The organism is Thermostichus sp. MS-CIW-40 (assembly GCF_054058315.1).
Map to the genome: position 1 here is coordinate 1 of NZ_JBSSAC010000023.1, position 42,287 is coordinate 42,287.

Genomic DNA, 42,287 nt, shown 5'->3' on the forward strand with positions numbered 1-42,287 from the left:
GTGAAGACTTCTTTACTACTGATCAATCCATCCTCCTTCCGAAGTTGGTTTGCTAAGTGCTGCTATTGTACCCCTTGAGCCCTTAACAGGCTGTACCAAAGTAATTGGGGATAAAGGATATGATGTGGATAAGTTGATTGAGAAGATAGGGGAAGCTCAAGCGGTTATTCCGCCTAAAAGGAATAGAAAGACGCAGCGGCATTATGACAAGCATCTGTATCAAGAGAGGCATTTAATCGAATGCTTTTTTCATAAGTTAAAGCAGTACCGGCATCTATGTTCTCGTTTTGACAAATTGGCCAGGAACTTCTTGAGTTTTCTCTATCTCGTCAGTGCTCTCTTTTGGCTCAAATGAAAGATCAACACAACCTAGAAGGGCGTTTTGACTTTGGGTTGCTTGACCTTTAGCTCGCGAAGCCGTTTCAACATCTTCTGGAAATACTCCGCCAGGTAATCCTCAAGCGAGGTCAGAGAGGCCAGTTCAATCCCCAGGGTTTCGCATACAGGCGTCATATCGGCGTGCATGGGTTCTTTGGCCGCGATCACCTCCACAAACGCCAGCCGGTCGGCAATGTTCCAGCTCCACTGAAAGAACTGCGCCACCTTGCGCGCCCCTCTCAGCAGTCCCAGCGGCATGGTGCTGACTTTGGCCTTTTTGCCGGAGAGCTGCTCGCACAAGGCGATGACTTCTCGGGCCGTCCAAGCCTTGGGCCCCACCAAGGGAAAGATTTGCTGCTTGGCAGCTTCTACAGTGAGAGCTCGCACCGCAAACCGGGCAGCATCCAAGGTGTCCAGGTAGGCCGTTGGCATGCCCTCGCCGGTTACCCAGACGATTTGTTCTTCCAAGATGGGGATGGCGTACTGGCCAATCAACCCCTGCATAAAGCCCGCTGGCCGGAAAATGGTGTAGGGCATCTGGGATCCAACCAAATACTTCTCAATGTGATGCTTGAAATTCATCAGGGGCACATTGGGATACTCGTGGTGGGCGCCCATGATGGAGAAAAAGATAAAATGCCCTACCTGGGCAGCCCGTGCCGCATTGATCAGGGCAACTTTGCCATCCCAGTCCACCTGACGGGCGCTGAGGGTATCGGTCACCCGCACCGTGGCACAGTCGATCACCGCCTCGATGCCTTCCATGGCGGAGTTGAGGGTGCTGGGCTGAAGCAGATTTCCCACCTTCAGGTGAGCGCCCCATTCACTCAAGAAAGCAGCCTTTGCCGGATTTCGCACCAGACAGGTAACTTGGTGTCCCTCTTCGATGGCTCGGCGTACCACTTGACGGCCCAGCGTTCCCGTCGCCCCCACAACCAGCACGTTCATAAAATTATCATTTCTTAACCTTAGGCTTAGTCTATCAGACCGACACAGCTCCCAACACAATCCAACACAACTTTGAGGCAGCGACAAAATGGGGATCCTCTGCCAAGCCGGCTTTGAGGGATCCCCAAAGTTGGGTAGTAAACTACCCGGCTCCGACCGCTAAGCGGTACGGAGCGGGCTTTCAGTAGCCCTGAGCCTGCTCTGCTCTACCAGAGAACAAAACAGGCCCGAACCTCTAGGCTGGTTTACGGCAGCCCCCAAGAGCGCAACTACGTTTGCACCATTCAAGTCCGCATCTCCTTCCCATCCACAGTGCCCACACTTAAACTTCTTCCCACTGCGGTAGGATTGCGCAGGATCGGGATGGATGTGCAAACACCGGTGGCAGGTCTGCGACGTGTAGGCAGGCGGAACCAGTACTACAGGCACTCCGGCGATGGCAGCCTTGTAGACCACAAACATCCTAAGCTGGTAGAACGCCCAGTTATTGGTTCTGCGCCGCTCGGCTTTGCTGCGCGGCTGTTGATTGACCCTTTCCCGGATCCCTGTCAGGTCTTCCAGAGCGATAGCGCTGTTTGTGGTCTTTGCCCTAGAGACAATAGCTTTGGAGATGCGATGATTGACCCACGCCTGAAAGCGTCTCTCCTTGCCAGACAGCCGTTGCAACAGTTCTCTGCATCTGCGCCGCGAACTGCGTGTGCCCTTACTGGCTTTGCGTTGGAGTGCCGCTCTCAATCGGGAGTAGTGGTCTCGGACTCTGTTCAACTGCTGTCCATTCCAATTGTCCCCGTCTGACGTATGAGCAATATCCGTCCTTCCCAAGTCCACCCCGATCACCTTGTCGGTATCTTGTTGCTTGGGTGTTTTTTCCTCTACGCAAATCTGGATGTAGTAGGAGCCATCTTTGCGCTTGACCAGGGTGGCAGATTTGGGGTTGGAACCAGCCAGCATCCCACGCTGGTAGTTGCCAATGGCCAGTTCAAAGCGTTCTCTCCCTTCCACCGTGGTCAGCGACACCGTCCAGTCTTTTTGACGGAACGAAAAGATGCGAGCGTCGTAGGTAACAAAGCCGCTCTTAAACTCCTTGACGGGACGCTTTTTCTGCTTAGCCACTTTGCGGGAACCTGCTACCCGTCTGCACACCTGTTGAGCCAAGTTACTGGACAAGCCAAACCGGGCTCGAGTCTCGTAGTAGCAAAGGGATTGCAGTTTGACCGCGTTGACGATCTTCTCCGGCGTGTTCTGGTTGACCCAATTCAAGGCTTGGCCAAAAGCCTCCAAAGTCGCGTCCAATTTGGCGGCTTGCGACTGGGCTACCTTGAGCTTGCAGGAGACGGTCAGGACTTGGGTCATGGTTCTATTGTAACCTCGCATTCCTCCCGGCACTGACCCTACGGGTACAGTGCGGGGCTCCTGCGATTTCTAGCTGAAGCGTCTAGCTGGCCAGCTCGTTCATGCGTTGCGCCAGGGTAAAGTCCAGTTCTGTAATGCCCCCGGCATCGTGGGTGGTAAGATGCACCCGCACGCGGTTGTAGACATTGGTCCATTCGGGATGGTGCCCCATGCTCTCGGCCACCAAGGCCACACTGCTCATCCAGCCAAAGGCTTCGACAAAGGAGCGAAACTGAAATTGACGATGCAGCTTCCCATCCTGCAAAGACCAGCCCGGCAGATTTTCCAGCTTGGCTTGGACCTCAGCTTCACTGAGTCTGACAGGTCTGGACATGGGCTTTCCCTCCGGTCGATGCCATCGTTTTCATCACGCTTTCATCAAAAGAGCAACTGAGAGCGGATCCCAGCTTATTTACAAAACTTCATAACCTTTTGGTTCTGCCACGCCAGCGGCGCCGAGGGGTTTGTACAGCCAGTAGCCTTGCACGGAGAAATGGGCCCGCTTGTAGAAATTGAGGGCAGCCTGGTTATGGCGATAAACCTGCAGGGTAATGGCAGCTAGCTGCTGCTGGGATCCCCAGCGTTCCACCTGTTGCATCAAAGCTCTGCCCAGGCCCTGCCGGCGATGGGCGGGATCCACCCAGAGCAAAAAGACGTAGGCCACCCGCCGATGGGTGGCTTGATCGGTGGAGATGCCGGCCCAAACACAGCCCACCGGCTCCCCTGTTTCTTCCTTGAGGATCCACCAGCAGGGGGTACGGGGGGGGTCGAAGAGGCGATCCAGCGTCTCTTCCAGGTGATCCCAGTTGCTTTGCTCTGGAAAAGATTCCTGCAACGTGGCCTGCAATCCTCGCCTCACCCAGGGCCGATCCCAGGCTGAACCGATGCGCCAACGATAACCCACAGGCAAAGGGATCCCTTGTTCAGCCATCCTCAGGCATTTGCAGAAAGGGCCACAGGCGTCGCTTCTTCTAGAGGGGCAGGCTGGGCCATATCCTCCGGCAGAAACGAGCGAATGCTCACCACCACCAGGGTAAACAGAAACACCAGCAGGATGAGAGCGGGAAAGATATATTGCCGCAGGATGCTCATGCTTCTACATAATCATTTCAAGTTTCTACAGCATAGCGTGCAGGGAGGGATCCCTGGGCAGCTTTTCGGAAATCTCCTCGGTTTTTCTTCTCCTGGTCTCCATCTCAGCCCCTATCGACTGACCCTGGGGGATCCCATGCGTTAATAAGGTGAGAAAGTGTAGCCTATGATTCCAAAGTGAGGTTGGCTGTGCATTAAGGTCGAGCGTGGTTGTGGGTCATCCGCCCCACCTGATCCCACTGCTGCGCGACGCGAGCGGAGAATCCATGAGCACCCCCAATCGCCCCTTGAAGACCCTTGGGATCCCTCCCAATGCCTGGGCTGTGAATGCCGAAATGGCCGACCTCACCCGTCCGCCCTTGGATCCCCGGCCCATCCTGCTACCCACCTCCAGCAAAACCCTGCGCTTGGATCTGGCCAAAGCGGCGTTGTTGGTGATCGACATGCAAAACGACTTTTGTCATCCCGACGGTTGGCTGGCCAGCATTGGCGTCGATGTTACACCTGCACGGGCTCCCATCGGCCCTCTAAAAGCCCTGCTGCCCCGCCTGCGACAAGCTCAAGTGCCGATTGTGTGGGTGAACTGGGGCAATCGCCCTGACTTGCTCAACATCAGCGCCGGCTTGCGACATGTGTACAACCCCACCGGAGAGGGAGTAGGGCTGGGGGATCCCTTGCCTAAGAACGGGTCTCTGGTCCTCACGCGGGGCAGTTGGGGCGCTGCTGTGGTGGAGGAACTGGAGGTCAAGCCCGAGGATATCTGGGTGGATAAGTTCCGCATGAGCGGCTTTTGGGATACCCCTCTCGATAGCATTCTCAGAAACCTGGGGCGCACCACTCTCTTTTTTGCCGGCGTGAACATCGACCAGTGCGTCATGACCACGCTGCAAGATGCCAATTTCCTCGGCTACGACTGCATTTTGCTGGAAGACTGCGCCGCCACCACCTCTCCTGAATACTGTTTGCTAGCTACCCTCTACAACGTCAAGCAGTGCTTTGGCTTTGTCGCCTCCTCCTCAGATTTGCTCGCGGCTCTCTCCTGTTAGCACTTGCCCACTATTCACCCCTCATCTCTTGAGCGGAGGATCCGGATGCAAACGCTTTCCCGCTGCGTGATTCCAATTGTTAAAACCCCTGCCGATTATCAGGCTTTTCGCATCAGCCCCCACGATACCAATCGCCTGGCCATCGTGTTCGATCCTTCTCATGCTCAGATTTCTCTAACCTTTTGTGTGGAGATCTTCGATGAGGGAGGCAAAACCCCTCCAAATCGCCATCAAATGGCTGTGGAAATGTTTTTTGTTCTCAAGGGGGAAGGCCTGGCCATTTGCGATGGAAAAGCTGCTCCCATCAAAACCGGAGACAGCATTTTGGTTCCGCCAACAGGCGTGCATGAAATCCGCAACACCGGCCCAGGCCGCCTCTACGCCCTCTGCTTCATGGTGCCCAACGAAGATTTTGCCGAGCTCATCCGCTCCGGCACTCCTGCGGACTTGGATGAGGAGGATTTGCAGGTGCTGTCGGGGGGCTAGAGAAGGGCATTTGCTGAGGCTTAGGCCTCAATGGCTCTGGGAGCTGTAGAGGTTGGAAGTCAGGGGTACTGATACATTCACGCTGAACTCTCCTGAACATGGTTCAGGAAAGAAGCGATCGCATCCTGCCTATCTCTGTTCGCGTCAGCGGGACGGAGTCCAAACAGGAAGGCGGTATCCCGCAAAGCCCTGAGGAATACCCCCCGAGCGCTTTCCCCCTTCACTTCCCGGCAACCGTTGCGGTGGACTCAAGGATCAGGGGGAAACTTGGTCTACTATATCCCTCTCAATGACTTTTGCCAAACCGCCTAAAGCTCAGTAAATTCAGCAAAGTTCAGGGTTTTGGGGGTTAGAGGCATGCTCCGACAAATCTTTTCCCAGGGTCTCTGTTTCCATAAATCCATAAAAGCCATAAAAGAGGGGTCTGGAGGGGGCTGCGTTTGCGCCAGCAGGCCGGAGATCAAGGGCAATACCAGGGAAGGGGCTCAAACTCTGGTGGGAGCTTCTCCCTCTCATAAGGGCTTCTGTTTTATCTTAGGAAGAATCCACCCAGGGATCCCTTAGGTTGTCCTTGGTTGGTATCCCTTTGGCAAGATCCGCTAGCCCAACCCAGGCCATGTTGCCCGTTCGCCCCCGCGAAACTGTTTCCATGTTCACCCGCGACGGGATCCAACTGGACGCGGATGTCTATCGCCCGCAAGGGGAGGGGAGCTACCCGGTTTTGCTGATGCGGCAGCCCTATGGGCGGGCCATTGCCTCGACGGTGGTGTATGCCCATCCCAGGTGGTATGCGGCCCAGGGGTACATTGTGGTCATCCAGGATGTGCGCGGACGGGGAACTTCCAAAGGATCCTTCTACCCTTTCCGCCATGAGGTGGAAGACGGGTTTGACGCCGTCAATTGGGCGGCTGCCTTGCCGGGGAGCAACGGCGTAGTGGGCATGTACGGCTTCTCTTATCAGGGCATGACCCAGCTGTATGCGGCTTCTACCCGTCCCAGCGCCTTGAAGGCCATCTGCCCGGCGATGCTGCCTTACGATCTCTATGCCGATGCCGCTTACCCAGGGGGAGCCTTTGCCTTTCAGAACAACCTCAGTTGGGCCTTGCAACTGGAGACCGAAGGGGCGCGTCTCAGGGGGGATGCCAATGCCTACCAAGCGCTTTTGAAAGCTGCCCGCAATCTCCCCCTCTACGACCCTATCCCCCTCAAGCCGGGGGTGTTGCAGCAGTATGCCCCCCAATCCTATTACTTCGACTGGCTGGAGCACAGCGAGCCGGATGAATACTGGCGCAAGCTCTCTCCCCGTCTAGAGGTGGTGGATCTGCCGATGCTACACATTGCCGGCTGGTTTGACAGCTACCTGAGTGGTAGCCTGCGCCTCTACAAGGAAATGAGCGCCCGCAGCCAGAACCCTCAATACCTGATCATCGGCCCTTGGATCCATCTCCCTTGGGGGCGCAAAGTGGGGGCGTTGGACTTTGGCCCAGAGGCTGTCAGCCCCATCGATCGCCTGCAGGTGCGCTGGTTTGACCAGTTCCTCAAAGGCAAAGATACAGGGATCCTCCAGGAGCCGCCGGTACGCCTGTTCGAGATGGGATCCAACCGCTGGCGCGGCTTTGATGCTTGGCCTACCCCTGAGCCAAAAGCTTTTTACCTACACAGCACCGGCTTGGCTGCCCTTTCAGAAGCAGAGGGATCCCTTCGCCCTGAACCCTCGCCTGCACAACAGTCGGATACGTTTGTTCACGATCCCTGGCGACCGGTGCCGGCCTTGGGGGGCCACCTAGTTCAGCCTGCCGGGCCGCAAGAGCGCTCCGCCCTCGACTGCCGCACCGATGTCCTGACCTATACCACTCCGCCGCTGCAAGCCGAGCTGGTTCTGGTCGGGGACATTGCTGTGGAGGTGTACGCGGAGGCCGACAGCCCCAGTTTCGATCTTTGCGCTGTGCTCTCGGTGGTAAGGCCCGATGGGCAGGTGTATAACTTTTCCCAAGGCTATTGTCGCCTACGGGATCCCCAGCCTGGTACCCCCATTCTGATTCCCTGTCAGCCCACCTGTATTCGCATTCCTTGCGGTCATGCTCTGCGCCTCAGCCTTAGCGCGGCTTGTTTTCCGGCCTATCCTGTCAACACAGGCACGGGAATGCGGGAAGAGCGGCTGATTGAGGCCCGCATTCTCACCATCACTCTCCACAGCGGCGGCGAGACGTCTTCGCGGCTGCACCTGCCCATGGCTTGAAGCCAAGAAGAGACCAAGCTTCGGGGTCCCGTTCGCAATCCCCGCTTACAAAGAGACACCAAACGTTAGGATAGAAACAGGCAGGGCAAGGGAACACCATGTTGCAAGACCCAAAGTTGATCCGGCACTATCAGGCTTTGACCGATGCTCTGGTGGATACCTGGCAGCGGGGCTACCGGCGCACCGATGAGCTACGTCTGCTGGTGGATGGCTACCTGCTGGCCTTGCGAACTGGCAAACAATTGGAGCCCTTCGAGATCTATCGCATTGAGGACGAGGTTAACCGCTTCCTCTACGATCCGTCCAACTTCATAGATCCGGAATTGGAGCCAGAGGCGGAGCCGATGCGGGGTTATTGATTTTGTGAATCCCTGTTGGCGATCCCTAGAACAGGTGGGGCAAAGTTTTGATTCCAACCTTTTCTGATCTCCCCTCGCCCCTTGGGAGAAAGAGTAGGGGGGAGGGCGCCGACTGAGTTCTGGTTTTGTCGAGCATCTTGCGCCTGGTAGGCTGAGAGGGATCGATTCGTTCCTGATTCCAGTCGTATCGGTTCTATGGCGGTTTGGGATAGGGTGATGACCTCCCGGCATCTGCCCCTGCTGGGATCCGGCTTGGGCTTGGGGGTAGCCCTGATCCTCTGGTACGGGGTGTTTGGCTACCACGTGCTGCAGATTGGCCTCTGGCTGGTGAGCATCCTGCTGGTGGGGCTGTACTGGGCGCAGTTTTCCCCGGCTCAACCCCCTTGGGATCCGACGCGGCTGCGCTGGCAACAGGAGCTGTTGCACCTGGGGCTGTTGGTGTTGGTCTTTGCCCCGATCTACCTCTACGACCTGCCCAACATCCCTTTTCAGATCAATACTGACGAGATTGTGATCACCTCCATGGCCCGTCGCGCCTCAGGGGTGCGCTATCCCGATATCTTTGGGCTGATGCCGGAGTATTTCTATTTCCCCCGCTTCATGTTCAGCCTCTTCGGCGGCCTGACGCGGCTGATGGGGGGAGTCACGCTGCTCAATGTGCGCACGGTACATGCCGCCTTCGGGGTCGTCACCATTCTGGTGGCCTACGGGTTTTTTCGGGCATTTTGGGGATCCCGGCTGGCTTTGGCGGGGGCGGCCCTCTTGGGATCCAACCACGCCTTGCTGGGCATCAGCCGCATGGCCATGCGGGAAAACCTCATTGTCTTGGTAGAGTGTGCAGCCTTGGCCTTGCTCCTCAAGGGCGTGCGGGAAAAAAATCCCCTGTTGCTCTATCTGGGGGGAGGAGCGGCGGCTTTCTCCCTCTACGGCTATTTGCCGGGGCGGGTGGTGATCCTGCTGGGGTTGCTGTTTGGAGTTCTGTACCTGCTCCTGGGCCGGGAGGATCTCCGAGGAGAAAACAAGCAAGCTAATCCCCTCTGGGTCCTGGCTAAGCTGACGGTGCCCGCGGCGCTGGGCTTTTTTCTGGTGGCTGGGCCCATTCTGGTGGCCACGGTCACAGCACCTGCGGTGAGCGCCGAGTACTCTCGCCAACAATTTCTCTTTTTCCCGGAGGGGCGGGCCCTGCAGCAGATGTGGGTGAATGCGGCTACCCCGGAGGAGGCGGTCTGGCGCAACATCTTCAACGGCCTGAGTATGTTCAACGACCGCAGCCAGCACGACCGCGGCTACATCTATCCCAACTATGGCCACGCTTTTGTGGATCCCTTGACGGGGGTTTTGATCTGGCTGGGGCTGGGATCCGGTCTCTACCGCCTGTTCAAGAAGCGCAGCCAGCCCCACGACTGGCTTTGTATAGGCAGTTTTCTATTTCTCTACCTGCTCTTTAGCTTTGCCATCACCAAAGCCCCCAACTACACCCGCCTGCTGGTCATTCTGCCCTTCGTGGCCTACCTAGCCCTGGAAGGGATCCAGGTGCTCCTGCGTGCACTGAGCAGTCTTCTGGAGCGAGGGGGATCCCGGGCAAGAGGTTGGTTGCCGGCGGTGGCGATGGGGGGCGCGATCCTGTTGATCGGGGGATGGAACTTGGCCATTTTTGGGGATTTTGTCCACAAAGGCTGGACGCAGGGCAACGATGTGGGGGCCACCGGGCGCTATGTGGCAGCTCGCCAAATGGATCCCGACTACCGCTTCTATCTGGCGGCTAGCACTGCCTACCCCTATTTCAGCTGGGGGGAACCCCACTATTGGCAAAGCTGGATCCAATTTTTTGCCGGACGGGAACAAAAGGTAGCGGTGTTTTCCCCTGAGATGTTGCCCATCCAGGCGCTGGAGCCACCGTTTACCCTGTTCATGAACGAGTGGGTATGGGATCAGCAGGGGGCAGAGCTGCAACGGCGCTTTCCCAAGGGGCAGTTGCATCGGATCCCTGCCGAGCGGGGGCTATGGGCCTTTGAGGTGGCGGATCCCTAGAGCTCCCCCCTTGTTTGGCCAACCCACTGTTCGCGGGACGGAGTCCTTTCTTTTTACCAGGCTAAAAGTAGCTGAAAGCACACTATGCAGATCCAGAGCCGCCAACAGTAGAAGAAGATGATAGCGTTCCAGGGATCCCAGACGTGCGTTTTGATGCCTACGACCCGGGCGAGGGGTTTTACGACGAGCTGTTTTTGGGGCGTAACCAGCCCCGTCCTGAGGCGATCCCGCTGATTGAGCGCATTCATTCTCTGGAAGAAGGGGAACTGCAGCAGCGGCAAGCGGCGGCGCAGGCGGCCCTCTTTCAAATGGGGGTGACCTTCAACGTCTATGGCGATAGCCAGGGCACGGAGCGAATTTTCCCCTTTGACATCATTCCCCGCATCGTCTCGGCTTCCGAGTGGCAGCGGCTGGAGAAGGGTCTCAAGCAGCGCATCCACGCCCTCAACCTGTTCATCGACGATGTCTATCACGACCAGAAGATCCTTAAGGATGGGGTGATCCCTGCCGAGCTGATCGAGACGGCCAAGGGATTTCTGCGGCCCTGTGTGGGGCTCAACCCACCGGGGAGAATTTGGTGCCACGTCACCGGCACCGACTTGGTGCGGGATCGGGACGGAACTTGGTACGTGCTGGAAGACAACCTGCGCTGTCCGTCGGGAATCTCCTACGTGCTGGAAAATCGGCGGGTGATGAAAAGCACCTTTCCCTCCCTGTTCAACACCATGGGGATCCGCCCGGTGGACGACTACCCTAGCCATTTGTTGGATACTCTGCTTAACCTGGTGCCGCACCTAGCCAACCCAACGGTGGTGGTGCTCACCCCCGGCATCTACAACTCCGCCTACTTCGAGCATTCTTTCCTCGCCCAGCAGATGGGGGTGGAGCTGGTGGAAGGGCGGGATCTGGTGGTGGCCGATGGCTATTTGCAAATGCGCACCACCAAAGGGCTGCAGCGGGTGGATGTGATCTACCGCCGCATCGACGATGACTTCATCGATCCCCTTGCTTTTCGCCCTGATTCCCTCTTGGGGGTACCCGGCCTGTTTGAGGTCTACCGGTCGGGGCGGCTGGCGATCGCCAACGCTTTGGGAACGGGGGTGGCGGACGACAAGGTGATCTACGCCTATGTGCCGCAGATGATCCGCTACTACCTGGGAGAGGAAGCCATTTTGCCCAACGTGCCCACCTACCTCTGCTGGGATCCTAAGGATCAGGCGTACGTACTGGAAAACCTGGACAAGCTGGTGGTGAAGGCAGCCAACGAGTCAGGCGGCTATGGCATGCTGATGGGATCCCAGGCTACACCGGCAGAGCGGGCTGCTTTTGCCGAGAAAATCCGCGCCCAGCCGCGCAACTACATCGCCCAACCCACCCTGTGCCTTTCTCGCGTGCCCACCTTGGTGGATCGGGGAGAAGGCCCCCGTCTAGAACCCTGTCATGTGGACTTGCGGCCCTATATCCTCTACGGCAAAGAGATCTACGTTCACCCAGGGGGGCTGACCCGCGTCGCCCTCAAGAAGGGATCTCTGGTGGTGAACTCCTCCCAGGGGGGCGGCAGCAAAGATACCTGGGTGCTCTGTGTGGATCCCGGCTGTTGAGAGACGGCTGGCAAAATAGGCTCAAAGTCGCTCGCCCGAACCTCTGCTCCACCGGCCAAAGCGGCTGGCATGCTGAAGCGCCAAATCCACGTAGTGCTGGGCGTGAAGGCGCAGTTGCTTGACCTCTTCCTCGGTGAGGGTGCGGATAACCTTAGCCGGGATCCCCGCCGCCAAAGAGCGAGGTGGCACAGACCGGGTGACCACCGCTCCAGCTCCCACCATGCTGCCCGCCCCGATGGTGACCCCGCTCAAGAGAACGGTCCCAATCCCGATCAGACATCCCCCCTCGATGTGGGCACTGTGGATGACCGCTCGATGGCCTATGGTCACTTCCTCGCCAATCAGGGTCGGCTGTCCGGGATCCCCGTGCAGAATGGCTCCATCTTGGATATTGCTGCGGCGGCCAATCACAATGGGCGAGAGATCCCCCCGCAGGATAGCCCCGTACCAAATGCTCACCGCTTCCGAAAGATGGACATCGCCGATCAGTGTGGCATTGGCGGCAATAAAGGCTGCCTCATCTACTCCCGTCGGCTGCCGATCCAGCCCAATTGGCCAGGTGTCCTGTTTTTCTCGTTGCATTTAGAGTCGAGGCCGTTCATGTCAGTTGGGCTTGACGTTGAGAGAGTAGAGAGGATTCAGACGGTTGCAAGGGGCGAATGGCAAAGAAAGTTTCGTAGATGCAATCGCCAACATGGTTCATTTGTAGCTGCAATTTGTCGAGAAACTCATGTAAGCCCTGCTCCATAATGTCGTCGATGGTTAGGTAGTCCAGCTCAGAACGCAGGCGGCCCAAAGCTCGCTCGCTGGGATCCCGCCAGGTATCGGCTGGGGTGCCGGTGATCTGGTGCAGGGATCGATCCGCATGAATAAGACAAAACTGAATAGAGCGGGGAAATTGCCGATCCAAAATCAGGAAGGAGGCCACCTCTCTGGGATTGATGCGGTGCTGGCGGCTGTATTTCCGGTACATTTCATAAGCACTGGCCGACTTCAGCAAAGCAATCCACTGCAACTCATCCAAAGCCGTGCCCACATACTGCAGAGAGGGCAGCAAAATAAAATACTTAACGTCCAAAATGCGCGCCGTTTTGTCTGCCCGCTCCAAAAGACGGCCAATCTGGCCAAAATGCCAACCTTCCCCATGGGTCATGGTGGCATCCATCACCCCGGCGAATAGGTGACTGGCCAGCTTCACTTCCGTGAAAAAATCATGGAGCTGACTCAGGTGGGGGCCTTGCTGAGCTGCTTCTTTGACCATCAAATAAAAGCGGTTGACCCGCTCCCACATTTCTGAAGAAATGACCTCCCGCACAGAGCGGGCATTTTCCCGCGCCAGCCGCAAACAGGAAAGGATGGAGTTGGGGTAATCCCTATCAAAAGCCAGGAACTGGATGACTGTTTCTTGGGTTGCCTGGCCATAGCGTTGGTAAAACAGCTCCTGATCCCCGGTGGTGTAGACGATGGGATCCCACTGCTGGGCGGGACCGCTGGGCAAGTCTAGGATGAGGTTGAGATTGACATCGATGAAGCGGGCGATGTTCTCGGCGCGCTCCACGTAGCGGTTGAGCCAGTAGATGGAATCGGCCACGCGACTCAGCATGCTGTTGCCTCCTCTGGAGTGTCTTGTCTCTGCGCTCCGTTCAAATTCAACAAACGAAGCAGCCGCCGCAGCTTCACCAGCAGCACCCCCGTCAGGCCGGTCAAGATCCACCCCATCCACTCGGCTGCAGTACCCAGATAGCGCACCTGCACGCGATGATCCCCCGGCGGGATCCGCACCTGCAACAGCCCCACTCCGCTGTGCTCAGCAGACGTGAGGCGACCATCCACCTGTACCCGCCAAGCAGGGTAGTAAAAAGTGCGCAGGACTACCCATTGATCCTGATCGGTGGGGTTAACGGCCCGAAAACGACGGTAGCCATAGCTCCACCGTTCCACTTCCAACAGTGGCTCCAGATTGCCTTGCTCTTGTCCAAAATCCACTACGTCCCCCTGCCACCGCAGCAGCGGATCCACCTCTGGGGGCGGCATGGGCAGGGTTGCTTGGCGAGGTCGGTACTCCGGCACATCCACCAGCGCCAGCCCATCGGGAAAGATCCAGTGCCAGTGAAGAAAAGCGATGCCCGGTCGCTGCTGGGGCTCATTGGGAAATGGCTTGGCTGCAGACAGCTCTTGAAAAGTTTGGATGGTTTGCGGGTCAAACCAGGCTCTGGACAAGACCTGCCAGCCCTGCCAGCTTTGTATCCCCATGGCCAGACCTATCCCCACAATCAAGAGGATCCTCAAGCCCTTTTGCCCCCACCCCCAGGCGGCCAGGGATCCCAACAGCCAGGGCACGGTTACCGCCGTCACCGCCATCCAGCGCCAAGAAAACTGAATGCGCCGCAGGGGCAAAATCCACTCGTAGAGCCAACCCAGCAGATCCGTCATCATCAGCAAGGCCACCAAGCTGGCCCCCAAGCTGTAGAGCAGGATGGCTTTGGCCAGGGGAGCAGAGGATTCTAAGGCACCATGGGACTCCGTCTCGTTAGCGCGAACGGAATGGATCGGGGTCATCCCCCTTGTCCTGCGGGCCAGCCAAGTTGGGAGAATCAGGATTCCAACACCCAAGACAACGGCTACCATCCAGAGCCAGTACCCTACCAGGCCGCTTTCAAACCAGTGCTGCGTCAGTTGCGGCTGGAGCCGGGTCAGCCCACTCACCATCAAACGATGTTGGGGCATGTACTCTTCGACAAAATTCACCAACTCCACCTGGATGAGGCGCTGATCCCAAAAGGCTGGCAGCAGATAAAACGCCGTCCACCCCAGCCCCAGCCCAAACCCCAAGTAGCAGCGCCCCACCCTGGGCCAGAGGGGATCCCAGCGGCCCAGCACCCAAGGCAGAGGCAGCCAAGTTAGCGTAAAGACCAGCAAAGTGGGCAAGTGAGATAGGGCCAACAGGCCGTAGCTAATGGCTAAGGCCACAATCGGCCAAAGGGACTGGGGCCGGCAGATCACCTGGACTGAGGCCCAGAAAATCCAGGGAGAGACAGCAATGGCCCACACTTCCCCCATTGCCCCCCGTTGGTAAATATCCACCAGCCAATAGGGGCCGGCCATACCCGCCAGAGCCAAAACCAGAGCCCAAGCCCAGGGGATGAGTTGCCGGAGAAGGGCATACAGCCCTGCGCCAAAGACTGCCATCGCCAAGCCCATGCTGGCCACCAGGGATCCGGGCATATCCAGCTCCAGCAGGCGAAACGGCAGAGGGGCCACCATGCACAGAGGGGGGTAAAAGGCAAAGGTAGGATTGCCGTAGCCGAAGTTGGAATACTCCAGCCAGCGGGGGTAAAACTGCCCGCCGAAAAACTGTCGTTGATACTGAAAGGCCCAACTGAGGTTGAAGTGAGTGGAGTGAGTCATGGGATAGCCCTGGCGCAGCATGGGCCAGAGCAGCACCCCAATGCCCACCAACAACCCTAGCCCAACACCCCTCTCTGGTTGTTGCAAAGCTTTCAGCATTTCTCGGCGTTATCCCGATCCTCTGCCTCGAAAGGCCCAGACTTCCCCCCATACTTGCGCAGCAGCCGGATGTGTTCGATCACCATCGTCTTCTCCAAGGCCTTGGCCATGTCGTATAGGGTGAGGGCAGCCACCGAAACTGCTGTCAAAGCCTCCATCTCCACCCCTGTTTGGGCGTTGGTTTTCACTGTAGCGGTGATCAGAAAGCCGGGCAGATGGGGATCCGGATTCAGATCCACGGTGACGCTGCTCAAGGGGAGAGGATGACACAGCGGGATCAGATCGGCGGTGCGCTTGGCAGCCATGATCCCGGCCAGCCGGGCTGTTTCCACCACATTCCCTTTGGGCCCTTGACCGGCCAGAATAGCCTGCAAAGTCGTTTCTGACATGCGTACCTGCCCTTGGGCAGTGGCCAAACGGGCAACCGTGGGCTTATCTCCTACTTCCACCATCTGTACTCGGCCAGAGGCGTCCAGGTGGGTGAGGGCTTGCCCAACAAAGGACTCTGTCCTGCTGGCGCGACTAGAACTCGAATCCGATGGCACCCCGGCCTCCCACAATCCTTGAGAGCTGAAGAGTTGGCTTAGGCTCCGATGAGGTCGGCAAATCGGCAACCAGACCCGCAGGGACTTGACAACTAGTAGCGAATCCAGGCATAGGCGGCATCAGAGAGCACCGGCACCTCGGCGTAGTGGCCGCGAATGTTTTGCACCCAGGCGTAGACGGTGATGGCAATCACCCCCAAGAGAGCCGTGGTGGCCAAAATGCTGACCATCGCTGCCAGGCCAAGGTTGCCGAAGAGTATGCCAAACGCCTGCATCAGCACCTGCACCAAGAACAAGGCAATGTTGAGCAAGAGCGCCTGGATGGTGTTGAAGCGAACAAAATGGGCTACGCGGGTGTTGCGGATCACCAGGAACAGGAGAGCCAAAAACACCCCCATTCCCAGCCAGCCCGTGGCCAGGGGCACCAGACGAAATAGGGGCGCAAAAATGGGGATCAGCCCTGGCAGAGATTGAAACAGCCCAGAGGGCAAAAAGCCCAAGGGCAGAGCCGATACCAAAGGCAGAAGGTAGGGAAGGGATCCCCACAGCCGATTGATGGGAGTGATGTCGCCGCGCCAGGTCATAATCCGTCGATCCCTATTAGGTGCAGTGGTCATTGAAGTGAAGTTTGCTTGTCGGTGCGCTTCCAGGATCCCCACCAGCTAAAGATTCAGAGAGAGAAAGCAACACCCAAGCCTTGGGCTTATTGTAGTCGATGGATTTGGGTGGCTCAACGCGCTTGGCCGCAAGCCGGCTTCTGCTTTCCAGTGAGCAGAAAAACTCGAGGCCAAAAGGTTCAGGGTGAGCGTTCCGATGCATCTGGGCTGGTATAATCAACGGCAAATTCTGGCTGCATCACCGGTTTTTCAGGTTCTCTACATTTTTCAGCTTCCACCATGAAGATTTCATCGTCTCCCGCTGCTCGCATCGTCGGAGCTTTTGTCTGGCAAGTTTGGTCTGGGCTCATTGGTTTTCTCAACGACCGTCTGTTGCCGGAGCGCTATCACATTCGGCCCGAAGCTTTGCCGGAGTGGATTGCCCAGGTGTGGGCAGGCTATCTGCGCTATCGGGAAGCCTCTCGTCCGGGGGCAATCCAGTTTCGCGGCTTGACGGTGGATCCCAGCCGAGATCTGCGCTCAGCTCACCTCGGATCCCGTCCGCTCCGCTACCGCGGCTGCCCCATGGAGACGGTTGCCCGCTCTGGGGATCCCTCTCCTGCCGTCCAACCCATCCCTGAAAAGGCTTTTGTGCCCCCCTACTGGAAACTCCTCAATACGCTGCGCTTGAAGTTGAGCCTGGCCGATATTGATCGCTACCCCGTCACTCCGGCCCTGCAGCGGGTTTACCGCGGTCAAGAGTTCTGACAGCGCTCTGCTCCTTAGCGGCAATGGGGTGTTGATGCCGGGGATCCCCTTTTGGGCGGGGATCCCCTTTTGGATTTTGTTCGCGACAGCGGGAAGGAGTCCCCAGATCGGACTTGTGGGTTTGGGTGAGATTGCGATCGGGTGGTTTCTCCTGGGGTGAGGGGAAAGCTGAGAAAGACTGCAAAAAAACTTAAGGTCACTTTCCCGCTGTGGGATAGTGGATAAAGAAGAACATGGTGCTCCGCACCGCCAACGCGAATGAGCTTTGTTATGTCCAAAAGCGGCGTGCTCCTGCTGAACTTGGGGGGGCCAGAGACCCAGGCTGATGTGCAGCCCTTTCTTTACAATCTGTTCGCCGATCCTGAGCTGATCCGCCTGCCATTTCCCTTCTTGCAGCGGGCCTTCGCCTGGGCCATCTCCACGCTGCGGGCCGAAAAATCCCGCCGCAACTACGCGGCCATTGGGGGGGGATCCCCCTTGCGGCGCATTACTGCTGAGCAAGCGCGAGAACTGCAGGCCCACCTGGTGGCTGAGGGCTATGACGTGCCGGTGTATGTTGCCATGCGCTACTGGCATCCGTTGATCGAGTCGGTGGTGCAGCAGATCAAGTCGGATGGGATCACCCGCTTGGTGGTGCTGCCGCTCTACCCGCAGTATTCCATCAGCACGACGGGATCCAGCTTTAAGCTGCTGGATCGGCTCTGGGCTGAAGATCCGGAGCTGGCATGCATCGAGCGCTGCCAGATCTACTCCTGGTACGATCAGCCTCAGTACGTGCAGGCGATGGCCAGAGCAATTCGGGAACAGTTGGATGGATTTGCCGAGCCCGAAGGGGTGCATGTGCTGTTCAGCGCCCATGGCATTCCCGAAAGCTATGTCACCGAGGCCGGGGATCCCTACCAACGGGAAATGGAAGCCTGCGTGCGGCTGATCTGGAAGCAGGTGGGACGCCCCAATGACCACACCCTCTCCTATCAAAGCCGGGTGGGTTCGGTGCGGTGGCTGCAACCCTATACCGAACGGGTCATCCTGGAGTTGGGATCCCGAGGTGTGAAGCAGTTGCTGGTGGTGCCGATTAGCTTTGTGTCGGAGCACATCGAGACCCTGCAGGAGATCGACATCGAGTATCGGGAACTGGCCCATCGAGCTGGGATTGCCGATTTTCGCCGTGTGCCCGCCTTAAATACCGACCCTCTGTTCATTGCTGGCTTGGCGGCGCTGGTGCGGCCTCATCTGCTCACTCCAGGCTTGGCAGCTCCTGCCTTTGTCCCTGCTGCTGTGGGCAGCTCGCTGCTGGAGCGGTAGGGAAAAACTCCGGGCATTTTATGAACGCTGACGCGACCAGACGAGGGCGCTGCCTGCACATCCATAAGCAATCCCCCCTCAAGAGAGAAAAGAGCAGAGAGCAAAGAGAGCGTATCCTCACTTCTCACCTCTCACTTCTCAATCCTCACTTCTCACTCCTCTCGTTGCTCCGCACCGCTGACGCGAACAGGAAGTCTTGATTAGGAATGACCCTAAGCCCGAGGAAAGCCTTGCTGACGAAGTGGCTGCTGACCTATTTCTACCAATGGCTGCCTTTCCCCCAAGAGTGGCTGCCGCAGGAAAGCTATTGGGTAGGGGGATCCCTGCGGGATGCTTACCTGGCTTGGCTGCAGGGCCGTGCTGCTGGGGATCCCGCTCGCGACGGTGGGATGGAGTCCTCAGCGTCGGTGGATTTGGACCTGATGTGCGCTGTGGATCCCGTGGGCTGGGCAGCGGCAGTGGCGCGACGGCTGGGGGCAGGCTTTGTGGTGTTGGATCCCGAACGGCAGATTGCCCGCATTGTGTTGGCAAAGTTGACCGTGGACGTGGGGCTGCAGGCGGGATCCACCCCTGAGGAGGATCTGAGGCAGCGGGACTTCACCTGCAATGCCCTGGCCTTGGATCTGCAAAGGGAGCAACTGCTGGATCCCACGGGCGGACAAGCCGATATTCGCCAGAGCCGGATGCGCATGATCCACCCCGACAACCTCAGTGCTGATCCGGTGCGGCTGTTGCGGGGTTATCGACAGGCGGCTCAGCTGGGGTTTGTGCTGGATCCGGCTACGCAAGAGGCAATCCGGGAGCGGGCCCCCCTTTTGGCCAACGTGGCGGCAGAACGAGTGCGGGCAGAGGTAGTGGCCCTCTTGGAGGCAGGGATCCCCGGGCTGGCTCACCTACAGGGGGCGGTGGCGGCGGGGTTGCTGCAGGCTTGGCTGCCCCATCTGAAACCGGAAAGTCCGGGCTTCCCTCAAGCTCAGGCGGTGTGGGAGTGGGCCGAACGCTGGCGACTGCTGTATCCCCGCACGCTGACAGAGCTGGCCCAGCCCTTGACATCCTCACGCGAAGGGCGCGGCAGGCTGTTGGCAGTGGTGCTGGCGGCCTTGTTGTGGGATCCGGCAGGAACCAAGGCCTCCGTCCCACTGACACAAACGGCAGAAGGGGTGGAAACCGAGCTGGAGCGGCTGCGCTTCAGCCGGGCAGAAATGCGGGCCATCCAAAAGCTACACCATCTTCTGCCTCAGCTTCAGCTTCTCCTGACGGACTCCCCCACCCCTGCGCAACAGTGGCGGCTTTATCAACAGGCGGGATCCCTGTTCGGTGGCCTGGCGCTGTTGGCGGTGGCTACGGGCGGCGACCCTCAAAAGCTGGAGTCTTGGCTCAAACGCTACGAAGACCCCCAGGATCCCCTGGCCCATCTGGTGCCCCTGCTGGATGGCCGCGATCTGCTGCACAGCTTGGGGGCCAAACCCGGCCCCTGGGTAGGCCAGTTGCTGCAAGACCTCCAGGAGGCGCAGGCTTGGGGGCAGATTCAAACTCGTGCCGAGGCGCTCTCTTTTGCCCGCCGGTGGTGTGGCCAGCAAAAAGACTAGCCGAAGCGATAGCCGAAGCCGCGCACCGTCACCAAATACTCTGGGTTACTGGGATCCAGCTCCAATTTTTCCCGCAGCCAGCGGATATGTACATCGACGGTCTTGCTGTCGCCCATGAAGTCGGATCCCCAGATGCGCTCCAGAAGCTGTTCCCGCGTCCAAACGCGGCGGGGATTGGACATAAACAGCTCCAACAGGCGAAATTCCTTGGGGGAAAAACTCACCTCAACGCCCCGCACCAACACGCGGCACTCCTGGGTAAACATACACAGATCCCCGTAACGGAGCACCGTGGCATCGCTGGCTTGGGCCAGTTGTTGCCGGCGCAACACCGAACGACAGCGGGCGATCAGCTCCCGCATACCAAAGGGCTTGGTCAGATAATCGTCGGCCCCCAGTTCCAAGCCCACCACGCGGTCGGTTTCGCTACTTTTGGCCGTCAACATCAAGATGGGAATCGTGTTGCCCTCCCTGCGCAGCAGCCTGCATAGATCCAAACCGTTCAAGCTGGGCAACATCAAATCCAAGATCATCAAATCCAGCCGCTCAACCGTATGCACCATCTCAAGGGCTTGCCGACCATCAGCGGCTTGTAAAACCTGATACCCCTGCTCTTCTAAAGCCAGGGCAACCGTTTCCCGAATGGCATCCTCGTCATCCACCACCAGCAGGGTCTCCAGATGGGAAGCAGCTTCCTTGGCTTGAGGAAGTGAACCAGTCATGGAGAGGGTTGCTTCCATACAGAACTCCGTTGCGCCTGCACGCAAGTGCTCCGCACCGCCGTCACGAACGCGGAAGCGTCACGTAGCGATAACAGCCTCACAGGGTGAGAAGGGCAAGTGCCGCCACCTTCAACAGCAGCCCCCCGATAGGATATCAAACTTCCAGGGCAGGCCAATAAAGAGAACAGGGGCGGACTGACTTGCACAGGGCCTTGAGACGGCGAATGGAACCGAAAGGATTCCAAAAACCTGCAATTCAGGATGATTGATTTAAGATCTCTAATGTGGAGCCGCCCCTACCCACGCCTCATGGTGCTCTGCACCCCTCCCGCGAACGGCAACTCACGCTTTAAGGACTCCGTCCCGCTGTCGCGATTGGCCGGAAACCGGTTATGTCTGCTTCCCCTTCTGCACTCTGGGCCACTGGCGGAGCCATTCTGCGGCTGTTGCGCTGGCATAAGCCGGCAGGGCGATTGATTTTGATGATCCCGGCGCTGTGGGGAGCTTTTTTGGCCGGACGGGGAACGCCCCCTTGGCCGTTGGTCGGGATCATCATTTTGGGCAGCCTGGCTGCCAGTGGGGCAGGCTGTGTCATCAACGATCTTTGGGATCGAGATTTGGATCCGCTGGTGGAGCGCACCCGCCATCGCCCGTTGGCCAGCCGGGAGTTGACCGTTGGCGTCGGGATCCTGATGGCGGTGGTGAGTTTGGCCTGTGCGGCAGGGCTGGCGCTGTTTCTCAACCCGGTTAGCTTTGCCCTCTGTGTGGCGGCGGTGCCGGTAATTCTGCTCTATCCAGGGGCCAAGCGGGTGTTTCCGGTGCCGCAGTTGGTACTGGCTCTGGCGTGGGGATTTGCCGTGCTCATCAGTTGGACGGCGGTGAGCGGCCAAGATGCCAACACCCCCCTGTGGGAAGAGGGGCTGGGCTGGCTGTGGCTGGCCACGGTGTTGTGGACACTGGGATTTGATACCGTCTATGCTCTTGCGGATCGGGAGGACGATGAGCGGGCCGGGATCCATTCCAGCGCCCGTTTTTTCGGGCAGCGGACGCCGACGGCGGTGGGGCTATTTTTTTTGGGCACTGCCATCGCGCTGTTGGGGGTAGGCCTCAGCCTACGGTTGCATGGAGTTTATTTTGTCAGCTTGGCCATCGTCACTGTCCTCTGGGGCCGGCAAACCTGGCAGCTCCACCAAAGGAATGCCTCTCCCACCTTGTACCTGGCCATCTTCGGCCAAAATGTGGTGCAAGGGTTTATTCTGCTGGCGGGGATGATCGGCGGGTCCCTGCTGGCCTGAGGGATCCCCTGGCCTCTCGCATGGCCAGATGCCTCTCTGAAGAACGCCTTGCCCCTCAGCCGACGCTGGGGCTGCCTGTTTGGGAAGGGATCCCGACAAATCTCCGGACTGGCAGGAATCGGCCCAGGGCCATGGGCAAACGGTAGAATGAGACGATTAATTGCAGGATCCCAGCCTCCGATGGCCCCACTGAGCAGCGGTGAGCCTCCCTATGACATTCTTATTCTCTCAAACGGCCCTGGAGAGCTGACCACCTGGGTGCGTCCGGTGGTGATGGAATTGCGCCAGCAACTGCCTCAGGCACGCCTTTCTCTGGTACTTTCCCCCTGCCCCCATGCTTCCGGGCAGGAGATGAAGATAGCCCAAGCGTTCATCGATGTGGATCGGGTGCAGGATCCCGATTTTTTTCTGGCTTTTTTGCTTACCGGCCAAACCGAAGAAGCCTGGGATTGGGCCAAGCAAGGGGTGGTGCTGTTCCTGGGGGGAGATCAGTTTTTTGCCGTCTGGATTGCTCGCCGCTTGCGCTATCGGCTGGTGGTCTATGCTGAGCATCAACCCCGTTGGCGGCCTTGGGTACATGCTTTCGCCGTGCGAACCGAGGCAATCAAACGCCGCTACGATGGCGGACGGCTGCTGGGCCACCCTTGGGCCCACAAAATGCACGTTGTCGGGGATTTGATGGCGGATGGCGTAGCCAGCGCTGTCTATTTGCCGGGGGTGCCCCTTTCCGGCTGGCTTGGCAGCAGATCTCCTGCCGCTGCCTCCAAACCCACGGCAGGCTTTTCTTCCCCAACCCAAGCCTTTGGCCTGCTCCAAGATGCATCTCCCAGCTCCATCGGCGAGGGGGAGCCTGTAAGAACTGCGCCAGAGAGAGTGGGGAACCGCTTCACCGATCGCGTAAGCGGGCCGGAGGCCTTTGAAGAATTGCTACCGCGCGGCTGGCAGCGTCTGAGCGATGAGAACCGCACCCACTATCAGGTGGGGCTGCTCCCAGGCTCCAAGCCAGCCAAGCTCTCCTTGGGGGTGCCATTGGTGTTGGCTGTGGCCGATGAGCTGCGACAGATGCTGCCGAATGTCCGCTTTGTGATCCCGGTGGCCCCAGGACAAACCCCCCAGTCGTTGGCAGCCTATGCCCATCCCAAGCTCAATCCCGATATGGCTTTGATCTATGGCACCTCAGCCATTCTGGAGCAGACCAATCTGGGATCCCAGTTTGTTACCCCCTTTGGCAGCACGGTGCAATTGTGGACAAGCTTCCCTGCCTATTCTGTGCTGGCCAACTGTGATCTCTGTCTGACCACCATTGGCGCCAACACCGCCGAGCTGGCCTATTTGGGGGTGCCGATGGTTGTGGTGATCCCTACCAACAAGCTGGAGGCAATGCGCGCCTGGGATGGGATCCTCGGCCTGTTGACCCACCTTCCGGGCTTGGGCACTTGGCTGGCCCGCGTCTTCAATAGGATTGCTCTGCGTTGGCTGGGCCACTTGGCTTGGCCGAACATCTGGGCGGGGCGAGAGGTGGTGCCAGAGTTGCGGGGCCATTTGCGCCCGGTGGCCGTGGCCGAGCAAATGCGAGTTCTGTTGGAAGATCCCCAGCGCCGTCAGCAAATGCAGGCAGAGTTGCAGCGGCTGGGGGGCAAGCCGGGAGCCGCGCAAGCCATTGGAGAACTGGTGGCTCAGCAGTTGAGTAAAGGCTAGGGCAGAAGGCAATTTGCTTGAGCTCGACCCAGTGGAGAGTTGCGCGAGGAGCTCCCTTGGCGCGATTGGAGATCTCTCCTTGCTGCCGGCAAAAAGTGCTAAAAGGGGAGTGGAGGTTCCTAAACGGAGACCATTCATGCTGACGGAGGCCGAGCAGTCGGCGGTGGAAAGCCCCAAAACGGGGGAGGGCAATTCTCTCCCTGCTGGCAAGCCGGAGCCAAAACTGGGGTTCTGGCAGCAATTTTGGGAGGATGTTGATTGTGTCTTCGATCGGGATCCGGCAGCACGCAATCGCTGGGAGGTCATCTTCACTTATCCCGGTGTGCATGCTCTGTTTTTGCACCGCATCGCCCACTGGCTGTGGAAACGGCGCTGGTTTTTCCTAGCGCGGCTGCTCAGCTTCTTGGCTCGTTCTTTCACATTGATTGAAATCCACCCGGCAGCCAAGATTGGGCGGCGCTTTTTCATTGACCACGGCTGTGGGGTGGTGATCGGTGAGACGGCAGAAATTGGCGATGATGTTACCCTCTACCACGGGGTCACCTTGGGGGGTACCTCTTGGAACAAGGGCAAACGTCATCCCACCCTGGAAAATGGGGTGATTGTCGGCACGGGGGCAAAGATTCTGGGGCCGGTTCGCATTGGGGAAAAAGCTCGTATCGGAGCCAACGCGGTCGTGATTCAGGATGTAGCTCCCGGCATGACGGTGGTTGGGATCCCAGGCCGTGCGGTCATCCCGCCCCATCAGCGCCGCATCCCCGCCCATGGCATTGACCTGGATCACCATCTCATGCCTGACCCGGTGGGGCGTGCAATCGAGCAGTTGCTGCACCGTATTCAAGATCTGGAGGCCCAGGTGGCCCGCCTTAACCGGGAACGGGAACAGGCTCGGCAGGATCAGGTTAGAGGCGAAGCAGACTATTCCTGAGAGGACTCCGTCCGAGCAGCGCGAACGGGCTCTGTTCACTTTTGAACACCATTGTGCTCCGCACCGCTGATGCGAACGATATGAACCAGGTGGCTGGACAAGAGGATCCAGCTTTCAAGGTATGCTGTGAGAGCGCTGGCCAGCTTTTTCCTCTGAATCTCTATTGGGTAACGCCGTCCGATGTCCCTTGTTGCTCCGCAACCCTGTCGCGACCAGGATTCTGTACCGTTGGCTTTGTTGAGCGTGTCCGACAAAACCGGACTGATCCCGCTGGCCCAAGCCCTTGTCCAGGATCATGGCTTTCAACTGCTCAGCAGTGGAGGAACCGCCAAGGCGCTCTCAGAAGCTGGGATCCCGGTCACCCCTGTCTCTGCCCACACTGGCGCGCCGGAAATCTTGGGGGGAAGGGTGAAGACGCTGCACCCCCGCATCCACGGCGGCATTTTGGCCCGCCTGGAATGCAGCGAAGACCGGGCAGACCTAGAGGCGCTGGGGATCCCTCCCATCCAACTGGTGGTGGTCAACTTCTACCCTTTTGAACAGACAGTGGCCCAGGCAGGAGTGTCTCTGGAGGAAGCTTTTGAGCAGATCGATATCGGCGGGCCCACTTTGGCGCGGGCGGCAGCCAAAAATTATCCCTACGTTACGGTGCTGACGGATCCCAGCCAGTACCCCCAGTATTTGCAACTGCTCTCCGGGGCCTATGGGGAAACAGAGCGGCTGGCGTTTCGCTTCCAGTGTGCTCGTCGGGCCTTTGAGCAGGTACTGGCCTACGACCGCGCCATCGTCACCTACCTGGCCCGGCCAGGGTTGTGTCCGGATCCCCCCTCAGGAGAGAAGAGAGAAAAGAGAAAAGAGGAGAGAGCCTCGCTTCTCACTTCTCCCTTCTCACTTCTCCCTTCTCACTCCTCTCCTTCCTCCGCAACGCTGACGCAACCAGGTGGGTTTCAACTGCAAGGGATCCCTTGGCGAACCTTGCGCTATGGGGAAAATCCCCACCAAGCTGCCACTTGGTATGTGACGGATCCGTCTGCCCCCGGCTGGCATAAAGCCAAACAGTTGCAAGGGAAAGAGCTGAGCTACAACAACCTGCTGGATCTGGAGGCGGCCCGCGCCCTGGCGGCAGAGTTAACCTTGTTACTCCGCAATGCTGATGCGACGCGGCCCACTGACGGGAAGGGCTCTGTGTCTTCTGGCTCTGCTCGGAGGGAGTTCTTGCAACCTGAACAAGCGGTGGCGGTGGTGGTTAAGCACAACAACCCCTGCGGGGTGGCCATTCGCCCATCGCCGGCTGCCGCCCTCGAGGCTGCCCTGGCTGCTGATCCAGTTTCGGCCTTTGGGGGCATCGTCGCCCTCAACCAACCCTTGGACGCAGAGACCGCCCGACGGCTGGTGGAGCCTTTTTTGGAGTGTGTGGTGGCTCCCGATTGCACTCCAGAAGCGGCTGAGCTACTGTCAGTCAAAAAGAACTTGCGGGTCTTGATCTTGCCGGACTTGTGTGTGGGGCCTGCCCAAACAATCCGCACCCTGGCCGGGGGCTTTCTGGTGCAAGACGCCGATTCACCTGTTGCTCTGCAACCCTGTCGCGACCAGGAACCGACGCAAACCGACAGCCCCCCTTCTTGGCAAGTGGTCACCCAGCGCCAGCCCACACCGGAGGAGTGGGCGGATCTGGAATTTGCCTGGATAGTCTGCAAACATGTGAAATCCAACGCCATTGTCGTCGCCAAGCAGAGGCAGACGCTCGGCGTCGGAGCCGGACAAATGAATCGGGTGGGAGCAGCGGAGATCGCTCTCCAGCAGGCGGGATCCCAAGCAGCAGGAGCTGTTTTGGCCAGCGATGGCTTCTTCCCCTTTGCCGACAGCGTGGAGATGGCTGCCCAAGCAGGGATCCGCGCCATCATCCAGCCGGGGGGGAGCATCCGCGATGCCGATTCCATTGCTGCTGCCAACGCTGCCGGTATTGCCATGGTTTGCACCGGCATACGTCACTTTCTGCACTGAGCCCGCCTTTCTGCTCAAGAGAGAAATCTTCCCAAGAGCATGACTCTAGTCAATAATAAGCTCAACTATACTGAAAATAATGTATAGTATGTTCAGTACGGATTACTACCAGTTGATCTTTCTGTTTACTTTCGAGTCTGCCAACATGGTAGCCAAAGCAAAGCAGAAAATTGGTAGTAAGACGACACGGAAACTGCGCTTTGGGTATTCTACTCAAAGCTTTGCGGGATACCGCCATTCTGTTTGGACTCCGTCCCGCTAACGCGAATGGAAACAAACAGAATGCTATCGCTGCATAGTTGAACAGTGATGTTCAGCAGTGTTCAGCGTAAATGTATCAGAGACAAAGAGTAGGAAGTATCCTCAACTTTAGGGCAACCCCCAGGCTCTGGCCCGCTCTGTCAGCCAGCCCTCAGCCCGCAAATTCTCCAGTTCTCGGCGCACCCGCAGCCGCAATTCGGCGTGCTGCAGCCCCTTGGGCATGGCAATGCCCAGCCCCACCGTTGCCAAGGGGGATCCCAGAAATTGAAACTGTGGCTCCGCAGCGCTTTCGCGACGGGGATGCTCTGCTAGCCACCCTGCCAGCACCGAGCGATCTGCTGCCCACCCCTGCACCGCCCCTTTCAGGAGCAGTTCCGCCCCTTCTCGGTAGGAATCGACAGGCACCAACTCCACCCCTGGCAGGTATCGATTCAGCAGGGGAATGGCGCTGGAACCGCGCAAGACTGCAACGCGACCGCCCCGCAAGTCCGACCAGCTTTCCCAGTTGTGGGAACGAGCCACAACCAAGCTGGGGCCATCCTGATAGTAAGCAGAAGTGAACTCCACCTGGCGCGCCCGATCCGGGGTAATGCCGATCTGAGCAATGGCCAAATCCACCTGGCCGTCAGCCAGCACCTGCAGCCGCTCTACATTCGAGACCGGCACCAACTCCACAGCCTCTGCCGAGCCCAACAGCCGGGATCCCAGCTCACAAGCCAGCTCGATCTCAAACCCCTGCAGATCCCCTTGGGGAGTGCGAAACCCCAGCGGCCTCAAGTTGTCTTTTACGGCAACGCGCAGCCGCCCAGAATCCACAATCTCCGACCAAGGACGAGCCACAGTAGGGATCCCTCTCCCCAGGCAGGCGAGGGCCAGAGTGGCTGCCAGGAAGGACTTCTGGATAGCCGTCGGAACCTCCTCAGGAGGCGCGAGACTGGCGCGCTGCCTCCACCACCTGGGTAAAGGCCTCTGGATCCAGGAAAGCCAAGCGGGCCAACATTTTGCGGTTGAGCTGGATATTGGCTTTTTTGAGACCATCGATGAACTCGTGGTAACGCAGGCCCTGGGCACGGGTGGCCGCGTTGATGCGGGTAATCCATAGGCGACGAAAGTCCCGCTTCTTGCGGCGGCGATCCCGGTAGGCGCTGCGCAAAGCCTTCATCACCTGCTGGTTGGCGGTGCGGAACAGCTTTGAACCAGCTCCCCGAAAGCCTTTGGCCAGCTTGAGGATCTTTTTGCGGCGCTTGCGGGCGACATTGCCCCGTTTGACTCTCATGGCAGTAACTCAATAGGAACTTGAACAAACTCAAACTGAAGGGTAGAAGCACTCCGTCCTGCTAACGGGATCGGAACTGCTGTCGCCAATGCCAGCCCCTGAAATCTTCTTGCCGGCGCGAGCGGGATCCCGGCTAGTGGGTGTTGGGCAACATCAGGCGCACATTGACCACATCCCGCTTGTCCACCAGGGCCACACCGGCCAATTTGCGTTTGCGCTTGCTGGTTTTGTGCTCCAGCAAGTGGTTGTGCCCGGCCCTGCGACGCATAAACTTGCCGCTGCCGGTCAGGCGGAAGCGCTTGGCTGCTGCCTTGCGGGTTTTGATTTTGGGCATGATGACAACCCCAGAATATGCGGGGCCAGAGCTAAAGGTCACAGCTTTCTAGGATAAGCCATAGAAGAACAAGAGGGCAAATGCCAAGGTTCGTCCCGCTGAGGCAAGGGAAAGGGGTCGAGAAACTCTCAGGAGACTGAGTTTTGAGGCTCCAGCAGCAGCACTTGCCAGCGCAGCAAGCGTTGCAGTTGCTCAAAGCTCAGGGGGCACTCTAGGCCAGCCTGGATCTCTTGGACGGTGCGGATCCCGTCCACCTGTTGGAGAAAGGCGAAGGCTTCTTCGCTCAGGGAGATGGCTTCGTAAGCATAGTTGAAAATGCTCCGCCCCGGCCACAAGCCCAGGCAGGGGCTAAGGTGGGCGATGGCCGGTGCTACACTTTCTGGGCTTGTCCATTCCCAGCGGCGGATGGGGGGCTTACCGAGAAACAGCTCGTAGTGGGCTACCACCGGATCCAGCAGCTCGATCAAGCGATAGCGTTCCGGTTCCGGCAGCTGAGCCGCCTGAGCCAGCAGGGCCTCGTCCTGGCCCAACACCCGTTCCAGCCGCCAAAACTCCGGGTTGGAAAAGCGCAGAAACTGCAGTCCGGAAGCCCGGATTAATTCAAACAGAGTCTCGATGGTGTAGTCCACTTCCTGGGGGTGCAGGTACATATCGGCGAAGCATTCATCGTCCACGTTCTCAATGGCCCAGCGGGCCCGTTCTTGCTGCTGGATGCGGTTGGTTTCCGGCAAGATCTCGAAAAGGCGGCGGCCCACCTGGAGACCCCTCTGCAATTGCTCCGCCGAGGCAAGGGTCTGGTGTTCAGAACCTGTTACCAGCAGGCGGATGGCCTTTTGCATGAGGCGGATTTCGTGGCGGCCCAGCTCACCATACACAAACAGGTGCAAGAGCCCGCCGGGAGCCAATTTGCCGGCCAAAGCCTGCAGCCCCGCCACGGGATCGGGCAGGTGGTGGAGCACGCCCACGCAGTTGATGAAGTCAAACTGCCCCGGCAGCTGGTCGATGTCGTAGACGTTGAGCTGGCGAAACTGCACCGGCGGTGCCTGGGAAGCCCGACAACGGGCCTCGGCAATCTCCAGGGCGCGGCTGCTCAGATCAAAGGCCCAAATTTCTGCGTTGGGGTTTTGGTGGGCAATGTATTCTGTTCCCACTCCCGAGCCACAGCCGGCATCCAGAATGCGCACCTTGCGCCGACCCGGATGGGATCCCGTACAAAAGGCATGGGCCTGGGGCCAACTCCAGCGCCAATTCCACCCTGGCGGGGGAACAGTGCCGATGGGCTGCGGGGGGAAGGGGTAGAGCTCGTAGAGCTGCCGCACTTGGTTGAGGACTTGTTCGGCGCTGGGGGAGTTGGGCTGCATGGACTATCTGTTGGAGCCAGCAAGACTATAGTGACAATATCCCCCTCCCAAACTCCTGCTGAGCCTACTGTTATGAAAGTGCTTCGCACTGCCAGCGCAAAAACTTCTTCTCATCCTCTGCAAACCGGCCTCACCTTCGACTGGATCAGGCTGACGGCTGAGCTCAAAAAGATTCTGGATCCCCAGCGGGTGATCAGCAAGCCGGAGGAGCTGCTGGTTTACGAATGCGATGGGCTGGTCAGCTACCGGCAAAGGCCGGCGCTGGTGGTGCTGCCCCGCACAACAGAAGAGGTAGCGCAGGTGGTGAAGCTGTGCAGCCGCTACGGGGTGCCCTTCGTGGCGCGGGGATCCGGTACGGGCCTCTCAGGGGGAGCCCTGCCGGTGGAAAATAGCGTCGTCATCGCCACCACCCTGATGAAGCAGATCCTGGAAATCGACCTGGACAACCGCTGCATGGTGGTGCAGCCGGGGGTTATTAACACTTGGATTACCCAGGCCGTGGCCGCCCAAGGCTACTTTTATGCGCCGGATCCCTCTAGCCAGTCGGTTTGCTCCATCGGAGGTAATGTGGCGGAGAACTCCGGCGGTGTCCACTGCCTCAAGTACGGCGTAACAGCCAACCACATTCTCGGCCTGACGGTGGTGCTGCCGGATGGGGAGGTGGTGTGCTGGGGAGGCAAGATCCCGGAGATGCCCGGCTACGACTGGGTGGGGCTGTTTGTGGGATCCGAGGGCACCCTGGGCATTGCCACCGAGATTACCCTGCGCTTGCTCAAGGCCCCGGCTCAAGTGCAGGTTTTGCTGGCAGACTTTGACAGTGTGGAAGCGGCGGGATCCACCGTCTCCGACATCATTGCTGCCGGGATCATCCCCGCCGGCCTGGAGATTATGGACAACTTCAGCATCAATGCCGTGGAGGATGTGGTGCAGTTGGGCTACTATCCGCGGGATGCGGCGGCCATTTTGTTGGTGGAGGTGGATGGGCTGGAACTGGAGGTGGAAGAAGCCAGCCAACAGGTGAGGGCGCTGTGCTTCAAAAATGGGGCGCGACAGGTGCAAGTCGCATCCGACCCGGAAGAGCGGGCGCGGGTGTGGAAAGGACGTAAGGCAGCATTTGCCGCCATGGGCAAGCTCAGCCCCAACTACTATGTTCAGGATGGGGTGATCCCCCGCAGCCAGCTAGCCTTTGTCTTGAAGGAAATCGAGCGCCTCAGCCGCGAGTACGGTTATCCAGTGGCCAATGTATTTCACGCTGGCGACGGCAATCTGCACCCCTTGATCCTCTACGACGAGTCGGTGCCGGGATCCCTGGAGCAGGTGGAGAAACTGGGGGGCGAGATCCTTAAGCTCTGCGTGCGCTTGGGGGGCAGCATCTCCGGCGAACATGGCATCGGGGCAGACAAACGCTGCTACATGCCGGAAATGTTTACGCCTGCGGATCTGGAGAGCATGCAATGGGTGCGGCAGGTGTTCGACCCCCAGCACATCGCCAACCCCGGCAAGATCTTTCCCACCCCCCGCACCTGCGGTGAGTCAGCCCACGCCCACAGCCAACCAGAATGGCAAGGGATCCCAGTCTTTTGATTTTGAAAGTTTGAAGGTGCTCCGAACCGCTGGCGTGATGGGAATAGCCCTCAGGCTGGGATCAGCCGGCTTGGCGTTGCTGCTGCAGCTCGGCAAAGGCTCGACAGAAGTCTTCCTGTTGGATGACCAGGGTTTTGGCATCCACCGTCTCGGAAGTGGCGCGGTGGCGGCGGATGGCGGCAATGGCGGCGCGGTTGCTGAGCAGGGCCAGGTCGGCACCACTCCAACCTTCGGTCTGCTCGGCCCACCCCTGTAAGTCCACATCAGGCCCCAGGGGACGCTTGCGGTTGTGAACGGCCAAAATTTCCCGTCGCCCGCTGCGATCCGGCAGCTCCACGCTCAGGTGCAGCTCCAACCTGCCGGCCCGGGTGAGGGCGGGATCCAAACTGGCTTTGCGGTTGGTGGCGGCCACCACCAACACCCCCTGGCTGGGGCGGATCCCGTCCAGCTCTGCCAGCAGCTGCCCCAGAACGCGGTCGCTGACCCCACTATCCCCGGAGTAGCTTCCCCGCGCCGGGGCGAGGGTGTCGATCTCGTCGATGAAGATGACACAGGGGGCGCATTGGCGGGCGCGGGCAAAAAGTTCCCGTACCGCCTGCTCGGAGGATCCCACCCATTTGCTCAAGAGCTCCGGGCCGGAGACGGCAATGAAGTTAGCCTTGGCCTGGGAAGCGATGGCTTTGGCCAACAGGGTTTTGCCAGTGCCAGGGGGGCCGCTGAGGAGGATGCCCTTGGGCGCTTGGGCCTGAGCCTGCTCGTACAACTCAGGGTGCAGCAGGGATCCCTCGATGGCCTCTTGCAAAATCTGCTTGGCGTGCTCCAGGCCGCCAATTTGATCCCAGCTCACCTGCGGGGATTCAATCTCCACCGAGCGCAGCACCGCCGGCTTCACCTGTTGCAGAGCCTGTTGAAAATCCGCTGCGGTTACCGTCAGGGACTCGGGGATGGGGGATCCCAAATCGGGCACCTGCCGCCGCAAAGCCGCATAGGCTGCTGCCTGGCACAGGCCCCGCAGATCTGCCCCCACAAAGCCCAGCGTCTGATCCGCCAGGCTGTCCAGATCCACATCCTCCGCCAAGGGCATGCCGCGGGTGTGGATGGCCAGGATCTCCCGCCGCCCCTCCCGGTCCGGCACCTTGAAGATCACCTCCCGATCAAAGCGCCCCGGTCGCCGCAGAGCCGGATCCAGAGCCTCGGGCCGGTTGGTGGCTGCCAGCACCACGATCCCCTTTTGGGCCACAAACCCGTCCATCAGCCCCAGCATCTGGGCCACCAGGCGTTTTTCCACCTCCCCCTCGACAGTGGCGCGGTTGGGCACTAGGGCATCGATTTCGTCAATAAACACCAGACAGGGAGCCGATTTGGCTGCCTTTTCAAACAGTTGCCGCAGGCGCGCCTCCGCCTCGCCGTAGTACTTGCCGATCAGCTCCGGGCCGACAACGGCAATGTAATTCACCCCCAAGCTCTCGGCCAGGGCACGGGCGGTGAGGGTTTTTCCGGTGCCTGGGGCTCCCACCAACAACACCCCGCGGGGCGGATCCAATCCCAGCTTGGCCAGCAGATCGGGCCGCTTGAGGGGGATCTCCACCATCTCCCGCAGCGCTTGGAGCTGTTCCCTCAGTCCCCCCACATCCTTGAGGCGTGGCCCAGCCCAAGACTCTGGGCGGTCGGCAGAAGTTGCTGGCGGGTCGGGCACAGCGGCCTTGGACGGTTCCTGGAAGCGAACCGCAGACATCACTTGGGGCTCGCTGCTCCAGGGGGGATCCCCCGTTTGGGCAGGGCTGCGGCGGCGGGGGATGGAGCCGGAAGGGGGAATAGAACTGCCCAGAGGACGGGCCTGGATGCGGACTTCGGTTCGCAGCTCTCCACTTTGCTTTTTCTCGTCCAGCTTCTGAGCCAGCTCGATCAACTGCTCAATGCCCTGTACAAAGTCACTTAAATTGGCCATAGCCGGGATTTTCCATCCACACAAGTTATCTGCAAATTGACCCGCCAGAGGTGCTAACTCATCCCCTGCCTGGCCAGCTCAGGTGAGGAGAGCACGACTCTAGTCAATAATAAGCTCAACTATACTGAAAATAATGTATAATATGTTCGGTACGGATTACTACCAGTTGATCTTTCTGTTTACTTTCGAGTCTGCCAACATGGTAGCCAAAGCAAAGCAGAAAATTGGTAGTAAGACGACACGGAAACTGCGCTTTGGGTATTCTACTCAAAGCTTTGCGGGATACCGCCATTCTGTTTGGACTCCGTCCCGCTAACGCGAATGGAAACAAACAGAATGCTATCGCTGCGTTGAACAGTGATGTTCAGCAGTGTTCAGCGTAAATGTATCAGTTCCACGGCTAGATGCTCAGTATGATACCCTTCACTGCGGCTGCCGTCGGTGTTGGGCCAGGGGAATCTGCTCTCGGATCCAGCCCAGCCAGGGCTCCAGCCCGTCACCCGTCTTGGCAGAAAGACAAAAAATCGGCACAGAAGGGTTGATCTCGCGGATATTGGCCTGGATCCGATCCAAATCCACCTCCAACACAGGAACCAGATCCACTTTGGTGATCAGCAGACAATCCGCCTCTCGAAACATGATTGGGTACTTGAGAGGCTTGTCTTCCCCTTCTGTGACGCTGAGCAGTGCTACCTTGGCGTGTTCCCCCACCTCAAACTCCGCCGGGCAGACCAAGTTGCCGACATTTTCCACCAGCAGCAAATCCAGTTGTTGGGGATCCAGCAGTGCTTCCAATTGCTGCAAGCCCCCGGCCACCATGGCCGCATCCAAATGACAGGCCCGCCCCGTGTTGATGGCAATCACCGGGATCCCGTAGCGACGCAACCGCTCCGCGTCCAGTTGGGTCGTCATGTCTCCCTCGATCACCGCCAGGCGCAGCGAGCCGGCAAGAGCGACCACGGTTTTCTCCAGCAAAGACGTCTTACCCGCCCCCGGCGCGCTCATGAGGTTCAGACAGGTTACTCCCCAGGCATCAAAATGCTCCCGGTTGTGGTCGGCCTGGTGTTGATTGGCGTGGAGCAGGTTAATCCCCAGATCCAAGACTTGGTGCATGGCACAACCCGCGTTGCAGTTGAGGAGAAAACGCTCTAGCTGCGGAAAGAGCTGGATTCGGCCACCGTAGGGGTGGGAGAAGGGCCGGCGGAGAGTTTACGCACCTCGGAGCAGAAAGAAGCCATGCTGAAGCCGCCGAACCGCTTGACAGTGCTGGCCCGCAGGCGCAAGTTGGGGCTGGCAAACCAAATGCGCTCTTCCGACTCAGTCATCTCATACTGGGTGTAAAGGGTAAGGGCGCCATCGGATCCCATGACATAGGTACCGGCCACCGGTACTTTCTCAGCGTAGCCCTGATCCCGCAGCAACTGCCCGCGCATGGGATCGGTCTCATCGGGGATAGGTACCAGCACCACGTCTCCCTTGTACTCTTCGTTGTCCCACTCCTGCTCGCCATCCCACCGCACCCGCGCTGCTCCCACAGCTCGTCGGGGATCCACCCTGAACAACTCGCAAACCCGGATGACTGCTGGATCGGTTGCCGCAAGGGTGGCAATTTGTAGCCGCGACCTCCCACCCTCAGAGCGGCGAAAAGCCAAGTGATGGCTGGTGCGTTGGCACATCCACTCCCCAGCACTGAGGGCGAAAAACTCCATTACGGTCATCATGGCCGACGCGGATCCTCATCGATGGAACAGGGTTTGCCGATCTTAGCTTGCAGAGCAACTCAACGATTTAGCTAACGGAGGTGCAGGGGCAATCAGTCCTGCACTCTACCCGCAGGGTGAGCACCGGGATACAGGGATCCCCGCCATACCTCTGAGCGAAATCTGTAGTAAAGCCTACCTATGCTGGCGGTAACCTACAAGTACCGGATTGATCCAGATGCCTCCCAACAAGCCGCTCGCGGTAGCGGGACGGAGGCCTTGCTGTTGGCGTGGCTGGAGATTGGCCGGCGCGTATACAACTACACTTTGCGGGAAACCTAAGGAGTGGATAGCATCTTGCTCTTGGCCGGTGGACAGGGGTTCCTGGGTGCAGGAGTCCATCCTGCCTGCCGATGCACCGTTCCCTGTGGATTAGACTTGTTTTGCAAGCTGGCAGTAGCTAGGGAGGCTGGGGAAGGGAAACTGCCTGTTCAGTCGGTCTGTCGGGGGTTGTAGACCCAGACAAGTGGCGTGGGGCAGGAATGCCCGACCGCGAGGTAAGGACTCCGTCCTGCTGACGGGAAGGGTGGCCCGCGCTCTGTCCACAGGACGAGCGCCGGGAGGATGTCACCATACTCCCCTGCCCAAAGGCAGAGGATTCTGGCTCTTGGTTCCAAGACAGCACTTGCCGTATCGGGTTGCCCCTTTACGACAGCGGTGCCCATCTCCCCAAGCGGGGCAGTTCCCTTCTGCCCTAAGTACCGTTGAAGAGAAAGGGCAAAACCTATTTAGGTTGCTTGCGTAGTCGCCGGACTACCGGGTTTTTTAAGTGGTTGACTACTCTACTACTGGTCTAGAGTACAGCACAAAAGCTGCCGTGAACGGCAGGGCTTTAGACCCAATTCTTTGGTAAAACAATTGCCAATAAAATGCCAATAAAAGGCTACCCGCTTGCTCGCCTTGCAGGGGCCAACTCAAGCGCTAGACCAAGAGAGCCAAGGTTTTTTTAACTCAGCACAGGTGTCTTTGGGGCAAGGGATCCATCCGACAAGCGCCAACCGACTGCCAGTTGTTTCTAACTGACGGCCACGGGCGACTTAGCGGCAGCAGCAGCGCGATTTTCCTCTTCCTCAGGAGGGACAACGGCAAACTCGATGTGATTGAGCAGGGTGGTCACGAAGGCGAAGAGCAGGAAAGGCAGGGAGATCACCAAAATCAGAGCAATGGTGAGAAAAGCGTAGAGGGGGCTATTCATCAGGGAGAGGGCAGCGGCCAAGCTGGCAAAGATGACAATCAGCCAAACGATGATCTGGCCGTAGATATCTCCAAAGGAGAGGGTGCAGGTGAAGCGGTAGCGGGTGTGGGTGTTCATGGCAGTTCCTCTGGATAGCCTGGATGGTTCGATCCTAAGGACAGATCAAGCCCCATCCTGAGAAATATGTCGAGATTTTAGACGAGAGACGAGGAGATGCCTCTCTTTGCTAAGAAATATCTCAAGAATCGGCTGAGAAAGAGGGGATCCGCCGTCTGGAAGGAGGCAGGATGCTACCCTCAAGATTGGGAACCGTTTCTTGCAGGCAGCAGCCATGTGTATTTGTATTCACTGCTACTACGTGGATCGCTGTACCACCTACCATGCCGTGGAAGCGCAGCATCAGCAACCTCATCTCACACTGACGCCGGATTTTGAGCCGCAGGGCCCCCAGATCAATGTCAATATCCGCAATGGGGGCACCGAGATGGAATGGGATGTGGTGGGCTGCCAGAGCTTTCGCGAGGAACGGAACAAATGGGCGCGACTTCGTCCCTATGAGGCGGTTCCCACGTAAGATCCAAGAGCGGCCTGGATTTCCAGGGAGTTTCTTGCCCGGCCAGGTTAGAACTCTTCAGTTTGGCAGTTCGGCTCTCCCAGTCTGAGAGGTTTGATGGGGGCTGGAGAGGTTTTTGTCGAGTTTCGAGAGATTGGAAGACTATGATGCTGGCCTCAAGCCCTACAGCGCTGCCAGTGGATGCCCGTCAACAGGTGAGCCAATTCATGCAGCGCCTACAAGATGACATCTGTGCCCGTCTGGAGGCCCTAGACGGAAAAGCCAAGTTTCGGGAAGACCGTTGGGAACGCCCTGGAGGAGGGGGCGGGCGCTCGCGGGTCATTCAGCAGGGAGACGTGTTTGAGCAGGGGGGAGTCAATTTTTCCGAGGTGTTCGGATCCCATCTGCCCCCTTCGATTCTGAAACAGCGTCCAGAAGCGGCAGGGCATCCTTTCTACGCCACAGGCACCTCTATGGTGTTGCATCCTCGCAACCCCTATGTGCCGACGGTACACCTGAACTATCGCTATTTCGAGGCGGGGCCGGTTTGGTGGTTTGGGGGCGGGATGGATCTCACCCCCTATTACCTGTTTGGGGAGGATGCGGCCCATTTTCACCGCACCCTCAAGGCAGCCTGTGACCGCTTGGATCCCGTCTACTACCCAGTTTTCAAGATCTGGTGCGATCGCTACTTTTTCCTACCTCATCGCGGCGAGGCGCGCGGCGTTGGCGGCATTTTCTTCGACTATCAGGATGAACGCCCTGGGCTGCTCTATCGGCCTGAAGGCCAGGCGGAAGGGGATCCCGAACAACTGGCTTCTGAGCCACCATCGTTACAGGTGCGGGTGGGATCCCGCAGTTGGGAACATCTTTTCGAGTTGGTGCAAACCTGTGGCGACGCCTTCTTGCCGGCCTATGTGCCGATTGTGGAGCGGCGGCAGGGGATGGAATGGGGGGAGAGAGAACGGCAATTCCAGCTCTATCGTCGCGGGCGCTACGTGGAGTTCAACTTGGTCTATGACCGCGGCACGATCTTTGGACTCCAGACCCAGGGCCGCACCGAGTCGATCTTGATGTCTTTGCCGCCATTGGTGCGCTGGGAATATGGCTACGAGCCCCAGCCGGACACGTGGGAAGCTAAGCTCTACCAGGTGCTCCGCCAGCCCCAGGATTGGGCGTAGGCCGGCCATACCCCGTCTCTGCTTCTGAGGATCCGTGGCGTGTTTTCTCCTTTCCCCCTCACCTACCGCGTTCAGCCCCCCCGACAGGGCGGCTTAGGACCCGCACCTGTGTTGGTAATGCTGCACGGGATCGGCAGCCACGAGGGGGATTTGTTCCAGTTGGCCCCCTATCTGGATCCCCGGTTGGCGGTGATCAGCTTGAGAGCCCCTATTCCTTGGAGTGGAGGCGGGTTTGCCTGGTTTGAAATGGCCTGGACACCGGAAGGGCTGGTGGGGGATCCCCAGCAAGCGCGCAATAGCCTCCAGCTCCTGAGCCGCTTTCTAGAACAGACGCTGCCCAGTGGGATCCCGGATATTGCCCTGGATCCCAGGCAGGTGTATTTGCTGGGGTTTAGCCAGGGGGCGATCATGAGCCTGTACTTGGCTCTGACCCAGCCGGAGAAGCTGGCAGGGGTGGTGGCGATGAGTGGGCGCTTATCTGAAGAGATCCTGGCCGAGGCGGTGGAGCCGGAGCGGATGAAACACCTGGCCATCCTGGTGGTTCATGGCACTGCCGATGCTGTTTTGCCGATTGCTTTTGGCCGTCAGATCCGGGATTATTTTGCCCCGCTGCCACTGAACTTTACCTATCGCGAGTACGAGATGGGCCATGAAGTTTCCCCGGAGAGCCTGCGGGATATTCAGGTGTGGTTGCAAAACCTGTTGGATAGGAGAGATTCGGAAGTGAAAACCTGAAGAAGTTTGACCCAATTGGGATGACCCTAATTCAGGTGTTGAGCAAGGCTGTGCAGCACTTAGCAAGCTCCTCAATGGCACAGCTCCGGTTCTCGCCATCTTCAGGGTTTCGAGGGGCAAGTGATAGGGATCCCTGCCCCATTCAGTTTTCCGGCTCTCCTTCGGGTTCGGATGTCAGCTAGAAATCGCAGGAGCCCCGCACTGTACCCGTAGGGTCAGTGCCGGGAGGAATGCGAGGTTACAATAGAACTATGACCCAAGTCCTGACCGTCTCCTGCAAGCTCAAGGTGTCCCAGTCGCAAGCCGCCAAATTGGACGCGACTTTGGAGGCTTTTGGCCAAGCCTTGAACTGGGTCAACCAAAACACACCCGAGAAAGTCGCCAACGCCGTTAAGCTTCAGTCTCTGTGCTACCGCGAAATCCGCGCCCGGTTCGACTTGTCCAGTAACTTGGCTCAGCAGGTCTGCAGACGGCTGGCCGGCGCCCGTAAAGTTGCCCAACAGAAAAACCGCCCCGTCAAAGCGTTGTCGCTACGCGACGCTAACGCGAACAAGGGGGGCTTCGCTACCTACGACGCTCGTATCTTTTCGTTCCGCGAGAAAGACTGGTCGGTGTCGCTGACCACGGTGGAGGGTCGGGAGCGCTTTGAGCTGGCGATTGGCCGCTACCAGAGAGAACGGCTGGCGGGCTCCAATCCCAAATCTGCCACTCTGGTCAAGCGTAAAGACGGCTCCTACTCCATTCAAATCTGTGTGGAAGCGGAGCCATCCCCACCGCAACGCACGGGCAGAGTGCTGGGGGTGGACTTGGGGAGGACGGATATTGCCCATACGTCAGACGGGGACAATTGGAATGGACAGCAGTTGAACAGAGTCCGAGACCACTACTCCCGGTTGAGGGCGGTACTCCAACGCAAAGCCAGTAAGGGCACCCGCAGTTCGCGGCGCAGATGCCGTCAACTGTTGCAACGGCTGTCTGGCAAGGAGAGGCGCTTTCAAACGTGGGTCAATCATCGCATCTCTAAAGCTATTGTCTCTAGGGCAAAGACCACAAACAGCGCTATCGCTCTGGAAGACCTGACAGGGATCCGGGAAAGGGTCAATCAACAGCCGCGCAGCAAAGCCGAGCGGCGCAGGGCCAACAGTTGGGCGTTTTATCAACTCCGTCAATTTTTGGAGTACAAGGCTCTGCGTGCGGGGGTTGCTTTGATTCTTGTTCCGCCTGCCTACACGTCGCAGACCTGCCACCGGTGTTTGCACATCCATCCCGACCCTGCGCAATCCTACCGCAGTGGTAAGTCGTTCAAGTGTGGGCACTGTGGATGGGAAGGAGATGCGGACTTGAATGGTGCAAACGTAATTGCGCTCTTGGGGGCTGCCGTAAACCAGCCTAGAGGTTCGGGCTTGTTTTGTTCTCTGGTAGAGCAGAGCAGGCTCAGGGCTACTGAAAGCCCGCTCCGTACCGCTTAGCGGTCGGAGTCGGGTAGTTTACAATATGGTGATTAATTGTTAAAGCGTTAAAGCCGGGCAGAATGAGCACTTAGTACCGATGCTCCCCTACCCAGAGGCCGACCAATGCTGCCTTGCCCCAGGGATCCACTTTCACTTCTGCCCGCGTGGCTTCAGGGTAACGCCGAATATCTTCTTCCAAGGCATCTCCAGCTGCTTCGGGAATAAAAAATTCTTCGGTTCCCAACTTGAGCTGCCACCCGTCAAACCAGCCTCGCAGTACTTTCTCTTCAGGCTGCAAATCTTTGGGCATCTCCCGGCTGACACCGATTGCTTGCCAAGGTTGAGTGGGATCCCCTGCGGGGGGAGCTAAGCGCAGATAAAGGATCCCTGGCGTCTCCAAATCAGGTAACCAACCCGGCAGTTGCTCTAGGGTGGAGCGTCGAGCGACGACGTAGCCCAAGGTCACGTACCGGCCCCGCAAAAGGTCATAGGGATCCACGGGGGCCGTTTGCAGGTAGATCGTGGTTCCGACAGCAAGAGTCAGCGCTTGCCGAGCCGGTATCAGCAGAACGATACCCAGCTGCAGCAGTAGGGGTAGCCAAAACCGCCATTTGGGCAGGGATCCCTTCTGAGAAAGATTCGACGGGCTAGCCATAGCAGCCAGAGAGAGTGACCTCTCTCTTATGGCACAGGTTTGCCAATCCCGGACAGAAGCGGGTAGAAGTGCCCCACTGGCCCCTGCCCTGACCCGATGGCCAAAGGATGTCGCAGCGCTTCTGTTACATAGGCTTTGGCCGCCACTGTGGCCGCCAAGGGATCCCTGCCCCAGGCCATCTGTGCTGCAATGGCCGCCGAGAGGGTACAGCCGGTGCCGTGGGTGTGGCGGGTGGGGATCCGCTCTGTTTTCAGCACTTCCAGTCGCTCGCCATCGAACCACACATCCACCCCCTGCAGTTCCCCCGGCATGCCTCCGCCTTTAACCAACACCGCTCCACAGCCTAAGGCGTGAATCTGCTGGGCCGCCGTTTGCATATCTGCCAGGGACTGCAGCTCCAGCCCCGTTAAAATTTGCGCCTCATAGCGGTTGGGGGTCAGCACCTGAGCCAAGGGGATCAGCCGCTCGCGGATGGCCTGAATGGCCTCATCTGCCAGCAACTTTGCTCCCGTGCGGGACACCATCACCGGATCCACCACCAGAGGCCGCAACGCCCAGCGCTCCACCTGACGGGCTACCTCCAGCACGATCTCGGCATTCAGCAACATGCCCGTCTTGATCCCTTGCACCCCAATGTCCTGCACCACGGCCTCGATTTGGGCGGCTACGGCTTCGGGGGGCAGCGCATCCACCCGGCTCACCCCAAGGGTATTCTGGGCGGTCACGCAGGTCAGGGCAGAGGTACCGTGTACCCGTTGGAAAGCAAAGGTGCGCAGATCCGCTTGGATCCCTGCTCCCCCACCACTGTCGGATCCAGCGATGGTGAGGGCGACAGGGGGGTGCTGCTCGGCCAGCAGTGGAGCCGGAGTTGGTTCAGATGCAGAGACAGACATTGGCCAAACGACAAAAATGGGCAAGGGTACCGATAGCCATTTCCATCAATCAATATGAACCATCTCTTTAACGTAGCAATGAAACTGTTGGTTCTCGATTGGTCTGAGACCACTGGGGTATTGGGAAAACTCTTGCAGACGTCTGTCAAGAAGCTGACTAAGAGTGAGTTGTCCTAGTCTAAATCCGAGTAGCCCTCATCAGTGGTGGCGACCACCTCAACCCAGGCTCTATCCCCCTCCACCGCCGTCAAGCTCCAGCGCAGAAGCCGAGCCGGCTGGCCCAGCTCCCGGTCAACTTGCTGACAGAGGGATTGCTCCAGTTGCGGGGCAGAGAGAGGCGAGCTCAACGGCAGAGATAGGTGCAACAAATGCAACTTCACAGGAGTCGAGAACTGATCTCGCCAAGGAAACAGACTTACTTTCGATAACTTCTAACACTAGGTCGTGTTGATCTTATGTTAGGATAGAGAGAATAATTTATAGAGGAAAGAGGATGAAGTTGGTTTTTTTAGATGAAAACAAATGGCAGAAGATATTGGCTTTTTTACAGACAGAAGAGAGAGTTAACATT

General features: G+C 58.6%; 41 protein-coding genes and 2 pseudogenes. 21 read left to right on the top strand and 22 right to left on the bottom strand.

Annotated elements, in window-relative coordinates; translation table 11 throughout:
- Positions 1-94: 94 nt before the first annotated feature.
- Positions 95-355 (top strand): annotated as a pseudogene (locus tag ACVWXF_RS08520) (transposase); the annotation flags it as partial.
- A gap of 14 nt (positions 356-369) precedes the next feature.
- Here the strand turns inward: ACVWXF_RS08520 and ACVWXF_RS08525 are convergent.
- The 5 genes from ACVWXF_RS08525 to ACVWXF_RS08545 all read right to left on the bottom strand — a co-directional run bounded on the left by ACVWXF_RS08525 (position 370) and on the right by ACVWXF_RS08545 (position 3,810).
- The gene (locus tag ACVWXF_RS08525; RefSeq protein ID WP_414374714.1) at positions 370-1,326 is read right to left on the bottom strand and encodes an NAD(P)H-binding protein; all 957 of its coding nucleotides are present in this window, start codon (positions 1,324-1,326) and stop codon (positions 370-372) included.
- A 159-nt stretch (positions 1,327-1,485) separates the two neighbouring features.
- The gene (locus tag ACVWXF_RS08530) at positions 1,486-2,679 is read right to left on the bottom strand and encodes an RNA-guided endonuclease InsQ/TnpB family protein (protein ID WP_457474166.1); all 1,194 of its coding nucleotides are present in this window, start codon (positions 2,677-2,679) and stop codon (positions 1,486-1,488) included.
- An 82-nt stretch (positions 2,680-2,761) separates the two neighbouring features.
- Positions 2,762-3,052, bottom strand: coding sequence for a 4a-hydroxytetrahydrobiopterin dehydratase (locus tag ACVWXF_RS08535; RefSeq protein WP_457474167.1), 291 nt, complete (start codon positions 3,050-3,052; stop codon positions 2,762-2,764).
- A 78-nt stretch (positions 3,053-3,130) separates the two neighbouring features.
- Complete coding sequence (locus tag ACVWXF_RS08540) at positions 3,131-3,649, bottom strand: GNAT family N-acetyltransferase (protein ID WP_457407239.1); 519 nt, start codon at positions 3,647-3,649, stop codon at positions 3,131-3,133.
- Between the two features lie 2 nt (positions 3,650-3,651).
- Complete coding sequence (locus ACVWXF_RS08545) at positions 3,652-3,810, bottom strand: hypothetical protein (RefSeq protein ID WP_011434410.1); 159 nt, start codon at positions 3,808-3,810, stop codon at positions 3,652-3,654.
- A 266-nt stretch (positions 3,811-4,076) separates the two neighbouring features.
- Between ACVWXF_RS08545 and ACVWXF_RS08550 the strand changes: the two genes are divergently transcribed.
- The 6 genes from ACVWXF_RS08550 to ACVWXF_RS08575 all read left to right on the top strand — a co-directional run bounded on the left by ACVWXF_RS08550 (position 4,077) and on the right by ACVWXF_RS08575 (position 11,572).
- Positions 4,077-4,856, top strand: a complete 780-nt coding sequence (locus ACVWXF_RS08550) for a cysteine hydrolase family protein (protein ID WP_457474187.1) — start codon at positions 4,077-4,079, stop codon at positions 4,854-4,856.
- Positions 4,857-4,901: 45 nt separating this feature from the next.
- Positions 4,902-5,342 carry a cupin domain-containing protein gene (locus tag ACVWXF_RS08555; protein WP_457474168.1) on the top strand — a complete coding sequence of 147 codons (441 nt, stop codon included), beginning with the start codon at positions 4,902-4,904 and terminating at the stop codon, positions 5,340-5,342.
- A gap of 616 nt (positions 5,343-5,958) precedes the next feature.
- Positions 5,959-7,581, top strand: a complete 1,623-nt coding sequence (locus ACVWXF_RS08560; RefSeq protein ID WP_457384044.1) for a CocE/NonD family hydrolase — start codon at positions 5,959-5,961, stop codon at positions 7,579-7,581.
- Between the two features lie 98 nt (positions 7,582-7,679).
- Complete coding sequence (locus ACVWXF_RS08565) at positions 7,680-7,940, top strand: DUF6761 family protein (RefSeq protein ID WP_011434405.1); 261 nt, start codon at positions 7,680-7,682, stop codon at positions 7,938-7,940.
- A gap of 216 nt (positions 7,941-8,156) precedes the next feature.
- Entirely contained in the window at positions 8,157-9,971 is a 1,815-nt protein-coding gene (locus ACVWXF_RS08570; protein ID WP_457474169.1) for a glycosyltransferase family 39 protein, read from the top strand.
- A 143-nt stretch (positions 9,972-10,114) separates the two neighbouring features.
- Positions 10,115-11,572 carry a circularly permuted type 2 ATP-grasp protein gene (locus ACVWXF_RS08575; RefSeq protein WP_457474170.1) on the top strand — a complete coding sequence of 486 codons (1,458 nt, stop codon included), beginning with the start codon at positions 10,115-10,117 and terminating at the stop codon, positions 11,570-11,572.
- 21 nt (positions 11,573-11,593) lie between these two features.
- On the opposite strand, the gene ACVWXF_RS08580 is transcribed toward ACVWXF_RS08575, so the two are convergent.
- The 5 genes from ACVWXF_RS08580 to ACVWXF_RS08600 form a co-directional block, all read right to left on the bottom strand.
- Positions 11,594-12,154, bottom strand: coding sequence for a gamma carbonic anhydrase family protein (locus ACVWXF_RS08580; RefSeq protein ID WP_457474171.1), 561 nt, complete (start codon positions 12,152-12,154; stop codon positions 11,594-11,596).
- A 16-nt stretch (positions 12,155-12,170) separates the two neighbouring features.
- Entirely contained in the window at positions 12,171-13,175 is a 1,005-nt protein-coding gene (locus ACVWXF_RS08585) for an alpha-E domain-containing protein (protein WP_414328741.1), read from the bottom strand.
- Positions 13,169-15,079: a hypothetical protein gene (locus tag ACVWXF_RS08590; protein ID WP_457474172.1), complete on the bottom strand. Its 1,911-nt coding sequence runs from the start codon at positions 15,077-15,079 to the stop codon at positions 13,169-13,171. Before ACVWXF_RS08590 ends, ACVWXF_RS08585 begins: the two co-directional genes overlap by 7 nt.
- A complete protein-coding gene (gene moaC / locus ACVWXF_RS08595) occupies positions 15,073-15,624 on the bottom strand; it encodes a cyclic pyranopterin monophosphate synthase MoaC (RefSeq protein ID WP_457474173.1) in 552 nt (183 codons plus the stop codon). The genes ACVWXF_RS08590 and moaC overlap by 7 nt, the downstream gene beginning before the upstream one ends.
- 92 nt (positions 15,625-15,716) lie before the next feature.
- Entirely contained in the window at positions 15,717-16,208 is a 492-nt protein-coding gene (locus tag ACVWXF_RS08600) for a Tic20 family protein (RefSeq protein WP_414355562.1), read from the bottom strand.
- A gap of 312 nt (positions 16,209-16,520) precedes the next feature.
- Here ACVWXF_RS08600 and ACVWXF_RS08605 point away from each other — a divergent pair, with 312 nt between their 5' ends.
- From ACVWXF_RS08605 to ACVWXF_RS08615, 3 genes are all read left to right on the top strand, one after another.
- Positions 16,521-16,988, top strand: a complete 468-nt coding sequence (locus tag ACVWXF_RS08605) for a hypothetical protein (RefSeq protein ID WP_457474174.1) — start codon at positions 16,521-16,523, stop codon at positions 16,986-16,988.
- A gap of 270 nt (positions 16,989-17,258) precedes the next feature.
- On the top strand, positions 17,259-18,293 hold the full coding sequence (gene hemH / locus ACVWXF_RS08610) for a ferrochelatase (protein ID WP_457474175.1): 1,035 nt from the start codon (positions 17,259-17,261) through the stop codon (positions 18,291-18,293).
- Positions 18,294-18,523: 230 nt separating this feature from the next.
- Entirely contained in the window at positions 18,524-19,882 is a 1,359-nt protein-coding gene (locus tag ACVWXF_RS08615) for a CCA tRNA nucleotidyltransferase (RefSeq protein WP_457474176.1), read from the top strand.
- Here ACVWXF_RS08615 and ACVWXF_RS08620 read toward each other — a convergent pair.
- Positions 19,879-20,604, bottom strand: a complete 726-nt coding sequence (locus ACVWXF_RS08620) for a response regulator (protein ID WP_457474177.1) — start codon at positions 20,602-20,604, stop codon at positions 19,879-19,881. The two genes, ACVWXF_RS08615 and ACVWXF_RS08620, sit on opposite strands and share 4 nt — an antisense overlap.
- 392 nt (positions 20,605-20,996) lie before the next feature.
- Here ACVWXF_RS08620 and ACVWXF_RS08625 point away from each other — a divergent pair, with 392 nt between their 5' ends.
- From ACVWXF_RS08625 to purH, 4 genes are all read left to right on the top strand, one after another.
- On the top strand, positions 20,997-21,899 hold the full coding sequence (locus ACVWXF_RS08625; protein ID WP_011434393.1) for a 4-hydroxybenzoate solanesyltransferase: 903 nt from the start codon (positions 20,997-20,999) through the stop codon (positions 21,897-21,899).
- A gap of 180 nt (positions 21,900-22,079) precedes the next feature.
- Positions 22,080-23,597 carry a hypothetical protein gene (locus tag ACVWXF_RS08630; RefSeq protein WP_457474178.1) on the top strand — a complete coding sequence of 506 codons (1,518 nt, stop codon included), beginning with the start codon at positions 22,080-22,082 and terminating at the stop codon, positions 23,595-23,597.
- A gap of 136 nt (positions 23,598-23,733) precedes the next feature.
- Positions 23,734-24,525, top strand: coding sequence for a serine O-acetyltransferase (cysE, locus tag ACVWXF_RS08635; protein WP_414424610.1), 792 nt, complete (start codon positions 23,734-23,736; stop codon positions 24,523-24,525).
- Between the two features lie 180 nt (positions 24,526-24,705).
- Positions 24,706-26,529, top strand: coding sequence for a bifunctional phosphoribosylaminoimidazolecarboxamide formyltransferase/IMP cyclohydrolase (gene purH / locus ACVWXF_RS08640; RefSeq protein ID WP_457474179.1), 1,824 nt, complete (start codon positions 24,706-24,708; stop codon positions 26,527-26,529).
- Between the two features lie 369 nt (positions 26,530-26,898).
- On the opposite strand, the gene ACVWXF_RS08645 is transcribed toward purH, so the two are convergent.
- The 4 genes from ACVWXF_RS08645 to ACVWXF_RS08660 form a co-directional block, all read right to left on the bottom strand.
- Positions 26,899-27,630 carry a transporter substrate-binding domain-containing protein gene (locus ACVWXF_RS08645; protein WP_457474180.1) on the bottom strand — a complete coding sequence of 244 codons (732 nt, stop codon included), beginning with the start codon at positions 27,628-27,630 and terminating at the stop codon, positions 26,899-26,901.
- Positions 27,631-27,709: 79 nt separating this feature from the next.
- Positions 27,710-28,066, bottom strand: coding sequence for a 50S ribosomal protein L20 (gene rplT, locus ACVWXF_RS08650; RefSeq protein WP_011434388.1), 357 nt, complete (start codon positions 28,064-28,066; stop codon positions 27,710-27,712).
- A 133-nt stretch (positions 28,067-28,199) separates the two neighbouring features.
- Positions 28,200-28,400 (bottom strand): 50S ribosomal protein L35, encoded by a 201-nt coding sequence (gene rpmI / locus ACVWXF_RS08655; protein WP_011434387.1) that lies wholly within the window; start codon positions 28,398-28,400, stop codon positions 28,200-28,202.
- A 128-nt stretch (positions 28,401-28,528) separates the two neighbouring features.
- Positions 28,529-29,761, bottom strand: coding sequence for a class I SAM-dependent methyltransferase (locus tag ACVWXF_RS08660; protein WP_457474181.1), 1,233 nt, complete (start codon positions 29,759-29,761; stop codon positions 28,529-28,531).
- 72 nt (positions 29,762-29,833) lie between these two features.
- Here ACVWXF_RS08660 and glcD point away from each other — a divergent pair, with 72 nt between their 5' ends.
- On the top strand, positions 29,834-31,345 hold the full coding sequence (gene glcD / locus ACVWXF_RS08665) for a glycolate oxidase subunit GlcD (protein ID WP_457445281.1): 1,512 nt from the start codon (positions 29,834-29,836) through the stop codon (positions 31,343-31,345).
- A 61-nt stretch (positions 31,346-31,406) separates the two neighbouring features.
- On the opposite strand, the gene ACVWXF_RS08670 is transcribed toward glcD, so the two are convergent.
- The 3 genes from ACVWXF_RS08670 to ACVWXF_RS08680 all read right to left on the bottom strand — a co-directional run bounded on the left by ACVWXF_RS08670 (position 31,407) and on the right by ACVWXF_RS08680 (position 35,011).
- Entirely contained in the window at positions 31,407-33,293 is a 1,887-nt protein-coding gene (locus ACVWXF_RS08670) for an AAA family ATPase (RefSeq protein WP_457474182.1), read from the bottom strand.
- Positions 33,294-33,716: 423 nt separating this feature from the next.
- Positions 33,717-34,406 carry a hydrogenase nickel incorporation protein HypB gene (hypB, locus tag ACVWXF_RS08675; RefSeq protein WP_457474183.1) on the bottom strand — a complete coding sequence of 230 codons (690 nt, stop codon included), beginning with the start codon at positions 34,404-34,406 and terminating at the stop codon, positions 33,717-33,719.
- 35 nt (positions 34,407-34,441) lie between these two features.
- On the bottom strand, positions 34,442-35,011 hold the full coding sequence (locus tag ACVWXF_RS08680; RefSeq protein WP_414329173.1) for a phycobiliprotein lyase: 570 nt from the start codon (positions 35,009-35,011) through the stop codon (positions 34,442-34,444).
- 183 nt (positions 35,012-35,194) lie between these two features.
- Between ACVWXF_RS08680 and ACVWXF_RS08685 the strand changes: the two genes are divergently transcribed.
- A complete protein-coding gene (locus ACVWXF_RS08685; RefSeq protein WP_414384465.1) occupies positions 35,195-35,335 on the top strand; it encodes a hypothetical protein in 141 nt (46 codons plus the stop codon).
- A 733-nt stretch (positions 35,336-36,068) separates the two neighbouring features.
- Here ACVWXF_RS08685 and ACVWXF_RS08690 read toward each other — a convergent pair.
- Positions 36,069-36,365, bottom strand: coding sequence for a hypothetical protein (locus tag ACVWXF_RS08690; protein ID WP_011434379.1), 297 nt, complete (start codon positions 36,363-36,365; stop codon positions 36,069-36,071).
- Between the two features lie 214 nt (positions 36,366-36,579).
- On the opposite strand from ACVWXF_RS08690, the gene ACVWXF_RS08695 reads away from it, so the two are divergent.
- The 4 genes from ACVWXF_RS08695 (at position 36,580) to ACVWXF_RS08710 (ending at position 40,186) form a co-directional block, all read left to right on the top strand.
- A complete protein-coding gene (locus tag ACVWXF_RS08695; RefSeq protein WP_011434378.1) occupies positions 36,580-36,822 on the top strand; it encodes a Ycf34 family protein in 243 nt (80 codons plus the stop codon).
- Positions 36,823-36,968: 146 nt separating this feature from the next.
- The gene (gene hemF / locus ACVWXF_RS08700) at positions 36,969-37,982 is read left to right on the top strand and encodes an oxygen-dependent coproporphyrinogen oxidase (protein ID WP_457474188.1); all 1,014 of its coding nucleotides are present in this window, start codon (positions 36,969-36,971) and stop codon (positions 37,980-37,982) included.
- Positions 37,983-38,021: 39 nt separating this feature from the next.
- Complete coding sequence (locus tag ACVWXF_RS08705; protein WP_457474184.1) at positions 38,022-38,717, top strand: alpha/beta hydrolase; 696 nt, start codon at positions 38,022-38,024, stop codon at positions 38,715-38,717.
- A 251-nt stretch (positions 38,718-38,968) separates the two neighbouring features.
- A complete protein-coding gene (locus tag ACVWXF_RS08710) occupies positions 38,969-40,186 on the top strand; it encodes an RNA-guided endonuclease InsQ/TnpB family protein (protein WP_457474185.1) in 1,218 nt (405 codons plus the stop codon).
- Positions 40,187-40,256: 70 nt separating this feature from the next.
- Here ACVWXF_RS08710 and ACVWXF_RS08715 read toward each other — a convergent pair whose 3' ends face one another.
- From ACVWXF_RS08715 to ACVWXF_RS08725, 3 genes are all read right to left on the bottom strand, one after another.
- Complete coding sequence (locus tag ACVWXF_RS08715; protein WP_457474186.1) at positions 40,257-40,823, bottom strand: GDYXXLXY domain-containing protein; 567 nt, start codon at positions 40,821-40,823, stop codon at positions 40,257-40,259.
- A 26-nt stretch (positions 40,824-40,849) separates the two neighbouring features.
- Positions 40,850-41,716 carry a bifunctional hydroxymethylpyrimidine kinase/phosphomethylpyrimidine kinase gene (thiD, locus tag ACVWXF_RS08720; protein ID WP_457387360.1) on the bottom strand — a complete coding sequence of 289 codons (867 nt, stop codon included), beginning with the start codon at positions 41,714-41,716 and terminating at the stop codon, positions 40,850-40,852.
- A gap of 173 nt (positions 41,717-41,889) precedes the next feature.
- A complete protein-coding gene (locus ACVWXF_RS08725; RefSeq protein WP_414332282.1) occupies positions 41,890-42,096 on the bottom strand; it encodes a hypothetical protein in 207 nt (68 codons plus the stop codon).
- 113 nt (positions 42,097-42,209) lie between these two features.
- On the opposite strand from ACVWXF_RS08725, the pseudogene ACVWXF_RS08730 reads away from it, so the two are divergent.
- Positions 42,210-42,287, top strand: a pseudogene (locus tag ACVWXF_RS08730) (IS5-like element ISSoc13 family transposase); the annotation flags it as partial.

Excerpts from the sequence above, each read along its gene's own strand:
- thiD (WP_457387360.1), bottom strand. The coding sequence starts at position 41,716 with ATGTCTGTCTCTGCATCTGAACCAACTCCGGCTCCACTGCTGGCCGAG.
- ACVWXF_RS08585 (WP_414328741.1), bottom strand. The coding sequence starts at position 13,175 with ATGCTGAGTCGCGTGGCCGATTCCATCTACTGGCTCAACCGCTACGTG.
- ACVWXF_RS08695 (WP_011434378.1), top strand. The coding sequence starts at position 36,580 with ATGTGTATTTGTATTCACTGCTACTACGTGGATCGCTGTACCACCTAC.
- ACVWXF_RS08530 (WP_457474166.1), bottom strand. The coding sequence starts at position 2,679 with ATGACCCAAGTCCTGACCGTCTCCTGCAAGCTCAAGGTAGCCCAGTCG.
- glcD (WP_457445281.1), top strand. The coding sequence starts at position 29,834 with ATGAAAGTGCTTCGCACTGCCAGCGCAAAAACTTCTTCTCATCCTCTG.
- ACVWXF_RS08580 (WP_457474171.1), bottom strand. The coding sequence starts at position 12,154 with ATGCAACGAGAAAAACAGGACACCTGGCCAATTGGGCTGGATCGGCAG.
- ACVWXF_RS08590 (WP_457474172.1), bottom strand. The coding sequence starts at position 15,079 with ATGCTGAAAGCTTTGCAACAACCAGAGAGGGGTGTTGGGCTAGGGTTG.
- ACVWXF_RS08570 (WP_457474169.1), top strand. The coding sequence starts at position 8,157 with ATGACCTCCCGGCATCTGCCCCTGCTGGGATCCGGCTTGGGCTTGGGG.
- ACVWXF_RS08560 (WP_457384044.1), top strand. The coding sequence starts at position 5,959 with ATGTTGCCCGTTCGCCCCCGCGAAACTGTTTCCATGTTCACCCGCGAC.
- ACVWXF_RS08660 (WP_457474181.1), bottom strand. The coding sequence starts at position 29,761 with ATGCAGCCCAACTCCCCCAGCGCCGAACAAGTCCTCAACCAAGTGCGG.
- ACVWXF_RS08715 (WP_457474186.1), bottom strand. The coding sequence starts at position 40,823 with ATGGCTAGCCCGTCGAATCTTTCTCAGAAGGGATCCCTGCCCAAATGG.
- ACVWXF_RS08545 (WP_011434410.1), bottom strand. The coding sequence starts at position 3,810 with ATGAGCATCCTGCGGCAATATATCTTTCCCGCTCTCATCCTGCTGGTG.
- ACVWXF_RS08625 (WP_011434393.1), top strand. The coding sequence starts at position 20,997 with ATGTCTGCTTCCCCTTCTGCACTCTGGGCCACTGGCGGAGCCATTCTG.
- ACVWXF_RS08565 (WP_011434405.1), top strand. The coding sequence starts at position 7,680 with ATGTTGCAAGACCCAAAGTTGATCCGGCACTATCAGGCTTTGACCGAT.
- ACVWXF_RS08535 (WP_457474167.1), bottom strand. The coding sequence starts at position 3,052 with ATGTCCAGACCTGTCAGACTCAGTGAAGCTGAGGTCCAAGCCAAGCTG.
- ACVWXF_RS08550 (WP_457474187.1), top strand. The coding sequence starts at position 4,077 with ATGAGCACCCCCAATCGCCCCTTGAAGACCCTTGGGATCCCTCCCAAT.
- rpmI (WP_011434387.1), bottom strand. The coding sequence starts at position 28,400 with ATGCCCAAAATCAAAACCCGCAAGGCAGCAGCCAAGCGCTTCCGCCTG.
- rplT (WP_011434388.1), bottom strand. The coding sequence starts at position 28,066 with ATGAGAGTCAAACGGGGCAATGTCGCCCGCAAGCGCCGCAAAAAGATC.
- ACVWXF_RS08680 (WP_414329173.1), bottom strand. The coding sequence starts at position 35,011 with ATGACCGTAATGGAGTTTTTCGCCCTCAGTGCTGGGGAGTGGATGTGC.
- ACVWXF_RS08690 (WP_011434379.1), bottom strand. The coding sequence starts at position 36,365 with ATGAACACCCACACCCGCTACCGCTTCACCTGCACCCTCTCCTTTGGA.
- hypB (WP_457474183.1), bottom strand. The coding sequence starts at position 34,406 with ATGCACCAAGTCTTGGATCTGGGGATTAACCTGCTCCACGCCAATCAA.
- ACVWXF_RS08555 (WP_457474168.1), top strand. The coding sequence starts at position 4,902 with ATGCAAACGCTTTCCCGCTGCGTGATTCCAATTGTTAAAACCCCTGCC.
- ACVWXF_RS08605 (WP_457474174.1), top strand. The coding sequence starts at position 16,521 with ATGAAGATTTCATCGTCTCCCGCTGCTCGCATCGTCGGAGCTTTTGTC.
- ACVWXF_RS08540 (WP_457407239.1), bottom strand. The coding sequence starts at position 3,649 with ATGGCTGAACAAGGGATCCCTTTGCCTGTGGGTTATCGTTGGCGCATC.
- ACVWXF_RS08685 (WP_414384465.1), top strand. The coding sequence starts at position 35,195 with ATGCTGGCGGTAACCTACAAGTACCGGATTGATCCAGATGCCTCCCAA.
- ACVWXF_RS08710 (WP_457474185.1), top strand. The coding sequence starts at position 38,969 with ATGACCCAAGTCCTGACCGTCTCCTGCAAGCTCAAGGTGTCCCAGTCG.
- cysE (WP_414424610.1), top strand. The coding sequence starts at position 23,734 with ATGCTGACGGAGGCCGAGCAGTCGGCGGTGGAAAGCCCCAAAACGGGG.
- ACVWXF_RS08525 (WP_414374714.1), bottom strand. The coding sequence starts at position 1,326 with ATGAACGTGCTGGTTGTGGGGGCGACGGGAACGCTGGGCCGTCAAGTG.
- purH (WP_457474179.1), top strand. The coding sequence starts at position 24,706 with ATGTCCCTTGTTGCTCCGCAACCCTGTCGCGACCAGGATTCTGTACCG.
- ACVWXF_RS08630 (WP_457474178.1), top strand. The coding sequence starts at position 22,080 with ATGGCCCCACTGAGCAGCGGTGAGCCTCCCTATGACATTCTTATTCTC.
- ACVWXF_RS08670 (WP_457474182.1), bottom strand. The coding sequence starts at position 33,293 with ATGGCCAATTTAAGTGACTTTGTACAGGGCATTGAGCAGTTGATCGAG.
- hemH (WP_457474175.1), top strand. The coding sequence starts at position 17,259 with ATGTCCAAAAGCGGCGTGCTCCTGCTGAACTTGGGGGGGCCAGAGACC.
- ACVWXF_RS08600 (WP_414355562.1), bottom strand. The coding sequence starts at position 16,208 with ATGACCTGGCGCGGCGACATCACTCCCATCAATCGGCTGTGGGGATCC.
- hemF (WP_457474188.1), top strand. The coding sequence starts at position 36,969 with ATGCTGGCCTCAAGCCCTACAGCGCTGCCAGTGGATGCCCGTCAACAG.
- ACVWXF_RS08620 (WP_457474177.1), bottom strand. The coding sequence starts at position 20,604 with ATGACTGGTTCACTTCCTCAAGCCAAGGAAGCTGCTTCCCATCTGGAG.